Origin of the sequence: Neoluteolibacter marinus (assembly GCF_014904755.1) — a bacterium.
GTDB classification, from domain to species: domain Bacteria; phylum Verrucomicrobiota; class Verrucomicrobiia; order Verrucomicrobiales; family Akkermansiaceae; genus Haloferula; species Haloferula marina.
The window spans coordinates 57672-114935 of the sequence record NZ_JACZFQ010000095.1 but is presented as its reverse complement, the minus strand read 5'-3'; the positions used below and the strand labels follow the sequence as shown (position 1 = coordinate 114935).

The 57264-nt window shown below is 64.2% G+C and carries 53 protein-coding genes (2 of these 53 running past the window's edge); 23 read left to right on the top strand and 30 right to left on the bottom strand.

Annotated features, from left to right (window positions below; genetic code table 11):
• Window positions 1-1071, top strand: partial view of an MBG domain-containing protein gene (locus IG178_RS18165; RefSeq protein WP_193213996.1) — the final stretch only. The gene continues 2145 nt to the left of window position 1, outside the view; the window shows 1071 of its 3216 coding nt (coding positions 2146-3216); its start codon lies beyond the left edge, outside the window; the stop codon is at window positions 1069-1071.
• 68 nt (window positions 1072-1139) lie between these two features.
• Here the strand turns inward: IG178_RS18165 and IG178_RS18160 are convergent, their stop codons facing one another.
• Together IG178_RS18160 and IG178_RS18155 are read right to left on the bottom strand one after the other, a co-directional pair.
• Window positions 1140-2510 (bottom strand): hypothetical protein, encoded by a 1371-nt coding sequence (locus IG178_RS18160; RefSeq protein WP_193213995.1) that lies wholly within the window; start codon window positions 2508-2510, stop codon window positions 1140-1142.
• A gap of 58 nt (window positions 2511-2568) precedes the next feature.
• The gene (locus IG178_RS18155; protein WP_193213994.1) at window positions 2569-4374 is read right to left on the bottom strand and encodes an arylsulfatase; all 1806 of its coding nucleotides are present in this window, start codon (window positions 4372-4374) and stop codon (window positions 2569-2571) included.
• Between the two features lie 20 nt (window positions 4375-4394).
• Here IG178_RS18155 and IG178_RS18150 point away from each other — a divergent pair, with 20 nt between their 5' ends.
• Window positions 4395-4877, top strand: coding sequence for a low molecular weight protein-tyrosine-phosphatase (locus IG178_RS18150; protein WP_193213993.1), 483 nt, complete (start codon window positions 4395-4397; stop codon window positions 4875-4877).
• 60 nt (window positions 4878-4937) lie between these two features.
• Here IG178_RS18150 and IG178_RS18145 read toward each other — a convergent pair whose 3' ends face one another.
• The 7 genes from IG178_RS18145 to IG178_RS18115 form a co-directional block, all read right to left on the bottom strand.
• The gene (locus IG178_RS18145; RefSeq protein ID WP_193213992.1) at window positions 4938-6485 is read right to left on the bottom strand and encodes a hypothetical protein; all 1548 of its coding nucleotides are present in this window, start codon (window positions 6483-6485) and stop codon (window positions 4938-4940) included.
• Between the two features lie 58 nt (window positions 6486-6543).
• Window positions 6544-7833, bottom strand: coding sequence for a 3-deoxy-D-manno-octulosonic acid transferase (locus tag IG178_RS18140; RefSeq protein WP_193213991.1), 1290 nt, complete (start codon window positions 7831-7833; stop codon window positions 6544-6546).
• 10 nt (window positions 7834-7843) lie between these two features.
• The gene (gene rsmD / locus IG178_RS18135) at window positions 7844-8401 is read right to left on the bottom strand and encodes a 16S rRNA (guanine(966)-N(2))-methyltransferase RsmD (RefSeq protein WP_193213990.1); all 558 of its coding nucleotides are present in this window, start codon (window positions 8399-8401) and stop codon (window positions 7844-7846) included.
• A 43-nt stretch (window positions 8402-8444) separates the two neighbouring features.
• On the bottom strand, window positions 8445-9773 hold the full coding sequence (locus IG178_RS18130; protein ID WP_193213989.1) for a hypothetical protein: 1329 nt from the start codon (window positions 9771-9773) through the stop codon (window positions 8445-8447).
• Between the two features lie 77 nt (window positions 9774-9850).
• Entirely contained in the window at window positions 9851-10576 is a 726-nt protein-coding gene (locus IG178_RS18125; RefSeq protein ID WP_193213988.1) for a hypothetical protein, read from the bottom strand.
• A gap of 71 nt (window positions 10577-10647) precedes the next feature.
• A complete protein-coding gene (locus IG178_RS18120; protein ID WP_193213987.1) occupies window positions 10648-12735 on the bottom strand; it encodes a sulfatase-like hydrolase/transferase in 2088 nt (695 codons plus the stop codon).
• A gap of 126 nt (window positions 12736-12861) precedes the next feature.
• Window positions 12862-13947, bottom strand: a complete 1086-nt coding sequence (locus IG178_RS18115; RefSeq protein WP_193213986.1) for a hypothetical protein — start codon at window positions 13945-13947, stop codon at window positions 12862-12864.
• Window positions 13948-14035: 88 nt separating this feature from the next.
• On the opposite strand from IG178_RS18115, the gene IG178_RS18110 reads away from it, so the two are divergent.
• Window positions 14036-15172, top strand: coding sequence for an MGDG synthase family glycosyltransferase (locus IG178_RS18110; RefSeq protein ID WP_193213985.1), 1137 nt, complete (start codon window positions 14036-14038; stop codon window positions 15170-15172).
• Window positions 15173-15239: 67 nt separating this feature from the next.
• Window positions 15240-15839 carry an HAD family hydrolase gene (locus IG178_RS18105; protein ID WP_193213984.1) on the top strand — a complete coding sequence of 200 codons (600 nt, stop codon included), beginning with the start codon at window positions 15240-15242 and terminating at the stop codon, window positions 15837-15839.
• 15 nt (window positions 15840-15854) lie between these two features.
• Here IG178_RS18105 and IG178_RS18100 read toward each other — a convergent pair whose 3' ends face one another.
• From IG178_RS18100 to IG178_RS18070, 7 genes are all read right to left on the bottom strand, one after another.
• Complete coding sequence (locus IG178_RS18100) at window positions 15855-16931, bottom strand: peroxiredoxin family protein (protein ID WP_193213983.1); 1077 nt, start codon at window positions 16929-16931, stop codon at window positions 15855-15857.
• Window positions 16932-17025: 94 nt separating this feature from the next.
• The gene (gene frr, locus IG178_RS18095) at window positions 17026-17592 is read right to left on the bottom strand and encodes a ribosome recycling factor (protein ID WP_193213982.1); all 567 of its coding nucleotides are present in this window, start codon (window positions 17590-17592) and stop codon (window positions 17026-17028) included.
• A 25-nt stretch (window positions 17593-17617) separates the two neighbouring features.
• Window positions 17618-18376 (bottom strand): UMP kinase, encoded by a 759-nt coding sequence (pyrH, locus tag IG178_RS18090; RefSeq protein ID WP_193213981.1) that lies wholly within the window; start codon window positions 18374-18376, stop codon window positions 17618-17620.
• A 64-nt stretch (window positions 18377-18440) separates the two neighbouring features.
• Window positions 18441-18980, bottom strand: coding sequence for a hypothetical protein (locus IG178_RS18085; RefSeq protein ID WP_193213980.1), 540 nt, complete (start codon window positions 18978-18980; stop codon window positions 18441-18443).
• Between the two features lie 49 nt (window positions 18981-19029).
• Complete coding sequence (fmt, locus tag IG178_RS18080; protein WP_193213979.1) at window positions 19030-19977, bottom strand: methionyl-tRNA formyltransferase; 948 nt, start codon at window positions 19975-19977, stop codon at window positions 19030-19032.
• Entirely contained in the window at window positions 19974-20606 is a 633-nt protein-coding gene (locus tag IG178_RS18075; RefSeq protein ID WP_193213978.1) for an adenylate kinase family protein, read from the bottom strand. The genes fmt and IG178_RS18075 overlap by 4 nt, the downstream gene beginning before the upstream one ends.
• A 48-nt stretch (window positions 20607-20654) precedes the next feature.
• Window positions 20655-21530, bottom strand: coding sequence for a hypothetical protein (locus IG178_RS18070; protein ID WP_193213977.1), 876 nt, complete (start codon window positions 21528-21530; stop codon window positions 20655-20657).
• A 111-nt stretch (window positions 21531-21641) separates the two neighbouring features.
• Between IG178_RS18070 and IG178_RS18065 the strand changes: the two genes are divergently transcribed.
• Window positions 21642-22247, top strand: coding sequence for a 3'-5' exonuclease (locus IG178_RS18065; RefSeq protein WP_343226010.1), 606 nt, complete (start codon window positions 21642-21644; stop codon window positions 22245-22247).
• Between the two features lie 46 nt (window positions 22248-22293).
• Entirely contained in the window at window positions 22294-23388 is a 1095-nt protein-coding gene (gene aroB / locus IG178_RS18060) for a 3-dehydroquinate synthase (protein WP_193213975.1), read from the top strand.
• A gap of 18 nt (window positions 23389-23406) precedes the next feature.
• On the opposite strand, the gene IG178_RS18055 is transcribed toward aroB, so the two are convergent.
• Genes IG178_RS18055 through galE form a run of 4 tightly spaced genes read right to left on the bottom strand, consistent with a single transcriptional unit; the run spans window position 23407 to window position 26852 of the window.
• Window positions 23407-24339: a PulJ/GspJ family protein gene (locus IG178_RS18055; protein WP_193213974.1), complete on the bottom strand. Its 933-nt coding sequence runs from the start codon at window positions 24337-24339 to the stop codon at window positions 23407-23409.
• Window positions 24340-24361: 22 nt separating this feature from the next.
• Window positions 24362-25084 (bottom strand): prepilin-type N-terminal cleavage/methylation domain-containing protein, encoded by a 723-nt coding sequence (locus IG178_RS18050; RefSeq protein ID WP_193213973.1) that lies wholly within the window; start codon window positions 25082-25084, stop codon window positions 24362-24364.
• An 8-nt stretch (window positions 25085-25092) separates the two neighbouring features.
• Window positions 25093-25854 carry a prepilin-type N-terminal cleavage/methylation domain-containing protein gene (locus IG178_RS18045; RefSeq protein WP_193213972.1) on the bottom strand — a complete coding sequence of 254 codons (762 nt, stop codon included), beginning with the start codon at window positions 25852-25854 and terminating at the stop codon, window positions 25093-25095.
• Window positions 25851-26852, bottom strand: a complete 1002-nt coding sequence (galE, locus tag IG178_RS18040) for a UDP-glucose 4-epimerase GalE (protein ID WP_193213971.1) — start codon at window positions 26850-26852, stop codon at window positions 25851-25853. The genes IG178_RS18045 and galE overlap by 4 nt, the downstream gene beginning before the upstream one ends.
• A gap of 120 nt (window positions 26853-26972) precedes the next feature.
• Between galE and IG178_RS18035 the strand changes: the two genes are divergently transcribed.
• Window positions 26973-27773 (top strand): hypothetical protein, encoded by an 801-nt coding sequence (locus IG178_RS18035; RefSeq protein ID WP_193213970.1) that lies wholly within the window; start codon window positions 26973-26975, stop codon window positions 27771-27773.
• Between the two features lie 7 nt (window positions 27774-27780).
• Here IG178_RS18035 and IG178_RS18030 read toward each other — a convergent pair whose 3' ends face one another.
• The 3 genes from IG178_RS18030 to nuoB are packed head-to-tail and all read right to left on the bottom strand — an operon-like array spanning window position 27781 to window position 29632.
• On the bottom strand, window positions 27781-28497 hold the full coding sequence (locus tag IG178_RS18030; RefSeq protein ID WP_226895558.1) for a rhomboid family intramembrane serine protease: 717 nt from the start codon (window positions 28495-28497) through the stop codon (window positions 27781-27783).
• A 21-nt stretch (window positions 28498-28518) separates the two neighbouring features.
• Window positions 28519-29088 (bottom strand): NADH-quinone oxidoreductase subunit C, encoded by a 570-nt coding sequence (locus IG178_RS18025; protein WP_193213968.1) that lies wholly within the window; start codon window positions 29086-29088, stop codon window positions 28519-28521.
• Between the two features lie 7 nt (window positions 29089-29095).
• A complete protein-coding gene (nuoB, locus tag IG178_RS18020; protein ID WP_193213967.1) occupies window positions 29096-29632 on the bottom strand; it encodes an NADH-quinone oxidoreductase subunit NuoB in 537 nt (178 codons plus the stop codon).
• A gap of 132 nt (window positions 29633-29764) precedes the next feature.
• Between nuoB and IG178_RS18015 the strand changes: the two genes are divergently transcribed.
• The 12 genes from IG178_RS18015 (at window position 29765) to IG178_RS17960 (ending at window position 39563) form a co-directional block, all read left to right on the top strand.
• The gene (locus IG178_RS18015; RefSeq protein ID WP_193213966.1) at window positions 29765-31819 is read left to right on the top strand and encodes a hypothetical protein; all 2055 of its coding nucleotides are present in this window, start codon (window positions 29765-29767) and stop codon (window positions 31817-31819) included.
• A gap of 61 nt (window positions 31820-31880) precedes the next feature.
• The gene (gene trpA / locus IG178_RS18010) at window positions 31881-32675 is read left to right on the top strand and encodes a tryptophan synthase subunit alpha (protein WP_193213965.1); all 795 of its coding nucleotides are present in this window, start codon (window positions 31881-31883) and stop codon (window positions 32673-32675) included.
• Window positions 32676-32695: 20 nt separating this feature from the next.
• A complete protein-coding gene (dapF, locus tag IG178_RS18005; protein ID WP_226895557.1) occupies window positions 32696-33508 on the top strand; it encodes a diaminopimelate epimerase in 813 nt (270 codons plus the stop codon).
• 74 nt (window positions 33509-33582) lie between these two features.
• Window positions 33583-34467, top strand: a complete 885-nt coding sequence (dapA, locus tag IG178_RS18000) for a 4-hydroxy-tetrahydrodipicolinate synthase (protein WP_193213964.1) — start codon at window positions 33583-33585, stop codon at window positions 34465-34467.
• A 26-nt stretch (window positions 34468-34493) separates the two neighbouring features.
• Window positions 34494-35231, top strand: coding sequence for a 4-hydroxy-tetrahydrodipicolinate reductase (gene dapB, locus IG178_RS17995; protein ID WP_193213963.1), 738 nt, complete (start codon window positions 34494-34496; stop codon window positions 35229-35231).
• 69 nt (window positions 35232-35300) lie between these two features.
• Window positions 35301-35810 carry a 2-amino-4-hydroxy-6-hydroxymethyldihydropteridine diphosphokinase gene (gene folK / locus IG178_RS17990; protein WP_193213962.1) on the top strand — a complete coding sequence of 170 codons (510 nt, stop codon included), beginning with the start codon at window positions 35301-35303 and terminating at the stop codon, window positions 35808-35810.
• A gap of 13 nt (window positions 35811-35823) precedes the next feature.
• The gene (gene panB, locus IG178_RS17985; protein ID WP_343226009.1) at window positions 35824-36612 is read left to right on the top strand and encodes a 3-methyl-2-oxobutanoate hydroxymethyltransferase; all 789 of its coding nucleotides are present in this window, start codon (window positions 35824-35826) and stop codon (window positions 36610-36612) included.
• Window positions 36605-37009, top strand: coding sequence for a peptide chain release factor family protein (locus tag IG178_RS17980; RefSeq protein ID WP_226895556.1), 405 nt, complete (start codon window positions 36605-36607; stop codon window positions 37007-37009). Before panB ends, IG178_RS17980 begins: the two co-directional genes overlap by 8 nt.
• A 146-nt stretch (window positions 37010-37155) precedes the next feature.
• Complete coding sequence (locus tag IG178_RS17975; protein ID WP_193213960.1) at window positions 37156-37878, top strand: hypothetical protein; 723 nt, start codon at window positions 37156-37158, stop codon at window positions 37876-37878.
• Window positions 37879-37911: 33 nt separating this feature from the next.
• Window positions 37912-38721 (top strand): thymidylate synthase, encoded by an 810-nt coding sequence (locus tag IG178_RS17970; protein ID WP_193213959.1) that lies wholly within the window; start codon window positions 37912-37914, stop codon window positions 38719-38721.
• The gene (locus IG178_RS17965) at window positions 38718-39185 is read left to right on the top strand and encodes a dihydrofolate reductase (protein WP_193213958.1); all 468 of its coding nucleotides are present in this window, start codon (window positions 38718-38720) and stop codon (window positions 39183-39185) included. Before IG178_RS17970 ends, IG178_RS17965 begins: the two co-directional genes overlap by 4 nt.
• 12 nt (window positions 39186-39197) lie before the next feature.
• On the top strand, window positions 39198-39563 hold the full coding sequence (locus tag IG178_RS17960) for a DUF3127 domain-containing protein (protein WP_193213957.1): 366 nt from the start codon (window positions 39198-39200) through the stop codon (window positions 39561-39563).
• Here IG178_RS17960 and IG178_RS17955 read toward each other — a convergent pair.
• Together IG178_RS17955 and rsfS are read right to left on the bottom strand one after the other, a co-directional pair.
• Entirely contained in the window at window positions 39560-40801 is a 1242-nt protein-coding gene (locus IG178_RS17955; protein ID WP_343226008.1) for a competence/damage-inducible protein A, read from the bottom strand. The genes IG178_RS17960 and IG178_RS17955 overlap by 4 nt on opposite strands.
• 42 nt (window positions 40802-40843) lie before the next feature.
• Complete coding sequence (gene rsfS, locus IG178_RS17950) at window positions 40844-41197, bottom strand: ribosome silencing factor (protein WP_193213956.1); 354 nt, start codon at window positions 41195-41197, stop codon at window positions 40844-40846.
• Window positions 41198-41360: 163 nt separating this feature from the next.
• On the opposite strand from rsfS, the gene IG178_RS17945 reads away from it, so the two are divergent.
• Window positions 41361-48281 carry a hypothetical protein gene (locus IG178_RS17945; protein ID WP_193213955.1) on the top strand — a complete coding sequence of 2307 codons (6921 nt, stop codon included), beginning with the start codon at window positions 41361-41363 and terminating at the stop codon, window positions 48279-48281.
• Window positions 48282-48337: 56 nt separating this feature from the next.
• Here the strand turns inward: IG178_RS17945 and IG178_RS17940 are convergent, their stop codons facing one another.
• The 5 genes from IG178_RS17940 to IG178_RS17920 form a co-directional block, all read right to left on the bottom strand.
• Window positions 48338-49624, bottom strand: a complete 1287-nt coding sequence (locus tag IG178_RS17940) for a dihydroorotase (RefSeq protein ID WP_193213954.1) — start codon at window positions 49622-49624, stop codon at window positions 48338-48340.
• Window positions 49625-49675: 51 nt separating this feature from the next.
• Window positions 49676-51634, bottom strand: a complete 1959-nt coding sequence (locus tag IG178_RS17935; protein ID WP_193213953.1) for a glycosyltransferase — start codon at window positions 51632-51634, stop codon at window positions 49676-49678.
• Window positions 51635-51811: 177 nt separating this feature from the next.
• The gene (locus IG178_RS17930) at window positions 51812-52219 is read right to left on the bottom strand and encodes an OsmC family protein (RefSeq protein ID WP_193213952.1); all 408 of its coding nucleotides are present in this window, start codon (window positions 52217-52219) and stop codon (window positions 51812-51814) included.
• Window positions 52212-54833: an SUMF1/EgtB/PvdO family nonheme iron enzyme gene (locus IG178_RS17925; RefSeq protein ID WP_193213951.1), complete on the bottom strand. Its 2622-nt coding sequence runs from the start codon at window positions 54831-54833 to the stop codon at window positions 52212-52214. The genes IG178_RS17930 and IG178_RS17925 overlap by 8 nt, the downstream gene beginning before the upstream one ends.
• Complete coding sequence (locus IG178_RS17920) at window positions 54820-55494, bottom strand: RNA polymerase sigma factor (RefSeq protein WP_193213950.1); 675 nt, start codon at window positions 55492-55494, stop codon at window positions 54820-54822. Before IG178_RS17920 ends, IG178_RS17925 begins: the two co-directional genes overlap by 14 nt.
• A 221-nt stretch (window positions 55495-55715) precedes the next feature.
• Here IG178_RS17920 and IG178_RS17915 point away from each other — a divergent pair, with 221 nt between their 5' ends.
• The 3 genes from IG178_RS17915 to IG178_RS17905 form a co-directional block, all read left to right on the top strand.
• Window positions 55716-56309 (top strand): hypothetical protein, encoded by a 594-nt coding sequence (locus IG178_RS17915; RefSeq protein WP_193213949.1) that lies wholly within the window; start codon window positions 55716-55718, stop codon window positions 56307-56309.
• Window positions 56306-57175 (top strand): hypothetical protein, encoded by an 870-nt coding sequence (locus tag IG178_RS17910; RefSeq protein ID WP_193213948.1) that lies wholly within the window; start codon window positions 56306-56308, stop codon window positions 57173-57175. Before IG178_RS17915 ends, IG178_RS17910 begins: the two co-directional genes overlap by 4 nt.
• 64 nt (window positions 57176-57239) lie before the next feature.
• Window positions 57240-57264: the 5' end (the start) of a DEAD/DEAH box helicase gene (locus IG178_RS17905; RefSeq protein WP_193213947.1), read on the top strand. Its footprint extends 1175 nt past the window's final position; the window shows 25 of its 1200 coding nt (coding positions 1-25); the start codon lies at window positions 57240-57242; its stop codon lies off the right edge, out of view.

Genomic DNA, 57264 nt, shown 5'->3' with positions numbered 1-57264 from the left:
CGCGAGGCCTGGACCGACAACTCCTACGGCTACATCACCACGAGGGTGCTGCTCCCGTCCGCGTGGGCGGGCGACTCCCTCCGCTTCCGCTGGATCCTCGCCCACAACAGATACGTCGGGCGCAGTGGTTGGCACATCGACAACGTGAAATACTTCCCGGAACTTCCGACGGCTGATGCATTCAGTCCCTACGTCAGCCTCACGGCTTCCGGCAATTCCCTCGTCGAAGGGGATCCCGGAACCGCGGTGACCCTGTGGATGTCGACCCCCCTCCCTTTGGTCCGCGACGTCACGATGGAGCCGGACGTTTCAGGCAGCGCCTCGGAATCCGACCTGGACGAGGTGATTTCGTTCACGCTTCCAGCCGGTGAAACCAGTTACTCCAAGATTTTCTCGGCGGTTGACGACGGCATTCCCGAAGGTCGCGAAACCATGCTGCTGCAAGTCCCGCCGTCCGCCGTGGGCTTCGCCTTGGGGACTCCGTCCAGCGTCAGCCTCACCATCGACGATCCGCAGGTGGCCGCAGTCATGCTATCGGATCTCGTGGTGACCTACGATGGTTCCCCGAAGTCCGCGACCGTTTCGACCCAGCCCGAGGGCCTGGCGGTGGAGATGACCTACGACGGAACCGCGGCACTGCCCGTCGAGGTGGGAACTTATCTGGTCACGGCAACAGTCACGACACCCGGATTCACGGGTGGAACGAGTGGGATCTTCGAAATCGTTTCGGCCTACCGCGCGTGGATCGCCACCTTCCTTGATCCTGACAGTCCCGAAGCTTCATCTGGATTCGATCCGGATCAGGACGGATGGGACAACGCGAGCGAGTTTGCATTTGGAACCTTGCCAACGGACGCGAGCTCCTTGCCTCGCCTGGTTCCGGAAATCACACAAGACACCCTGCGTCTCATGGTGCCATCGCCACCACCGGGAATCCACCTTTCCGCCGAGACTTCAGATGCGCTCGGGAACTGGACTCGCGAAGGCGTTGTCGAGATCGAAGGAGGCTTTGAAGTCGCGCGAAGCGGGAATGCCCGCTTTTTGAGGGTCGTCTACGAATTGTCCAACTGACGGAGCAAAAAAAGACCGTAGCCGGCAACCCAAGCCAGCTACGGTCGAGGAATTCGATGCCGAGGTCCTCAGCGACCACGGCCACCCGGGCCACGACCGCCGCGGTTGCCGCCGCGACCTTCGATCAGCCGCTGCTTGGCTTCGTCGCTCAGGGTTGTCGACTCCTGGATGTAATTGGTGGCGGCTTCGCGGTCTTCCCGCATCCAGCGCATGGCGGCGATGCCGATGCTGCGCTCGCGGCTGCGGTCGTCGGAAATCGACTCGGCGAGCTGGATCGACTGCTGCGGATCCGCGGTCCGGTTCGACCAAATGAAGGTTTGGGTCGCCTCGTCACGGAGCTCGCCCTGCGGCTGGCTGTTGATCCAGTTCAAGGTGGCGGCACTGTCCTGGTTGGCCCAGGTGGAAACCACCGAGCGGACCGCATCGTCCGGATCTTCGGGGTTTTGCTGTGCCACCCATGCCGCGGCAGACGCCGGGTCGGTCCGGGCCCAGGCACCGGCGATGTCGCTCAGTGCACGATCCCGATCATTGCCTGCGGGGATGTTCGCGAGCTTGGCGGCCGCCCCTTCCGGGTCGGTCGCGGCGAGACTTTGCAAGGCTTCGGACATCGCGCGGTCACGGGCATCGGCGGGAAGGCTTTGAATCCACGCTTCCGCGGCGGAGAAATCGGAGCTCGCCCACTTGCTGGCAATTTCGCCGTAGGCGCGGACCTGATCGTCACCGCTCATGGTCGCGGCAACCTGGGCGGCCTTGGACGGGTCGCTCGAGGCGATCTCGCTGATCACCGAGTTCAAGGCGCTGCTCTTGTCGCGGCCGTCGAGGGTATTCGCCCAAGCCAGAGCCGCATCGGGATCGAGCTTGGCCCACTCCGCGGCGATGACCGAGGCACCGCTTTCGCCGCCCGGGCCACGCCCGCCGCCGAAGCCGCCCATCATCGCGAACTCACGCGGGTTCTCGGAGAAATACTTCGCCGCATTCTCGGGATCAACGCTGGCCCAGCTCTGGAGAATGGTCGGGCGCACGAACATCCCGCCCATGCCCATCGTGTTCGAATGGGCGAGCGCACCCTGCGGGTCGATCTCGGCCCAGCGGCCGAACAGCAGGAACGAGGCCATGATCCGCTGCGCCATCGGCAGGCTGTCGAGCTTGGCCGCCTCCGCCTCCAGCTGCGACGCATCCATCCCCGCGTAAAGGTCCATCAGCGATTGCATGCGCGCCAATTGGCCGGGTTCGCGGAGGATCTCGTCGAGGTTGCGGACCCGCTGCTTGGCCGAGCCTCCAGCAGCCGAATTCCCGGGGCGAACCCGGGTCTTGGTCTCGATGATCGCGTCGGCGGACGCGGTCGCGTCATTGTCAGGCGCGCCGGATTTGCCGGCGAGATAGCCTCCGGCTGCTCCGACGAGCATGGCCGCGATTCCGATGGTGGCGGTGTTTTTCATGGTGATGTGTACTCGCCGCACCAACCCTCCAATCTCGACGAAGTTGCGCGGGCGCCGGCTATTTCAGCGGCTTCGCGTGAATCTCCGGTTTCGGCGCTTTTCGCGGGCCCTTGCGCTCCATCGTCACGAAGAAGGCGCCGAGGATCCGGTCGTTCAGCAATTGCCCGTCGAGCCAGACCTCGAGATCGACGGGGCCGGGATCCAGGTCGATCGGAATGCGGATCGAGGTCGCCCCCTTTTGCACCTCCAGCTGCAGCTCCTCCTGGCCCGCACGGATATGGGCGAGACCGGCATTCAATTGTCCGATCGCGGTCCGCTCCGCGGCTTCGGCTTCAGGCGGAACCAGCGAAAACGAGAGCTCGTAGTTGCCCTCTTGCACCACGTCGATCTTCCAATGCCCCGACGTCGCTGGAAGCGGGTTGCGGGTGCCGGCGACCTGGCGCGCCTTGAGGAACTTCCGGATCGCATCATGCGTCACCAACGACTCCGCCCCGCGCGATTCGGCTTCCTTGGACGGCCACCAGTCGTGGGCGGTCAGACGAACGACTGCCTGATCGTCGCTTCCCACGCGGTAGCGCACCGGCTCCCTCACCACCGGAAACACCCGGTTCCACCAGCGGCCATACTCGGTGAGCAGGCGCTGGGCTTGCTTGGGTTCGCTCCGGAACAGGTCCGTTTTCTGGCCCGGATCCGAAACCATGTCGAACAGCTCCAGTCCGACCAGGCGCCACCGGCCGTCCCTGACCGAGAAATTCTGTCCCTTGAAGCGTCCCGCCGCGGCGTCTCCCGGCCAGCGCCCCACTTGGGTGAAGAAGGTCCGGCCCTGCGGAAATGCGTCCTCGCCGAGCAGCGCCTTCGCGAGATCCGCGCCGTCACCCGTCCACCCTTCCGGTCGAGGCACGCCGCACAGGCTGGTCAGGGTCGGCAGCAGATCAATGTGGGCCGCCAGTTCAGGAACCACCTTGCCCGCCGCGACTTTGCCCGGCCAGCGCACGAAGCAGGGAACCCGCACCCCGCCCTCATCGGGAGTCCCCTTCTTCCCTTTCATGCCGGCATTCCAGGCGCCCACGGCGGAACCGTTGTCGGTCATGAAAATCACCACGGTGTTGGTGGCAGCTCCGGATTTTTCGAGGGCATCCATCAGCATCTTGAAGTTCGAGTCGATGCTCTCGATCATCGCGTGAAACGCCGCGGGACCGCTCAGCTTCGAGCCTTTTACCGGTGGGATGTACGGGGCATGGGGTGCGTTGGTCGCGAGGTAGAGGAAAAAGGGCTGCTGCTCCCCGATCTGCTTCTCCATCCATGCCCTTGCTTCCTTGAAAAAGACATCGGTGCAATAGCCACTCGTCTTCTCCCATCCACCGCGGCGGCGGATCATCGGGTCGAAGTAGCCGTTGCCCCAGTAGTCGGGCGTCTGGCCGATGCCGCCGCCGCCATGCACGAAGACATCATCGAATCCCCTGTCCTCGGGCCGGCATGGGACGTTGTCGCCCAGGTGCCACTTGCCGAAGATCCCGGTCCGGTAGCCGGCGGCGCGGAACATTTCCGGCATCGTCGGGATTCCCGGCCGCAGCAAGCTGCGGCCCATGATGGTGTGGCTGATGCCGCAACTGAACTCGTGCAAGCCGGTCATGAGAGCGGACCGGGTCGGGGCGCAGGTCGGGCTGACGAAGAAATGGTCGAGCGAGGTGGACTCGCTGCGGAAAACATCAAGTGCTGGCGTTTTCACATGCGGGCTGCCGTGGCACGACAGGTCGCCGTAGCCTTGGTCGTCCGTCATCACCAGGATGACATTCGGGCCGGCGGCGAAGGCAAGGGTCGACAGGATCTTTGCGATTGCCGCCAGGACGGGAATTCGGAGCATGGGGAAAGCTTTTCCACCCGATGCCCGCCGACCGCAAGCCCTACCGTGTTCTCTTCGTCTGCATGGGGAACATCTGCCGTTCCCCTGCCGCTGAGATTGTCTTCCGCAAGATGGTCGATGAAGCAGGTCTCAACAAACGCATCGAAATCGATTCCGCCGGCACGATCGGCTTTCACGCCGGCAAGGGGCCCGATCCACGCATGGCGGAAACCTTGCGCCGCCGCGGCTACCCGATCGCCGGCCGCTCGCGGCAGTTTCGTGTCGCGGATCTGGTCGACTTCGATCTCATCCTAGCCGCGGATCAGGAGAACTTGTCCGATCTCCGCCGGCTCGATCGCGACGGCTCGTTCCGGAACAAAATCCAGCTGCTCGTGGACTATTGCCAGGACATCGAGGCCGACCATGTCCCGGATCCCTACTACGGGGGCGATGCCGGATTCGAGCACGTCGCCGACATCGTCGAGGATGCCTGCGGCGGTCTGCTGGAGCGCCTCAGCAGTTGATCCGAGACTCTCTTTGAATGTCCGGCGTGCTGCCCGGGGCTGATCCCGGGCAGCCGAGGATCATTCGTCGAGTAGCGACGCGATCCGTCCCCGCTTCTCGAGTCGTCGTCGCCACAAGAGCGCGGGACCGCGGAGGCGCTTGAGGGCCGAGGGCGACATACGGCTGATCGTGCGAACCATCTTGGCCGGGTTTTCGAACGTGACGCGACGGCGGCGCCCCTTGCGGCGCTTCTTGCGCTTTTTCTTCTTGGCTCCCTTGGCCGCCGCAGGAGCTGCGGCCGCCGCACCTTGGGGGGCGCGGCGCTTCGGCAAGACCAGCAAGTCGTCCGCAAAGAGCAGCACGTGACCCTGGGTCAACAGCCAGAACAGATCGGCAAACCACTCCTTGCCCGGCTCGGTTTGCCCTTCCGGAAGCATCGCCGTCCAAAGGTCGGAAAGCTTCTTGTCCGGGTTGGCCTCGAGCCATTCGACGATGGCCGCGGGACGCTCCGCGAGCTTCGCATCGGTGGTCAGCGGATGCGGGCGCGCAGGACCGGTGAAGAGCTTGCCTTCCCGTTTGAAGACGGAGAGGTGTTCGGCTTCGAGTAGCCGGCAAATCATCGGGATGAGAATCGCAGGATGCTTCCGGGCATGCGAGGTCGCGATCCGGACGCATGCCAGCAGGCCCACCGAAAGGTTCCGTGCCGGAATGTCGCCGCTCACTTCCGTCCCGCGGACTTCCTCGAACATCTCGGCGAATTTGCCGGTGGCGAAGTCCCGCTCGATCTCGCTGCGGTCAAAACTCCAGGCCTCGTCATCCGCGCCCTTCGGACGCCAGCGAACACGCTTGCGCATCGTGTCGAGCCATGCGTTCACCGCCTCCTCACCCCGCTCGGTGCGGACCCGCGACGCGTAGGCTTCGAAGGGCATGTTCGAAAACTGCTCGCGGTGAATGCGGCGCAGCGTCGTCTGGTAGGAATGGAAATTCGGCGGTCCGAGCCACTCGCCGCTCATCCCGCAGCGGGCCACCACCTGGAAGTTGCCGGACGGCGGGTCGGTCTCGACTTCTTCCGACTCGTAGAGCTCCGAGGCCGCCTCGGATTGCCAGAAGTGCGCGATCGCCTCGTCCTTGGTCAGCCACAGCGAGTCGCCGTTCTTGCTCTTGAAAAGCGGGCCGACCTTGTCGGAAACGGAAAACTGGAGGTGATACCGCTCCCGTCCCGCGAGGAGAATCTGTGAGACATCATAGAGCGAATAGACCCGGGCGACGTGATGGATTTCCCGCACCACCAGGTGCACCGCCTCGGCGGCCGGGACTATGCTCACCCGCACGCCATGCGCCGGCTGAGGAAGCTCGCGCGGTTCGAAGTCGCGCCCACCTCCCTGGCGGCGCCCTCCGCCGCGCGGTGGCCGGTAGCCCCCCTTGCCGCGGTCTCCCCCGCCCCCGCGGAACTCACGTCGTCCGCCACCGTCGCGGTGGCCGCGGTCATCGCGATCCCTCCGCTCGCGCGGGGCATCGTCGTCACGGGCAGGATACTTTTTCGCCGGTGCATCGCCCCGTGCCCACGAGGGGCCCAGTTCGAATGCGGACAGCAGGCGCTTTGCCAGCTCATCAGAGGGTTCACTCACGTCGCGAACCCTAGCGGGCCATCTCGAAATGACAAACTCACCTTGCGATAAATTCACGTCACCTCCGGCGGACATCCGCCGCCCCTAACAGGTCGAGGATCCGGCCGGTGGCGCCGTCGTGCCCTTGCAGCACGGCGGACGCACGGGCGCAACATTCCGAGCGCGCTTCCGGGGTGGCAACCAGTTGTCTGACCGACTCCTGCAAGCTCTCCATGCCGCTGAACCGGATGGCTCCCCCCTGCTCCACCAGAGCAGCGGCCAAGGGTTCGAAGTTTTCCATGTGCTTCCCGAACAAGACCGGCTTCTCCGCGAGGATCGCCTCGGCGGGATTCTGCCCGCCGGTTCCCAGGATACTCTTGCCGATGACCACGAGATCTGCGTGCGCGGTCCAGTCGCGCAGCTCGCCGGTGCTGTCGATCAGGAAACACGCCACGGCAGGGTTATCCGGAGGATGGAAATCCGACCGCTGCACGACTTCGAAGCCCGCCTTTTCCAGGTCCGCCCGAACCTCCTCGCGACGCTCGGCATGCCGGGGGACCACCGCGAACAGAGCCCCGCACTCCCGCACGGCCTTGCCGATCCATGCCTCCTCCCCTGCGTGGGTGCTGGCCGCCAGCACCACCGGTCTGCCCGCCCCGAAGCCGGCCAGCATGCGGGCAAACTCAGGCCGCTGTGCCGGCTTTGCCGCCGCCCCCGGGTCGAACTTCGAGCTTCCGGTCACCTTGATCCGCTCGGGGGCAACCCCGATCGCCGCCCATCGTTCGATGTCTCCCGGCTCCTGGGCGGCAACGGCATCCAACATGCCGAAAACGGGTTTTACCCACGACGCCAGTTTCCGGTAGCGACGCTCCGATCGTGGCGAGAGCCTTGCATTCACGAGACGCACCGGGATGTGGCGCTTCTTGCAGCCGATCAGCAAATGGGGCCAGGCCTCGCCCTCGACGAGAACGATCTGTGCCGGCTCGAAGCGGTTCAGATAGCGGCGCACACACCACCGGAAGTCGACGGGTGCGTAGGTGACGCGAACGCCCGGCAAATCCGCGTTCACGGCAACGGCGTGCCCGGTTGCCGTGCCCACGGCCACGACGAAGCGCTTGTCCGGTTCGTGAAGCTGCCACGCACGGATCAGCTTCATGGCGATCATGGTTTCGCCCACGCTCACCGAGTGCAGATGAACGGCCCCGCATGGCTCGTCCTCCAGCGCACGGGTGTAGATTGAAAACCGCTCCCTCAAGCCACTGCCGAAGCCCCCTCGACGCCCCATCCTCAAGAGCCATCCCGGCAAGGACAGGATCAGGAAAACCGGAAGAAGCAGGCGATAGAGCCCGAGGACCAGCGGGAATGGCATCGCGGCAAGGCTAGGAAGCACCGGCTGGAGCGTAAAGCAGGATGGCACTGCTGCCATACTCGCGGCGGTCCTCAAGCTGCCAACCTTCAGCTTCAGGACTTCGGGTAGAAGCGGAGCACTCGGCGATCAGATATCCGCCGTCGGCCAAGCGTTCCCGCAAATGCGGCTTGCCCATCAGGTCGCGGAGGTGATCGCGGTCGCCCACATGCTTCGCATAGGGGGGATCCGCGAAAATCAGATCGTAATGCCCGGTGTCGCGGGCGACCCAGGCGTGGACATCGGCCCGCACCACCTTGCCGCCCTCGAGACGAGCCTTGGCGAGGTTCTCGCGGATGACCATTTCCGCCTGGCGATGTTCGTCGACCATCACGCAGGAGGCAGCGCCGCGGCTGAGCGATTCGAGACCGATCGCCCCCGAGCCGGAAAACAGGTCGAGCACACGGGCATCCTCGATCCGCGGACCAAGGATCGAGAAGATCGCCTGCCGCACGAAATCGGTGGTCGGCCGGGTCACGGCCTTGGGAACCTTGATGGCCAGGCGACCGGCCTTTCCTGCTATGATGCGCACGGCGCCTACATGCCAAGCGAAAGCCGGGTTCGCAACCCCGGCGTCAATTCATGGCTCCCGGAAGCAGGAGCTGGCGGGCTTCCCCGGCCGGGATCACCGGGCCATTGCTCCCGAGTTCGATCCCCTGCCCGCCGGAATACGAAATCCACCGTAGGTCAATGTACTGCCTTTCACCGCCGCCCAAGGGAACGAATGCGGGCGTCATTCCCGTTCCCGCGAAGCGGGCCTTCCAACCATCCGCCATGGATGGAGGCATCACCACCCGCAGGACGGCAGCCGCCTCCCCGCCGGCACCCACCTGACCGTTGCCGAGAAGGGAAACCCGGTCGCCGGTCAGGCGTGCTTCCGGGCATTGCAGCAGGCTCGACTTGAGCTGGACCTGGACCCGGGCATTGTCGAAATCAATTTCCCCTCCTGAAATCACCGCCCGGATCCCCCGGGCTGAAAGGTCACCCCCACCCTCCCAGGTCGATGGATAGCGAAGGAGTCCTCGGACCCCGAACCGTGCCTCCACCCGGGTGGCCACGGGCCGGAGTGTCTTGAAAAACGGCTCACCATCGGCAGCCTGACCCGGCAGTGAAACGACCACTCCGAAGGGTGCTCCGCGAACCAGTCCTGCCGCCGCCGAGACCTGCAACCGGAGGCCGGCGAAAGGTAGTTCGGAAACTTCGCAGCGGATTTCGGGCGCTTTCCAGGCAAGTGGCAGCATGAGATCCGATTGGAGCGATCGCCCCAAGGCGTGGACCTCGCCAATGAGGATCGAGGATGCAGCGGGTGTCCCTGTCACCGGGATGTTGCCGCTGACACCCATTGCCCCGAGCACCTTTGCCCCCGCGAGGTGGAGCTCGAAGCGTCCGTCAACGACTTCGAGCCAGGTGTTGGAGGGATCCAAGGTGGTGCGGTCCGGCACCGGCAGCGATTTCTCAACCGGAGCATCGTCCGGCAACGACCGTGAACCCCGGGAACGCTTGGCGGGAGGATCGATGCTTGTAACCGCCACCTCCGGGGGAGACGGAATATCGCCCGCTTCCTTGGAACTCGAGGCAACCAGGGACACAAGCATTTCCAAGGACACCACGAGCTCCGGAGACTCCACGCGGATGCGGCTGACCGCTGGACGGCCCTGGAACGCTTGCGACCAGTCGGGGAAAACCTGGATGCCAGCCACCTTCAGGAGGGGCTGCTTCACCAGTTCCTGCAATGCCGCCGGTTGACGGATCTCCAGATTGCCGATGGCAGCCCCGCCCCACGGGGTCCAGGACGCTCTGCCCACGGTTGCCTCGAGTCCGGTCCGCGCCGAGATCTTCCCCGCTATCCACTTCCGCGGCCACGGCGTGGCGAGGATCAGATTGAGAAGGACCAGCAGCAGCACTGGCGCCGCGAGCAGAACGGCGAGGGCCTTCCGGGCCCGGCGTCGTCTCCGAGGGGAGTTGGTGCTCCCCTCCGCCATCACTTCTTCGGTGCAGCTTGCGGTTTGACGATCCCCGCTTCACCGAGCGGAAAGCGCACCACCATTCCGCGATCAATCAGCCGCGTGCCCTGTTCGGAAATCTCCTGCAGGCGATAGACCAAGAGTCCGTACTTCTTGTCGCCGGTTTTGCCGATGGCGAAATTCTCCTTGGTGGTGCCGAGGCTGGTCTTTTCCTCGAACTTCCACTCCTGTCCCGTCCACGCGCCGAGGGTGCTGTTGGCGTCCGCATCAACGTCCTCGATCCGCTTGAGCTCCCCGTTGGGCGAACGGAAGTCGCCGCTCTTGGGGTCGAAACGCAAGGTCGAGATCGCCTGAGCCGAACCGCCCACGGCAATGGTCCAGGAGCCGTCCTTGCTCCCGGACAGGCGGATTGGGACCGCTTCGATGGCCTTGAATTCCCGCTCGCCCCACTTTTCCAGATACTTGTCGTATTCCTCGCGGGTCAGGCCGAGACGTTCGTCGAAAGGCAAGGGAACGCCGGGTTTGCCCTTCTTCGCGTGCTCGCGAAACCACTCGGGGTCCTTGCGGGCGGATTCCTCGACCTTCGCCACGTACTTGTCCAGTTCCTGCGGCGGCACGACCACCACCACCGCTCCCTTGATCACAGCGTCCGGCTTGATGTAGTCCGCGAGCAATTTCGGGGCGTCGGCCGCAAAGGCGCTGGCGGAGACAAGGGCGAACAAAGGGGTCAGTAGAGATTTCATGAAGGGCGCGTCTGGAACGCCGGTAGCTTTTCTTTCCATGGCGGAAACTCAAGCGGCAATCCCGGCTCCTTTTACGGTTCACCGCCCGGGAAAATCTCGTGGATCTCCGTTTCCAGACGATCATCAATCCAACGATCGATCGCGGTTCTCATCGGACCCAGCACCTCGGGCCGCTCTCCCGCGAGGTCATGCCGGCAGTCCGGATCCGCCGGCAGATGGAACAAGCCGTAGTGCCGGCCGCCTTCCTTCGACGGTGTCGCGACGATCTTCCAATCGCGGGTGCGCATGCAGCGTTGCTTGGCGGCGACCACCGGCTGATCCCACTTCTCCAGCATCACGAACTGATGATTGTAAGCCGGATCGATGGTCGTGAGTTCATCCATCGGCGGCAGATAGGGGCGTTCCACCCCGTCCACCCGGAACTGGATGAAGGGGAAGCTGGTCTCGCCATAAAAAGCCCGGTCCCGGGGGGGCTCCTCGCCGCGAATCCAGCCGGCGGTGCTCCGGCCCTCCCAGCGTTCAGGCCGGTCGAGCCCGGCGAGATCGAGCAAGGTCGGCGCCAGGTCGATGCTGCGGACCTGCTCCGGGAGGGTTTGTCCCTTCACACCCGGCCCGGAGATCACCATCGGAATGTGCGAACAATGATCGCCGCCATTGAAGCCGAGTCCATGGGTCAAGGTGACACCCGGTTCGTAGAGGTCGTCACCATGATCGGCGGTCACCACAACAATGGTGTTGTCGGCGAGCCCGTTGACCTTGAGGGCATCCATGATTCTCCCGAAGCATTCATCGAACTGCCGGGTACAGCCGTCATACATGCCCCGGATTTGGCGGATTTCCTCCTCCGGCAATGCCGCCATCTTGTCCTCCAGACCGGTTCCACTGACAAACTCATTGATATCGAAATCCACCTTGTTGCGGTTCCGCCCCTGATAGGCGGGATCGGTGAACATCCGGTTGTAGCGCTCCGCGGAGGCGTAGGGCAGATGGTTGCACGAGTAAAAGACGTGCCAGAAGAACGGCCGCTTGCGCGCCGCCTGCTGCGCCAGCTTGTCCTCCACCCGGCGGGTCACCACCTCCGGGGTCACGAACTGGGCGAAGGACCCGATTTGCGGAAACAGCCGGTAGCCAAGCGGATTGTCGAAATACAGCGGCACCACGAAGTGAGCCATCACCACCGCCTGGCTCATGTAGATGCGGAAATTGTCGAAGGTCGAGACCGAGATGTCCCGGAACCCGAGTGGCATCATGTCGTAGAAACCCGCGCACCAGTCACCGATAGCCGCCGTATCGTAGCCGCGCTCCGTCAAGACCTCCGCCATCGGCAGGATCTTCGATTCGGTCTTCTCCACCTGCTCCCGGCGGGGATACATCTGGCGGATCCCGTGGGTGTGGGGAAAGCTCGCCGACATCACGCTGACCGACGATTCAAGCGTCGATGCGATCGGCGTGTAGCAACGGGTGAACTTCGCCGCGTTCTCCGCCCACTCGTCGATGCGGGGCGAAACACCCGCCGCCGCTTCACCGTCGGATCGTGCCGGACGATAACCGGTGAATCCCAGGCGATCGCCACGCAGCGAGTCCGACCCGATGATGATGATGTTCGGCGGCTGCTTGCCTTTTGCCGCAGGCTGTTCCGCCGCGCCACCCCGCTGGGGCCACAGGCTGACCATCAGAACGCCGGTCAAACCACACCCGATCGCGGCCCAGCGCCAGCGCGCCGCCATCCGGCGCATCCACCAGACCGCTACCAGGGCCACGAAGCTCCACGGTAGAACGGCGAAGAGCAGCATGTCCGTCGCGACCTGCCACGATGCCGGCGGCAAGCGGAGGATCTGGTAATACCACTGGCCGAACTCGGCATCGGCGATGAAATACGGCCGGCTGTGGGCCAGGCGGAGCATGAAGAACGCATGGATTCCCAATGCCGCGAGGAACGCGATGGCAAATACCGCCACTTTCCGGAGCTTCGGGAATCTCGCCCGGAACGTCGCAACCACCGGCAGGACGAGCAGGATGCCGGCAATCCACAACAGGGCGTAAGCCACCAGCATCGAAACGTTCTGCATCAGCAGGAACGACCAGTATTCGTCTCTGGCCAACTGGGAGAACTTGTTGTCCATCTCCCCGGTGTTGTGAGCGAGACGCCACAAGGCCAAGGCAAACTGGAGAACGAGGAATAGACCTGTGCCTGCGGCAGTCCCCCGCAGCAAGCGTCCCATGCCCGCGGGCTCTCTGGTTGATCCGGTCACGCGGGCGGACGCTCGCAGGGCTCCCCCTCCGGATCAAGGCGAGTTCTTTGCCGGATCATCGACATGTTGCCAGCGGAGCGTCACGACCTCCTCGATGAGCACGGCCTTCTCCGCCTCCCCGCCTTCCGGGGCACGCAGCCGCAGGATGGCCGGGGCCAGGGTCAACCGGTTGGCCAGGCAATAGGCCGTGAGCTTCTTCTCCACCTCACTCCCCGCCTCGGCATAGCCATAGAGGGCGCTCTTCGAGTCTTTGGCGTTGAGCCGGAAACATCGCCACCGTCCGGAATCGGAGAACTCGTGGATGAAGTGACTGTCCATCACCACCCAGACACGGAAATCCATCGGGCCCACGTCCTTTTTCACCTCGGCATAGCGGTCCCAATCCATCGGCTGGTAGCAGACAAACGACTCCCAATCGACCTTCACCTCGGTGTCACCCACCTGCTCCAGCAGCAAGTCGACGTGATCGCCCCCGGCAACCTCCGCACGAACCGCCCAGAAAGGATGGTTGTCGAGCGTCGCGGGCTGGAATGCCGCCATCCTCACGAAGCTCTGACTCTTCTTCGGGCGCTCCTTGGCATGCGCCTCGATCAGAGGTTTCACCCGGTCCGGTTGCCTCACCAAAGGCAGCAACTCGCCGACGTTGTCGGCAGCGAGGAAGGAGTCCACCACCTGCTCGACCCGATTCACCAGGGCAAGCGCGGTGCGCTCCTCCATCACCTCGTCATCCACCTTCTCCTGGATCGTGGCGCGGTCGAGATCAAGTTGCTGCTCGCCGCGGCGCATGGTGGCGACCGCCCAGATTCCCCCGCCGACGACCGCCAGGCCGAGGAGCCACAGCCACCCATGGGGCACTCTCACCGGCTTGCCTTGGTTTTCTCCCCACACCTCCTCGAGGCCCTTCTCGGGTTCCTCCTGGGTCATGATGACTTCCACCCCCGGCTCGAGGCTCCGCACGGGGCCGGCCTCGCGAACCGCGACAACCAGGCGCTCGGGAGCTTCCAGCGGCACGGGCTTTTCTTCCGGTTCCGCCGGGATTCCCCCTTCAAGGCGGACCACATCCGCCTCATCACCGTCCTGATCTTCGAGGATGCGTAGCTTTGGATCGTGTTTCTCCATGAAAAATGCCGCGGCTCCGGACGAAAGCTGCAAATGCCGTTCGACGCAATGCCGCGATTCGCCTTAACAAGCGGCAAGCCGTTCGCCCATGCCAGCCCGGATCCTCATTTGCACCGCCGCATTCGGCGAAGGTCACAACAGCGCCGCCCGCAACCTCGCCCTCGCGCTGGAGGAGGCCGGCGCGGAGGCCCAGGTCTGCGACCCCTGCATGCTGGGTGCCCCGGTCAGCACACGCTGGATCTGCCAAGGCTACCGGGTCGTCACCACCCGGGCGCCGCGCCTCTGGCACTTCATCTATCTGCGCACCGGCGATGTCGATTTTTCGCGCCAGCGCATGCCCCTGATGCGGAAGCCGGAGCGCAAGCTCGGCGAACTCGTCGCGGACTGGCGACCTGACGCCGTCGTTGCCACCTACCCGCTCTATCCCTACTTCCTCGAACGGCTGCTGGATGGTCACCCGTCCCCGCCCCCGGTCTTCACGGTGGTCACCGACTCGATCGAGATCAACGCCGCCTGGCTGAAGGCCCCGACTTCCGAATGGATCGTTTCCGACCCCTTCACCCGGGACGCCATGTTGCGCGGTGGCTTGGCAGCCGAGCGGGTCGTCGACTCCGGATTCCCGGTCAATCCGGCGTTCTCCCGCCTCACCCCGATCGCCGCCGATGACCGCTGCGACCCGTTCCGGGTGCTCTACTTCACCACCGGCCGGCGGCTGCACGTCCGCCGCATCGCCAAGGCGGTGCTCCAGACGTCGCCGCGCACCCGGATGACCATCGTGCTGGGCCGCAATGTCCGTCACCTCTGGCACAAGGCCAAGGAGATCCGCGATGCCTTTCCGGGCCGGGTGAAACTCAAGGGTTGGACCCGCAAGGTCCCCCAACTCCTCAACAGCCATCATCTCGTCGTCGGCAAGGCCGGTGGCGCCACCGTCCACGAAGCCATCGCCGCCCGTTGCCCGATGCTCGTTCACCACCTGGTCCCGGGGCAAGAGGAGGGCAACCTGCGCCTGCTCGAGGCCATCGGCGGTGGCAAACTCGCCGAGAGCCCGGAGGCGATCCGCAGCGCGGTCGCGGACCTTCTGGCCGACGATGCCGCCCTTTGGCGCGCCATGAAGCACAAGCTCTCCGTCCACGGTCGCAATGCCGGGGCAATCGCCGCCGCCAGGCACATCTTGGAACGGATCGGAACCCACGGCCCTGAAAAGTCGCCGCGAGGCCAGCCCTGACGAGCGCACCCTGGGACGTTTGGCGCTTGGCACCTCAACGCCGGGACCTTCAGCCTGCTGCCGCGACATGACCTTCCTTTTCGACATCGGCAAAGTCCTCCTCGACTTCCACTTCGAGCCATCGCTCGCCACCCTCCTTCCTCCCGGCACCCCGGACGCCGAGCAGCGGCTGACGGTCCTCCTGGAGAAGAAAGACGACTTCGAAGCCGGTCGCATTGAAACCGCCGACTACATCCCCTGGGCGCTGGAGCGGCTCGGCAGCGAGGTCAGCGAAGAAGCGTTCCGCCACGCCTGGCAGAACATCTTCACGCCGAACCTCGCGATGTGGCGTGTGGTCGAGAGTTTGTCCGCCGCGGGCCATCGCCTCATTCTCTTTTCCAATACCAACGGCATCCATTGCCCTTGGATCTTCGAAAACTACGACGTGTTCCGCCACTTCCCCGAGGCGGTGCTCTCCTTCGAAACCGGAGCAATCAAGCCGGAACCGGAGATCTACCGGCATGCCATCGACCGGCACGACCTCGTGCCTTCCGAAACGCTCTACATCGACGACCTGCCCGCCAACATCGACGCCGGCCGGCAGCATGGCTTCCGCTGCTGGCAATACGACCTCGACGATCACCCCGCCTTCGAGCGCTGGCTTTCCGCCGAATTGATGGAGCGGTGACCGCCCGCCGCCCGCCTATTCTCCCTGGATCAGCGCCGCGGCTGTCAGTTCGACGAAGGACCCCATCGGGCCCGCATAGCCGATCTTGCGCTCGCCATCGAGCACGTAGGCCAGCGGCCACGCCCCGACCCGGTATTGCTCCGCAAGCTTGCCCTCGGGATCGGAAAAATTGGGCCAGGCGATCTCCCCGGACGCCTGCATCGACCGCAAGGTCGCCTGCGGGTCGCGGTTGACCCCCACGATCTCAAAAGGCTTGCCGGCAAACCGCTCGCGCATGCGCCGGGTCATCTCAATGAGCTGGTCGGTGTTCCCTTCATCGGAGCGCCAGAACAGGAGAACCACCACCTTGCCCTGATAGTCGGAGAGTTTCATCGCCTGACCTCCCGACCCCTGGCCTTCAAGCTCCGGCGCTTGCCGGCCCTTGCTGAGGTGGCGGATGATGTAGAGCTCGTTTTCGGCAAGCTTGGCCACCTCCACGCCGTTGATCTCGACCTCGCTGCTCTCAATGATCGCCTTCCTCAGCATCGTCAGCCGCCGGCGCATCACCTCCGGCTCGTCGCTCAGGTCCTTCAGCAGCATCGCAATGCCGAGCGCCGCCACACCTTGTACCTTCTTGTCGGGGTTCTCCTGTTCGATGCGTTCCAGCAGCGGCAGGGAGTTCGCATCCGCCGCGGCGACCTGGGCCATGCACATGTCCGCCAGATTCGGGCTCTTCAAATGATACTTCACCACCGCTTCGCCGATCACCTGAGATGCTTCGCCGAGCACCGGCACCACGTTGCCCCCGGCGTCCCGGGTCATTTGACCCCGCTTGGTCATCAGGATCCACGCCGCGGGATCGAGCGTCCACTCCTCCGCGAGGTTGGGCCGGATCGCCGACCACATCCGCGCCGCCGCTGCGGCTGCATCCGGTCGCTCGGCCGCGATTTTCTTGCGGGTGGCTGCATCCGGGGCCACCTGCAGTTTCAGGACCCAGGCCTTGAAATCCGCTTCGTAAGCCCGGCGGATCCCGTCGGCCTGCTTCGGAGTCCCCGCCACCGCGGAAATCACACCGCCGGCCAGGACCGACACCATCAGGAGAGAAAGACGCATCCCCGGAACCTAGCTGTCCCCCCGGCCCTGACAAGTCCCGGTGAAGGAGTCGCGGCGAGCATGTCGTAAACTGCCGCTCCCCTTCGGACAGATACTAGACCTTCATGACTTCCTTCTCCTTGGAGACGAAGTGCTCGTCGATGACCTTGACGAACTTGTCGGTCAATTGTTGGACCACGGCCTCGTGGTCCTTCTGGCCGTCCTCGGTGAGGAGGTTCTCGTTTTTGAGCTTCTTGGCCATGTCCATGCCGTCCTTGCGGACCGCACGGACGCGCACCTTCGCCTCTTCGGCCAGCTGCTTGACCAGCTTGACCATCTGGATGCGGCGCTCTTCCGAAAGTTCGGGAATCGGAATCCGCAACGAACTGCCGGCAGCGGCGGGATTGAGACCGAGCCGGGATTCACGGATGGCGCGCTCCACGTCCTGGGTCGTCGAGGGATCGAAAACTTTGACCTCGAGCAGGCGCGGTTCCGGCGTGCTGATGACGGCGAGGGACTTGAGCTTGTGAACGCCACCGTAGGAAGCAACGTGGACGTCCATGTTCTCGATCAGACCGGGAGAGGCCTTTCCGGTGCGGACGGTGGCAAATTCGTGGAGGAGATATTCCACGGCCTTTTCCATGGCTTCCTCCGTCTCGAGGATGGCGGTTTCAGGGTCCATAACGTAATTGTCGGGTGGAGAATTTTCAGACGGCCGCGGTTTCCTCGTCGCCGCAAACCACTGTTCCGATCGGCTCGCCACGAAGCGCGCGGGTCACATTGCCTTTGGGGGCGAGATCAAAGACGACGATCGGAATCTCGTTGTCCATGCACAGGCTGAACGCCGTCGCATCCATGACCTTGAGCTGTTGAGTGATGCACTCCTGGAAGCCGATGCGGTCGTAGCGCCGGGCCCCGGGATTCTTTTTCGGGTCGGAGTCGTAGACCCCGTCCACCATGGTCGCCTTGAAGACGACGTCGGCGCCCATCTCGCTGGCCCGCAAGGCCGCGGTGGTGTCGGTGGAGAAGAAAGGACTGCCGGTGCCCGCGGCGAAGATCACCACCCGGTTCTCGTCGAGATGGCGCTCCGCCTTCCGTCGGATGAAAGTCTCGGCAACATTCTTCATCTCGATCGCCGACTGGACCACGCAGGTCACGCCGTGATGCTCCAGGGAGCCCTGCAGGGCAAGCGAGTTCATCACCGTGGCGAGCATCCCCATGTAATCCGCGGTGGCGCGGTCCATGCCACGGGCGCTCGCGGCGGCACCGCGCCAGAAATTCCCGCCGCCGACCACGATGCCGAGCTGGAGGTCTCCGGGAGCGAGTGCATCCCGTACTTCGCAGGCGATCCGCTCAACGATTTCCGGGGAAATGTTGTCCGTGCTGCCGGGCTCACGGAGCGCCTCGCCGCTAAGTTTGAGGATGGCTCTCTTGAAAACTCTGGGGGCAGATCCGGGGAAACTCATGCAGTGGGTGGCGTTGCGCGATCCAAGCAAGCGGCCGCGGGGTTTGGAAAGGCAAAAGGCGCGTTCACTCGCCCCCGAGGGTGTAGGAGCCTTCAAGGTCCTTCAACGAAGCGGTACCGTCGTCCACACCCTCGATGGAAATATTCACGATCAGCGGATCCGTCTGGGGTTGCTGGTAACCCTCGAGGGTCTTCCGGACGGCGATCAACGCCAGTTTGATGGCCTGGCGGCCGGTCAAATCGACGCCTTCCGGAATGGTCAGAGCCGAAACGTCGAGTGAGACCCGGAGACCGTCTTCCTTCATTTCACCGGTGATCCCGATGTTGCAAAGCACGAGGAGATTCACCTCCTCCACCTTGTAGTTCGGATTGTTCGACGGGAACTTGTGAGGCGACCGGATGGCGTCGATCATCACCTCGGGGAACGCCCCGGTAAGCGCCATCGGGCGGCTTGCAACCGTGGCCTGCAGCGCCTCGCCGATGTCGGTGATCGCCTCATCAACATCAGTGCCATGCATGCTCAGCGGTTCGAAAACGGGCACGACCGAGATGGTGGTGGCCCCCGCCTGGAGGACAAAAGAGAGCAGCGCAATGAGGACTTTCACGCCTCGAACCTGCGGCCTCTAACCGAAAAAATCGAGGCAAATAGCGCTCTCAAAGGATCCGTGTCTCCCCGCGGAGCCCCTTCACCCAATCCGCCGCCGCCATCCGGCGCGAACCGTCCGCTTGGACATCGCCGAGCACCAGATATCCGTCACCACAGGAAATCCGGGGTAGCCCTTCCTCCGAGAAGCTCAGCGTGCCGGGTGGACTTGTCTCCCCGTCGACGGCATCCGCAGGGAAAATCTTCAGCCGCTTCGGTCCGTGACCGTCGTCGATGGTCGTCCAGGTGCCCGGCCACGGCTCGTAGGCACGGATACGCCGGGCGATCCTCCCCGCCGTCCACGTCCAGTCGATCCGCCCGTCTTCACGTCCGAGCTTGGGTGCGTAGGTCACGGCGGAGGCATCCTGAGGGAGACGTCCCGCTGAACCGGCGAGCAGCCCGGGAAGCGCGGCGAAAAGCGCGGTTGCGGCCACCCCGGCGAGGCGGTCGTGCACTGTCGAGCCGGTGTCTTCTGGAGAAATGACCGTCGTCTCGGCATGAATGATGTCCCCGGCGTCGAGCTTCTGGACGACATGCATCACGGTGACCCCGGTCTCGGCATCCCCTTCGTCGATCGCCGCTTGAATGCAGGACGCCCCGCGGTGACGCGGCAAGATCGATGCATGGAGGTTGATGCAGGCAATCCCCGGGATGGCAATCAGGCCCTTCGACAGGATCTGTCCATAGGCCATGACCACGATCAAATCCGGCCCGAGTGAGCGGAGTTCATCGAGAAACCCCTCGTCGCGGGCGCTCTCCGGCTGCAAGACGGGAATCCCCGCGGAAAGGGCGACCCGCTTGATCGGAGGCGGTGTGAGGGCGCGGTGACGTCCGGCCGGCTTGTCCGGCTGGGTCACCAGCGCGAGCGGCCGCGGCCCTTCGTCGATCAGGCGTTGGAAGGCAGGGATGGCAATCTCACCGCTGCCGAAAAAAACCACGCGGGCGTCGGGCAAACTCATGAGACGATCTTCGCTGTCTCCTTGTAGACGGGCAGGGACACGATCTTGCCGATGATGTCATGGAGCACCTGGACGGGTGGCCGGGTGGCATCGATGTTGGTAACCAAGGCATCGGAGTAAAACTCCAGGATCGGCTTCGTCTCCTCGACATAGGTGCTGATCCGCTGCTGGATCACCCGCTCGGACGCGTCGTCGATCCGGTTGTCCTTGAGAGCCCGCTTGCGCATCCGCCGGGCGAGTTCCTCGCGGTCCGGACAGGACAGATGGAACACCTGGTGGATTTCCAGGAAACTGGAAATCATCTCGGCCTGCGGGACATTGCGCGGAATGCCATCAAGCACGAGGAAGTCGATGTCCGGCTTGTAGACGTGGGAATCGCTCCAGTTGTCGACCTGGGCCTTCCACAGCTCGATGGTCAACTCGTCGGGCACCAGCTCGCCGCGGCTCGAATAGTCGACGAAGCGCTGTCCAAGCGCGGTTCGGGTATCGAGCGAACGGAAGATATCCCCGCAGGCACAGTGGAAAAACCGCGGGATCGATCCGAGGATCTTGCCCTGTGTCCCCTTCCCTGAGCCCGGGGCTCCGAGGAAAAGGAATGCTGGTCGCTTGGTGTCGAGAGCCTTCGTCATTGGGAGAGGAGCAACCTAGGGGCAGGGCCCGTCCCCAAGCAAGCGTGATCAGGATCGCGTCATCGCGAGGAACACCGGCAGCGGCACCAGCATGGCGGCATCCGCGATCACCCGGAGGGCGTCGATCGAAAACCGGCTCCGCTCGCGGTTGGCGATGTAGAGCAGGGCTGCCGAAATCAATACCGCATAGTAGAATGGACGGCTGCGGCTTTCCTCATCCAGGGCCGCGAGAAGGATGCAGACGGAGCCGAGCAAAACCAACGGCAGGGTGAGGGCCAGCTCGTGAGCAGCCTTGAAATCCGGGTCCGACGAGCTTCGCGAGTGCTCCCAGAAATGGATCGCGGAAATATTCAGCATGCACAGTACCGCGAAGGAGAGCATTTCGGGGGCGATCAGCAAATTGAACGGCGGATGAACCAGGTCGATGATTCCCGCCTTCCCGGACCACATGTGGGCCCCCATGGCGGTGCCGTAGGCGAAGGCAAGGCCGGCGAATACATTTCGCAAATGCGGGATCTCCTGCTCCTGCTTAGAGAACACCGTGAGGGAAAAAAAGCCGACGACCAGGAAGATGACGGGCTTGCCGTAGTCGATCAACGGGCCGAAGGAAATGTGGAAGCCGGCGACGATGATCGAGCCGCAAACCACCAGCACCGCCAGGATCGACATCGCCCGCAGGTGCTTGCGATGAAACTCGTGCCGGGGTCCCAGCCGCGAGTCGGAGGGGCTCAGCATCTTCACGTCGAGGATCCGGTCGATGATGTAGATCCCCCAAACGGCAAGCCCCAGTGCGGCGTAGTAACCCCAGGGCAACACCTGGAGCCAGATTTTCTGGAACATGAACAGCCACACCATCGCGACGATCGGAGCGTCGAGGCTGAGAAGGTTCGGCCAGAGCCAAAGTGGTGTGCGGCGTTCCGGCATGCGCGGCGCGGGAACTTTCCCGACAAGATCCCGGTTGGCAAGCCCCCAGACCATGGGAAGCGGGCGACTTTTCGGATGGATTCCCCTCTCTGGCCGTGTTGCGTTCCCTTCGTGCTCGTCCGGGACTGCAGATTTGCCGCCATTGATTTCGAATCCGCCGGCGCCGCCCGCGGCCGGACCGACGTCCCGGTTCAGGTGGGGGTCGCCGCCTGGTCGACAGCAGAGGGCCACGGCGAGCAGTTCGTCTCCTATCTCGCGGCCAATGCCAAGATCACCTGGTCCGCCCGCAAGGTGCACGGGATCCGCGACGAGGACCTTGCCGGTGCTCCCACGCTCCTGTCCCTATGGCCGGAGATCCGCAACCGGTTGGGGGGCTCGGTCGTGGTCGCCCATGGCAAAGGCACGGAGAAGCGGTTTCTCCGGACCTTTCCCGGCCATGGCTTCGGGCCTTGGGTCGACACACTTCTGCTCGCACGGGCGGCATGGCCGGATCTCGCCGATCACTCCCTCTCCTCGCTATGCACGGTGCGCGGCCTGGCCGATCGAATCCAAGCCGCGCTGCCCGACCGGCGCTGGCATGATGCCCTCTTCGATGCACTCGCTTCGCTGGTTCTGTTGGAAGACCTCGTGAAGGAGTTCGACCTCTCCGCTCGGCCCCTGGATTGGCTGGTCCAGCCCGACATCTCGGCCTGGCGCGGTCAACGCCGTGCCGGCTGACGTTCGGGCTTGGCCGCCCGCCATCCCGCCGTGCATGCTCCGCGCCATGCCGACGGTGCGAGTTGATCTGGGGGAGCGATCCTATGACGTGGTGGTGGAAAAAGGACTCCTCGCCGATGCCGGACGGGCGATCTTGTCCGCCGGGCTTTCAGGCAAGGCAGCCATCATCACCGATTCCAACGTCGCGGAGTTCCATGGTCCCACCCTGCTCAATGCCCTCACGGAAGCGGGCTTCTCGGCAAGCATGCATTGCATCCCGGCGGGAGAGTCGTCGAAGTCGATGTCCCTCGCCGAGGACCTCTGCGCAGAGTTGGCGGACAGCGGTCACGACCGCCGCTCGTTCATCGTTGCCCTCGGCGGCGGAGTGGTGGGCGACCTTGCCGGGTTTGTCGCTTCAATCTTTTACCGTGGCGTTCCCTTCGTGCAGATCCCGACCACGATTGTCGCACAGGTCGATTCCTCGGTCGGGGGCAAGACAGGCGTGAATCTGCCCCAAGGGAAAAACCTCCTCGGTGCCTTCCATCAACCCGCTCTCGTCTTGGTGGACCCCGACGTGCTTCAGTCCCTACCTGACCGGGAGTACCGGGAAGGTTACGCCGAGGTCATTAAGCACGCGGCCATCCGTGACGCGGCGATGGTCCAAGAGATTGCCAAGCTCGATCCCGACTCGCGCGAAGTGCCCGCGGAACTGATCGCCCGCAACATCGCCATCAAGGCCAGGATCGTCGAGGCCGACGAACATGAAACCAAGGGTCTGAGGGCTCTCTTGAACCTCGGGCACACGATCGGTCACGGCATCGAGGCTGCTGTCCCCTACGGCAGCATGCTACACGGTGAGGCCATTTCCCTCGGTCTCCGGGCCGCCCTGTTCTTGTCCCTCAAGCACGCCGGCCTGTCCAAAGACGACTCGGATGCTGTCCTGGAATTGCTCCGCCTCTTTCGTCTCCCCCTGCTCCTCGACGACTCGATCACCACCGAGCGTGTTCTTGAGAAACTGGGCCGGGACAAAAAGTTCGAAGCGGGAAATATCCGCTTCGTTCTGATGAACAGGCTGGGCGATGCCTTCGTCTCGAAGGACGTCAGCCGTCAGGACCTGGCCGACGCGATCGAGCATTTGCGGTCTCCAGATGGAGACCGCTGAGTCAGGCGTTGCGCCGGATCACATCCCGGGCAACTGAACCACCCGCGAGTATTGGAAGGACTCTTGGGCGAGGATCTTCTCCCTCACCTCGTCACTCAAGGCGCTGTTGTTGAGGCGGATCACCGCCGAATCCGATAGAACCGTGATTCCGATTTCAACACCGGTCAGACGTCCTGCTTGAATTTCCTCGATCGAGACGGGCGGCTTGAGGCTGCCAACCGAAGCATCGGTTTCGATGCCGGTGCCGAGCAAGCGGAGTTCCTGGCCCGCACCCGTCTCACCAAGCGACACGCGCACCGGAACGGTGGTGGTCGTGCTGCCCGTCGTCTGGGTCACCTCCACCTGATACGTGAGGGTGAACTGGTAGACATTTTCGCAAACGAAGTTCTCAACATCCGTGACCTTCGAACCATAGCTGGAGAAAGCGCTGTCGAGATCCTCTTGTCCGAGGAGATCCTTGAAGGTGTCGTCGGGGTTCACGAGCAAACGGTAGAGAATGAACGTCGACGAGTTCTTCTCCTCGGTGCCTTCCACAGGGTCCTGATACTCGAGCTTGTAGCCCACGCAGGACACATCGCCCCCGTTGTCCTGAGCGGATCCGATTTCACCCAGATATCGGTCGGTGGCGGCGGTGAAGAAGATCACCTCGGCAGCATTGGAGCTCTGGTTCGCGGATGGCCCCGGAAGGTCGGATTCTACCTTGGAGTAGAGCCACTCGAAATTGTTGCCGCGGCGGGATACGAAGGATTCGAAGTCCTTGGCCATCGTGTCGAGCATGGCCTTCGCCTGACGGGAGGCACGGATCTCCGAGCGGCCGCGCTGCCACGTGTCCAAGGCGACGCCGGTGATGGAGACCAGCACGGTGACGATCACCGTGGTGATTGCCATCGCAACCATCAGCTCGATCAGGGTGAAGCCCTTGTTGGACTTCGGGTTGAATCGGGTTTTCATGGGGATTTTTCTGAGGGCTTGATTAGCGTCGGACGGCAAGGTTCCGCGAGAAGACCGGTTTGGTCAGCTTCTCCGGATCGAACTTTCCACCCGGTTTGACGTAGTCGAGCGAGCTGTTGGGGACGATGAAGAACTCGGCCGCAAAGGCAATCACCGCCTCCGGGTAGCCATCCGAACCACTGCCGCCCGAGACGTCACCGTCGTCGGGAGTGGGGTCGGTGATCTCGCCCGCCGAGCCGCGGGTGAGCTGGCCGCCGCTGAATACCAGCTGGGTGAGCTTCACCGTGAAAATCCGGCCGTCCACGGCCTTCAGGTCCTCCAGAAGGAGGTCGTCCCCGCGCTGGCGCACCGCCGGCTGGACAATGAAGTCCTTACCCGCGACCCCGCCACCATCCGTGTAGGGTTCCATGGTGCCGTCCTCCCGCAGTTGCGACGGATCGCCACGATATTGGTAGAGCATGATCGCGTTTCCGGCGTCCTGGGCACCTTCGATCCATTCGTAGGCCTTGTCGAAACCAGTCGTGTAGGTGCTGGACGAGGCACCGGGACGCAACGTGACGAGCTCACGTTCCAAAGCAGCGGAAAGCCGGTCCGCCTCCTGGATGCTGATCGCCTTTCTCAAGCCGGAAGTCGCTGGCCCGAACACCGCGAGGAATGCGCTCAAGAGAAGCGCAAGCACGCCGATGGCAATCACGGTCTCCATCAAGGTGAAGCCGCGGGAACGTCGTGTGGATTGCAATTTCATGTGTCAGATCAAAAATTGGTGACTTCGGAAGGGATCCCGATCTCGTCAGGACCGCGGAACAGCGAGGTGCGGCCGTTGCGCCAGATCACGAATCCGGCGAAGTCCCGCTTTCCTTCGCCTGTGACCCGCGGCTCCTCGCCCTTCGGACGGATGCCGGCGCCGATCACGAAGCTGGCCCCTGGCGTCGAACAAATGCCTTCGGAGTTGAACTCATAGTAGAGATACTTCCCGTCGTAATTCGTCTTCCCGAAGGTCACCGACTTGGTATCGAGCTCCCCGGAACCTGTCTTGTGGTTTCGCGAGCTGAACTCCTCGCTGAAGAAAGTCTTCTCCGGCAGGACGGTCGGACGGCTGGCCATCACCCAGTTTTCGGTCGGCTCGCCGTCTTCATCCAACTCCTGGTAGGCAGCAAAGATCCGGCGTTTGAAGGTTTCAGTGTTCTGGATGTCGTCCACGTCCACCATCACCCGGGCTTTGGTGCCTTTCCCGACCGCGATCGCCCGCGCTTCGTCGAAGACTGCCTCTGCGGTTGCCACTGCGCTGGACACGCCTTTACCGCCGATGTTCCTCAAACCCACAGCACCCATGGTGAGCAAAATGGAGATGATCAGGATGACAACGAGGAGCTCGATCAGGCTAAAGCCCCCTGTCGCTCGGGAAGTTCGGAAATTCATAATGGGTTTGGTTTTTTGAATCTGTGCCGTCGGAATGGTCTTTTTGCAAGCTAGAATGTGTTTACATCGCGAGTACCGGATCCCTTTGCGGATCACTGTTCGAAGCGCCCGGCACGCGGTCCGCTGATCCACGCCCAGGCGGTTCGCACCATGTCGCGGACATCGCGATGCTCCGCAACCCAGCCGAGAACCTCCTTGGCGCGGCTGGGATCGGCAAGCAATTGCGGCGGATCGCCAGCACGACGCGGACCGTATTGAACGGGAACGCCCTTGCCGGTGACCTCTTCGACCGCCGCGATGATTTCCTTCACCGAAACGCCGACGCCGGTGCCCAGGTTGCACTGGACGGAGTCGCCTCCAGTACCGAGGTGATCCAAGGCTTTCGCGTGGGCGGTCGCGAGGTCGACGACATGGATGTAGTCGCGCACCCCCGTGCCGTCCGGTGTCGGGTAATCGGTTCCGAAAACATCGACGTGGGAGATTTCCCCGGTCACCGCCATCAAGACGCGCGGGATCAAGTGCGTCTCGGGTTCGTGGTCTTCGCCGATCAATCCGTCCTCCGAAGATCCGCTGGCGTTGAAATAGCGCAGGCAAGCGCTTTTCAAGCCCCAAGCACGGTCGCAGTCGGCGAGCACCCACTCGAGCATGAGCTTGCTCCGGCCGTAAGGATTGATCGGATTCTGTGGGTTTTTTTCTGAAATCGGGATGCTCTCGGGAACCCCGTAGGTGGCGCAGGTCGAGGAGAAGACGAAATTCTTGCAGCCGAACTCCTGCATCACTTCCAGCAAGGTCAGCGGTTCGGCGGTATTGTTCCGGTAGTATTTGAGCGGGTCTGTCACCGACTCGCCAACAAACGCGTAGGCCGCGAAATGCACCACCGCACCGAAATGGTGCTTCTTGAACAATCCTTGCAGCAGTGCCTTGTCGCCCACCTCACCCTCAACCAGTTCCACCCCGTCATCGACGATCGCGTCGCGGTGACCGTAGACCATGTTGTCCAGCACCACGACCTTCCGACCTTGGGATGCGAGCAGGCGGACGGTGTGCGAGCCGATGTATCCGGCTCCTCCGGTAACGAGGACAGAGTCAGTCATGAATGAATTCGAGGCAGCTTGACGCACCGAAGAAATGGATTCCGGGCGATCCTGTCAATGCGCCCGCTGGACTTCGCTGAAATCCGCTGAATAATTTCCCGAAGACCCCGTTTCACCGACATGACCCGAACCACCCGCTGGCTCCACGGCGCTGCCGCTGCCCTGACGACCTTGATCGCCACTTCCTGTTACTACGACCCCTCCTATTCGGGCGGGTATGATGGCGGCTATTACGGGGGGGGCGGACTGAGCACCACCTTCGTTTATACCAGCAGCGACCGTTGGCTCTACGATCCCGCCGTCTACTGCTACTACGACCGCCATCGCCGTTGCTACTACGATCCCTACCTCTACGGCTATTACCCGGTCGGCTACTGTCCGCCGCCCATCTACGGCGGGCATCACCCGGGTGGATGGCGTCCCGGCGGAGGTTACTGCCCGCCCCCGTCGGATTATCGCAACCGGGTGCTTGCCAACTACAAGAACCGCGTCGCCAACCTGAAAGCCAGCAACTACGCGTGGGCGGAGAAGGTCAGGGAGCGGAACGATGCAACGGCAACTGCCTGGAGGAACCAACGGACGCGTGCGGCCGCGAACTTCCAGGCTTCCCGGGAGGCGCAAAGCGTCCGCAACCAGAACATGCGGGCGAACCAGGCCCAGAAGCAGCAGAGCATCCGGGATCAACAGCAGAATTGGGCCGACAAGGTCCGTTCTCAACGGACCAACCAGCAGCAGCAACTCCAGCAACGCTCCCGCCGCACCCCGTACAACCAGCCGGTGACCACGGCGGGGGCAAGCCGTCAGGCACAAGTTCAACCACAGGCCCGTCAACAGGTCCGGCAACCCCAGCCGCCCGCGCCCCAAGGTGGTGGCAAGTGGAAAGAGAAAATGCAGGAGCGGCGCGACAAGCGCAACAATTGAGCCCCGCTCAACGTGACTCTCCGGGCCCGTCCGCAGCTTCGCGGCGGGCCCTTTCTTTTTGCAACTGCTGCAGGTCCACCGGAGACCGCAAGTGCCTGCGGGCCATCAACCAGCCCGCGAGCGCCCCGCCGAAGTGGCAGGAATGGGCGACGGGAAATTCGCCGCCCGCCAACCAGGGGGTGGCGATTGCCAGACCACCGGAGGCCAGCAGCAGCCCCAGTCCCAGATTCCGGGCGGAAACAGGCACCGGCCACATCCGCGAATCCGGAGATGCCGTGGTCAGCCAGAGGATGAGCGCGAACACCGCCCCGGAGGCCCCCACAAGGGGAATGCCCGGAGCCGGCGGCGGGAAAAGCAGGAAGAACAAGCCTCCCCCGATCGCCCCGGCCGCGAAGACTTTCATCAATTCCCCGCCTCCTGAAATCCTCTCGATCCGGCTGCCCGCGGTCATCAGCAGCGTGACGTTGAGCGCCGCGTGGACCCAGCCACCGTGCAGCAGCGCGTGGCTTGCCAGCTGCCATGCCTCACCCGCCGCGATGCCTTCCCGGGAAAGCCCGAGCAGTCGATAAATCCAAGGCACCCTCTCCAGCCCGCCGGCCAGCTGCAGTCCTGCCTGGATGAGGAGCAGTGCCAGCGCGATCACTTGACTGCACCTTGCCGCTCCCAGGTCGGCAACCCACCACTTCATCCGTTGGCTCCATCCGGGCACGGGTGGAGAATGCATGGCCCGGCGAATTTCGGAAGCTCAGCTCTGCGCACGGGCGCGCGGCTCGCGCTTCACGGAGTCATTGCTGCCCGGCGAGGTGACGAAAGGTCCCCCCTCGAGCGGCGCGATCCCGCTGAACGCCACGTCCGGCATTTCGCTCGGGCGCCCTGCCAACGGGAAGTCCTTGCGCAGCGGATGGTAGGGATACCCTTCCCACATCAGGATTCGCTTGAGGTTCGGGTGTCCGCTGAAACGGATCCCCATCATGTCGAAGACCTCGCGTTCATGCCAGTCGGCACCGATCCAGACGTCCGTGACCGAGGGGACCTCCTCCTCTTCGGAGACCTTCGATTTGACCCGCAGGTGCTTGGAGTCGTCCACCGTCGCCAGCTCGTAGACCATCTCGAACCGGGGCTCCTCACCGAAGTGATCCAGGCTCGAGATATCGATGATCATTTCGTAGCCGAGTTCCTTCTGCGCCGTCGCCAGCACGTCGTGGAGCACCCCGAGATTGACGCAAATCGTGTGTTCGCCCCGGAACTCCTTGGTCCCGACCACGTCCGCACCGAATTTCGCGGACAAACTCTCAATATCCTTCGCGGCAGACATGGGAAATTCAGGCGATGTCTTCGAAAAACTCCTTCTTCTGGTTCTGCAGCGCGGCTTCGCCCTCAATCTTGGCCTGCACTTTCATCAGGCCTTCAATCAATGCCTCGGGCCGCGGCGGGCAGCCGGAAACGTAGACGTCCACCGGAATCAGCCGGTCGATCCCCTGCAACACCGCGTAGCTGCGATACATGCCGCCCGAGGAAGCACAGGCGCCCATGGCGATGCACCACTTCGGTTCCGGCATCTGGTCCCAGATCCGCTTGACGGCCAGCGCCATTTTGTAGGTCACCGTCCCGGAAACAATCATCACGTCGGCCTGACGCGGCGAGAAGCGCATCACCTCCATCCCGAAGCGGGACAAGTCGAAGCGTGAACAGGCCGAGGCCATCATCTCGATCGCGCAGCAGGCGAGCCCCATCGGCATCGGCCACAGCGAGTTCTTGCGCATCCAGTTGATGGCGGCGTCGACGCGGGTGAAGATCACATTGCCCTCGATTTTCGAATCGTAGGCCGTGTGGGCAGTCTGAATGGAGTCGCTGACCATGCTCGTTGGCGCGCACGATGCCCCTGCCCCGCCCGCCTCTCAAGCCGTTTGTGAAATATTTCACAAGCTCCGTTGTCCGGGCTCCCCACCGATCCCGCTTGCCAGCCCGGCGTGGTCATGCTGGACCGTTCCATGCGCATCCTCCCCGCGGTATCCGTCCACTTCCGGCACCGGCTCTTGATCGCCTGGCTTGGCTTGTCGGGTCTGGCAATGGCGGCACCGATCGACGCCGAGCGCGTTTGGACCGGCACCAATGGCAAGACGATCCGCGCCAGCCTTTTCCAGATCCTGGAAGACGGGGAGCTCCTCGAATTGGCGACCGGCGACGGGAAGATTGTCAGGATCAAGGTCTCCAGCCTTGCCGAGCCCGACCGCAATCTGGTGGAAGCCCATTTGAACGCACGGAAACCGAAGGCGGAAGAAGCGCCGGATTTGACACAGTTCCAGCCAACCGCCGAGCCGGTCCGTGACACACTTCCCGCGATCGACCCCGCCGAGTTCGCCATCAAATCCAACGAGAGCCTCTCTGCAGCCTTCGTCACCTTCCTGCTGTGGTGGGAACAGGAAGGGGTCCTGCCCATCCCCAAGCGGGGCGACCTGAACTCCAAAGTCACATGGGCACGCAAACGGATGCTCCGCTACTGTGACGACCGGAACTCCCTGAGCCGTGGCCTAGCGGGCATCGGCGAGTATTTCAGGAAAGAGCTGGAGAACGTCGCGACCTACCGGGCAAAGACCGATCACGACATGAGCCCGGCCAACCTGGCGCGCTGCGCCACCGGGGCCAATGCGGTGATCTTGTCCACGACGCTGCGCTACAAGAACGGCGCCCAGTTTTCGCACTCGGTTTCCCTCGCCAGTGCCACCGCGGAGGGAAAGGCGGTGATCTACAGCTGGGGCAAGAAATTCACGGGGCAGATCAAGGTGATGAAGGCGGATCCCAAGCCAATCACCCTGGACCAACAAACGGTGTCCCGCACGATTTACGAATTCGAAATCTCCAATCGCGGGGATCTGCCAACCCGCTATCAGGACGCTGAAGTTCGCATTCTCCTGGATCCCGGCACCAGAGACGGGATCTTGCTGGTAAAACCGTTTGTCTACGGGAGGGCCGGTCACCGAGCTCCAGCTCCACCCGACCCGCTCTTCGACCGGCGGGACACGACCGACCCGCCTCTGCCGCCAGCTCCCGACCTGAAAGTTCCGGCCGAGATCCGCTTCGTCTCCGGCGTGCCGGTGGAACGCACATGGCACCTCGGCAACGGCAGCAAGGTCGAGGGACGCCTGACCGGCGCGACCGGCCCTTCCCTCACGATCAAAGGCCGGAACGGCAAGGTGTCCACGATCGAGGAATCGGAGCTGACCCAGGAAGACAGGGCGATCGTGGTGTTCTGGCGAGGCACTCTCGGAGCCGTGGTGGCAGTGCCTCGCCTCGAGCTGACCTATCGGCTGACCCGCCCGAAAGACCGGATCGTCGAAATCAAGGTCGACTGCGAGGGACCTCGGTGCCGGGTGACCTTGCCCGGCAGCCGCAAGCACCTGGTCCTCGACATCGAGTCCGGGGCCTTCCTGACCCGTTCCCATCCGAACGCTCGCTCCGTGGAACGGGTCACCGCGGGCAAGTTCGCGGCCTCGAAGATCTTCCCGGCGATTGATTTCAACCTGGGGACCCGCCCGGTCGACCGCTACCAGACCTTTTACGACGGGCTGCCAGGCACCCGTTGGTCGAACGACTTTCCCTTCCCCAGCCGGAGCATCGTGTGTCCCTTCAACACCTCGGGTCATACCGTCAAACACCCGCGCGTCGATTACTCGCGGGTGGACGCCCCGGCCGTCATGACCGGTCTCTATCAGCTGCTGGCCGGCCAATCGGCTCTCGACAAGCCGGGGCCGCAGGGGAGCCCGATCGTTTTCAGCGATGGGTTCGGGACCTCCTTCCACCAAGGCTTCCAGCACCTGCTCCCCGTTCTCAGGCGAGCCTCGATGCTGCCATTGCGGATCGAGTGGACCAACGACTACAACCGTTCGATCCTCGACGAGGAGCTCAGGCAGGAGATGGCCGGAAAGTTCCTCCTCGAGCTGGTCCAGGCACGCGTGCCGGATGGATTCCCCGACGATCACTTCGACCTCCCCGCCGAAGCAAACGCCGCCGAACCCGGAACGTTCCAGGTCCTGTCGAAGCCCTGATGGATGAATTCAAATCCCCACGCTTGTCACTGTGCCGTGGAGGGATGAATCTCCGCCGCCCATGAACCGCATCGATGCCGCCTTCGAGAGACTCCGCCACGAAGGGAAGAAAGCTTTTGTCGCCTATGTCGCCGCCGGCGACCCGTCCTTCGAAGCCTCCCTGGACGTCGTCAAGGCGCTCGCCGATGCCGGCTCGGATGTGATCGAGCTGGGACTGCCCTTCTCCGACCCCCTCGCCGACGGCATCGTCAACCAGATGGCCGCCGACCGCGCGCTGAAGTCCGGGATGACCACCGCCCGCTCGCTCGAGCTGATCCGCCGCTTCCGCGAAACCCACCAGACGCCGATCGTCCTCTTCACTTACCTGAATCCGGTCTTCACCTACGGATTCGAAAAATTCCACGCCGACGCCGCAGCGGCCGGCGCCGATGGCATCCTGCTGCTCGATCTGCCACCGGACGAAGCGAAAGAAAACGACGACCTCGCCCGCGGGGAGGGTCTCAAGCACATCCGCCTGATTGCCCCGACCACCCCCGACGACCGCGTGAAGCTGCTCGCGGAAAGCGGCGAAGGCTTCATCTACGCGCTCTCCCGCACCGGCGTCACCGGCGCTCATGGGGTTCCTTCCGAAGGGATTGGCGCCCAGGTGGCAAAGATCCGCCAGCACACGGAAACGCCCGTCTGCGTCGGCTTCGGGATCACCACGCCCGACCAGGCCTCGATGGTTGCGAAAAGCGCCGACGGGGTGATCGTCGGCTCCGCCATCGTGAAGCAGATCGAACTCAACCCCGGCCGCGCCGCCGATGCCGTGCGCGAGCTGGTGACCCCGCTGATCGCCGCCACCAAGTCCGCCTGATCCTTCAAATCGACAATCCGATGCTCCTCCACTTCTACAAGATGAACGGCGCCGGCAACGACTTCGTTGTCATCGACAACCGCGACCTCTCGATCTCCCTCGACAAGGACCAGATCGAGGCCCTCTGCGACCGCCACCGCGGCGTCGGGGCCGATGGCTTGCTCGCCGTTGAACCGGCGGAAAATGGCGCCGATTTCAAGTTCCGCTACTACAATGCCGACGGCGGTGAGGCCGAGATGTGCGGCAACGGCGCGCGCTGCTTCGGGCGCTTCACCGCGGCACTGATGGACGAATCCCCGGATCGCGTGACTTTCGAAACGATCGCCGGCACCCTCGCCGCGGAGCTCGTCGACGAGAACATCCGCATCGCGATGTCGGAACCCAAGGACCTTGCTCTCGAGACCGGCGCCGCCGTTCCGGGACTCGACGCCACCCTCCGTTTCGTCAACACCGGCGTCCCCCACGTCGTGGCCTTCGTCGATGACCTCGCGGGAACCGAGGTGGTCAAGCACGGCGCGGCGATCCGTTACCACGAGGCCTTTGCTCCCGCCGGGACCAACGCGAATTTCGCCACGGTGCTGGAGCCCGGCCACATCGCCATCCGCACCTATGAGCGCGGCGTCGAGGACGAGACGCTCGCCTGCGGCACCGGCATGGTCGCCTGCGCCCTGATGCACCACCTGCTCACCGGCGCGCCGTCTCCGATAAAGGTCGACGTCAAGGGCGGTGACACGCTGGAAATCGGGTTCGAGAAGACCGGCGATGCATCGTTCAACAAGGTGACCCTCACCGGCCCCGCCGATTTCGTCTTCGAGGGCGACATCGAGATCTGACCACGACAGGGAAATTGCGCCCGCACCGGCTTACGGGTTGAAGACCGGCGCGGGATGTTCATTCTCCGCCCGCCATGACCTTCCGAGGCACCTACACAGCGCTCATCACTCCCTTCCGCGACGGCAAGATCGACACGGCCGCCTTCAAGGCCCTCATCGATCGCCAGGTCGCCGCGGGAATCACGGGAATCGTCCCCGTCGGCACCACCGGCGAATCGCCGACGCTCGACATGGACGAGCACATCGAGGTGATCCGCTTGGCCGCCGAGTTCGCCGCCGGCCGCTGCCAGGTCGTGGCCGGTACCGGCGCGAACTCCACCACGGAAGCGATCGAGCTGACCCAGGCCGCCGAAAAGGCCGGCGCGACCGGAACCCTCCAGGTTTGCCCCTACTACAACAAGCCCTCGCAGGAAGGCCTCTACCAGCATTTCAAGGTCATCGCGGAGAACACCGGCCTGCCGGTGATGCTCTACAGCGTGCCAGGTCGAAGCAGCATCGAGATCGCGGTCGAAACCACCGTGCGCCTGGCTGCCGACTGCAAGAACATCGTCTCCATCAAGGAGGCCGGCGGATCAGTCGAGCGGGTGAACCAGCTTTTCAGTGCGGTCCCCGAGGACTTCACGATCCTCTCCGGCGACGACCCGCTGACCTTGCCCTTCATGGCTTGCGGTGCCGTCGGCTTGGTGTCGGTCGCCGCCAACCTCGTGCCCGAAGTGCTGGTGAAGCTGGTCCAGACCTGCCTCGACGGCGATTTCCCGGCTGCCCTGGCGCAGCAGAAGAAGTGGTATCCGCTGTTCCGCTCGCTGATGTCCCTCGAAACCAATCCCGTCCCGATCAAGGAAGCCGTCGCCCTCCGGGGTCACTGCGGCAACGAGTTCCGTCTTCCCTTGGTTCCGCTCGCGGAAGCCCAGCGCGAGACCTTGCGCACCCTGCTCCGCGACTTCGAGCTGCTGGGCTGATCGGACCAACCCGAACCTGATTCCCCATGATTCAATTGCTAGTCACCGGCATGTCCGGCCGGATGGGCCAGGCAGTGCTCCAGGCCGCCGGCGAAGAACCGGCCGTCACCGTCGCCGCCACCCACGATGCGGGCGAGAATCTTGCCGCTGCCATCGCCCAGGCGAACACGGTCATCGATTTCACGATGCACAAGTTCACCGGCGAACTCGTCGAAGCCGCGCTTGAAAACGGCACCCATCTTGTCATCGGCACCACCGGTCACACCGAGGACGAGCGCGAGTTAATCCGCCAGGCGGCGGAAAAGATCCCGATCGTCTACGCACCGAACTTCTCGGTGGGCGTCAACACCCTGTTCTGGCTCACCCAGAAGGCCGCCCGCATCCTGACCCAAGACCGCTTCGACATCGAGGTGACGGAAATGCATCACCGCCACAAGATCGATGCCCCGTCCGGCACCGCCCGCCGCCTCCTCGAGATCCTCAACGAGGAAACCGGGACTTCCTACGACAAGGACATCGCCCACGGTCGCTTCGGCAACGTCGGTCCGCGGCCACCCCGTGAGATCGGCATGCACACCCTGCGCGGCGGGGATGTCGTTGGAGACCACACGGTGATGTTCGCCGCCGACGGGGAGCGCATCGAGCTCACCCACAAGGCGAGTTCCCGGATGACCTTCGCCGCCGGAGCCGTTCGCGCCGCGGTCTGGCTCTACGACAAGCCCGCAGGTCTCTATGACATGCAGGATGTGCTTGAGCTTCGCTAGCTTCAAACGTTTATCGCCAGGAACTCGCGTTGATTTTAACGCGCGAACCTTACAAAGGGAAATCCTGCCGTGAGCGGAACAAAAGTCGGGATTGCCCTCGGTTCGAACCTCGGAAACCGACTGCGCCACCTGCAGGACGCCCGCGATTTGCTGCGGAAAATCGCCACGCCGGGAAGTCTTATCCAGGCCCCGGTTTATCAAACCGCACCGGTCGCCTGCCCACCGCACTCGCCGGACTTTTACAACACCGTCGTCGAGCTGGACTATCCGGGAACGCCCCACGAGCTGCTCGACGCGACCCAGGCCATCGAATTCCACCTCGGGCGCCAGAAGGTTTCCGAAGTCAATGCACCCCGGGTGATCGATCTCGACCTGCTCTACTTCGGCGACGAACGGATCGACGGTGACATCCTCGACCTCCCCCACCCCCGGCTCACATCGCGGCGCTTCGTCCTGCAACCCCTCGCGGACCTGCGGCCCGACCTGATCTTGCCCGGCGATCAGGTTTCGATTGCCGAGCACCTGATGCACCTAGATTCTAGCGAGCCGCCGCTCGTCACCGTCCAGGCGGTGTGGTAACCCCTAGTCTCCCGTGACCGGACCCGAAAAAGCCCAAGCCATCGCCTCCCGCAAAGCCTCGGGCCCGCCGGTTTCGATGCTTACCGCCTACGACTACCCGACCGCCCGCCTCTTCGACGAGGCCGGCATCGACGTCCTGCTCGTCGGTGATTCCCTCGGCATGGTCGTCCTCGGTTATCCGGACACCACTCATGTGACGCTCGATCACATGCTTCACCATGTCGCCGCCGTCGCCCGTGCCAAGCCGCGAGCCTTGGTCATCGGCGACCTCCCCATTGCCACCTACCCCGACCCGGCCACGGCCCTCGCGAATGCTTGCCGCCTTGTCGATGCCGGTGCCGAGGCGGTGAAGCTGGAAGGCGGCGTGCGCCAGGCCGCCAAGGTGAGGGCCATCGTCGAGGCCGGCATTCCGGTCTGCGGTCACCTCGGGATGCTTCCCCAGCGGGTGCTCGAGGAAGGCGGCTACAAGAAAAAGGGCAAGACGCCGGAACAGAGCGCGGCCTTGCTGGAAGGTGCCCAATCACTCATCGATGCCGGGGTTTTCGCCATCGTGATTGAAAGCGTGGTCCCGGACACCGCCGCCTGGCTCACGGCCCGGATTCCCGTCCCGACCATCGGCATTGGCTGCGGCGAGCATACCTGCGATGGCGAGGTTGCGGTTGCCACCGATCTCATCGGTTCTTTCCCGTGGTTCGTGCCGCCCTTTGCCAAGCCGGAAGCCGATGTCGCCTCGCAGATTTCCGCCGCCGCCGCGGCCTATCACTCCCGTGTCCAGCGGGCGCCCGTCGCCGATCTTGGTTAGCCCCGAAAAACAAGCCGCCCTCGCGGAACGGATGGCCGCCCTGGGCATCACGGAGGACGATCTCGTCGAAAAATTCATCCTCGGGTCCGGCTCCGGGGGGCAAAAGATCAACAAGACCTCCTCCTGCGTTTACCTGAAGCACCTGCCCAGCGGCATCGAGATCAAATGTCAGGCCAACCGGTCGCGGGAGATGAACCGCTACCAGGCACGCCGCGACCTTTGCGACAGCCTGGACGAAATCCGCTTGGGCAAGGCCTCCGCCCGGCAACAGGCCTTCGAAAAGATCCGTCGCCAGAAACGCCAGCGTTCGCGCCGCTCGAAACAACGGTCGGTGGCGGACAAGCGCCATCACTCCAAGGTGAAGAACCTGCGCAAGAGTCCGGGCGGCATGGACTGAATCCCGTCGGCGGCGGACCTATGTCGGGGAGAATATCGCCTTACTTGACGATTGACTTCCTGATAGTAAATCGCTAGCGATTCCCACGCTTCACCCGACACTGATTCCCGGCAACATCGCTGGAATGGTGTTCACCCATATCCCCCATGAACAAAGCCCAAGGAGCCTTCGTGCTCTCGCTTCTCTCGTTGGTTGCCGGAGCTTCCGGCGTCACCATCACGACCAATGGCCAATCCGCATCGACCACGGTCGCCGGGTTGACCGATAGCACCCCGCCCACGACCCAGGCCCTCCCTAACAACGGCTCGATTTCAGCGATTGCGGGTGCGCTTGGCCAAACCGATCTCGGCGGAGGCAGCTGGCAATTCAATGGCACCACGCTCGGCAATTTGTCCGCTTCGCGTGGCGGCACCGGCGCTAATACGGACGTCGTCGCCTCCGCCCAGATCCTCTACCAGATCGTCTTCACCCTCGGTGTCGGGGAATCGGCGGATGTCATCCTCGATCTCGGCTACAGCCTCAGCGAGGTTGGCATCAACGGAACCCTCAACTGGAATCTCAACGGCCCCGGCGGTGCCGTCACCGCCATTTCCGGCAACGTCGGCAGCAGCGCCACCAACGAGAGCCTGCTCAACCAAACAATCAGCCAGCAGCAAGCATCGCTCACGTCCGCGGGGACCTACACCTTCAGCCTGACCGGCGCCATGCCGTCACAGACGACCAACAAGAGCCAATCGGTCAGCCTTGCGATCAATTCCGTCGATTTCCGGATCAATGCAACCGCGGTTCCCGAGCCGGCAAGCGCGGTTTTCGGGGCGCTCGGAGCCGGTGCCCTGCTGCTTCGCCGCCGACGCCGCAATCTCGCCTAGGCAACACTCCGCAAGCGGGACTAAGTTCCCGCCATGCGACAGTACCTCGATCTCCTGCGTGACGTCCTCGAGCACGGCGAGGAGCGCGGCGACCGCACCGGCACCGGCACCCTGTCGGTGTTCGGCCGCCAGGTCCGCTACGATTTGCGCGAAGGCTTCCCCTGCCTGACCACCAAGAAGCTCCATCTGCGCTCGATCATCCACGAACTGCTGTGGTTCCTGAAGGGCGACACCAATATCGCCTACCTCAAGGAAAACGGCGTGCGGATCTGGGACGAGTGGGCCGACGAGAGCGGTGACCTCGGTCCGGTCTACGGCCGCCAATGGCGGTCCTTTCCTTCTCCGGACGGCCGCACGATCGACCAGATCGGCGAGCTGGTCCACGGGCTCAAGGGTGACCCGCACTCACGCCGCCACCTGGTGGTTGCCTGGAATCCGGGGGAACTCAACCGGATGGCCCTGCCGCCGTGCCATTGCTTGTTCCAGTTCTTCGTCCACGAGCCCGAATCCGACCGCCCCGGGCTGTCCTGCCAGCTCTACCAGCGCTCGGCCGACCTCTTCCTCGGCGTGCCGTTCAACATCGCGTCCTATGCGCTGTTGACCCAAATGCTGGCCCAGGTCTGCGGCTTCGAGGCCCGCGAATTCATCCACACCTTCGGCGACCTCCACCTCTACAAGAACCACCTCGACCAGGCCCGCGAGCAACTCACCCGCGCACCACGGCCGCTTCCGAGCATGTGGATCAACCCGGAGGTCACCGAGATCGACGGCTTCTGCGGTGATGATTTCCGCCTGGAGAACTACGATCCTCTTCCGCACATCAAGGCCGAGGTCTCGGTATGAAACTGATCGCCATCGTCGCCATGACCCCGGACCGGGTGATCGGTCGCGACGGGACCCTGCCCTGGCATCTCCCGGAAGACCTCGCGTTCTTCAAGCGGACCACCTCCGGTCACCCGATCGTCATGGGCCGCAAGACCTACGACTCGATCGGCCGGCCCCTGCCGAAGCGCCGCAACATCGTGGTCACCCGGGATCCCGGCTGGTCGGCCGACGGGGTGGAGGCAATTCATTCGCCCGGGGCACTTTCCGGCCTCGACCTCGAAGGCGACGTCTTCATCATCGGCGGCTCAAGGATCTACGAGGCATTCCTGCCGTATCTCGACGAACTGCTCGTTTCCCACGTCCATCATCCCTACCCCGGCGACACGCGTTTCCCGGCGTTCGAGGAGCGGTTCGGACCGGGCGAGATCATCGAGTCGCACGAAGCCTTTGACGTCCGCCGCTATCACCGCATCACTCCCTGAATCATTCCCACCATGGCTACATTTGAACTCGAAGGCACCCTCAAGCACCTCTTTGACACCCAGACCTTCGCCAGCGGCTTCAGCAAGCGGGAGTTCGTGCTGGAAGTGCAGGACGGCAAGTTCCCGCAGATGATCAAGTTCGAGTGTCTCAAGGACAAGACCTCGATGCTCGACGGACTCAGCATCGGCGATCCCGTGAAAGTCGCCTTCGACATCCGCGGCAGCGAATACAAGGAGCGCTTCTACGTGAATCTCAACGCCTGGAAAATCTCCAAGGCCGACGGCGCGGGCGGCGACGACGAACCGCCGCGCGGCAGCTCGTCCTTCGACGAGCAGTTCGACAACGAGCCCGACATGTCGGACGACATCCCGTTCTAAACCGGCATTTTCAGGGCGATCCGCCGGATTCCATCCAGGGCGGACTGGCTGGTCGCCAGCTTGAAGTCCTTGCGGTTCCGCGGGTGCAACTTCCGGACCGCGACGGTGGGCCGGTCTTTCGCGGCCCAGGCTAGCCACACGGTGCCAACCGGCTTGTCCTCCGACCCTCCGTCAGGACCCGCGATCCCGGTCACCGCGACGGCAATGTCCACCCCGCTGACACACAGCGCTCCTTCGGCCATGGCCTTGGCGACCGGCTCGCTCACCGCGCCGTGTTCGTCGAGCAGCAATTGGGGCACGCCAAGCAGGTCGCGCTTCGCCTCGTTGGCATAGGTGACGAAGCCGTGGGTGAACACCGCGCTACTGCCCGGAACATCGGTGACCCGGTTCGCGATCAGGCCACCGGTGCAGCTTTCCGCGGTCGCCAGCGTCAATCCGCGCTCGCCTAAAAGACGCACCACCGTCGCCTCGAGTGACGAACCATCATCGGAGAAGATCTCCTTCGCGAACTTCGCCATCGCGATCTCCCGCCCCGCCGCAATCGCCGCTTTGTCGCCGATCAGGCGCAGGTCGACCTCGCCGATCCGCGCACAATAGCCGACTTCCAGCCCCGGCACCTGCGCCAGGTCCGCATCGACCTCCTGCTGAAGATCGCTTTCCCCCACCCCCGCCAGCTTCATTTCCAGCAATCCCGGTGCCGCGGCAAGCCCGGCCAGCGCCACCAAGCGCGGGATCACCTCGTCGCGGAACATCGGGTAGAGCTCACGCGGCGGCCCGGGCAGGAGGAAAATCGCGCAGTTGGCCGCCTTGTTCAGCCGCGGCGGCACATAGATCCCCGGCGCGGTGCCGTTGGCATTCGCCAGCACGTCGGCGCCGACGATCACCTGCGCCTGCTTGCGGTTGGCCTCGGCCATCACCTTGTTGCGGGCCGCAAAGAAGGCCTCGAGCGAGCGCATGGCGGCCTCGTCCTCGATCAAGTCGGCCCCCACCACTTCGGCCGCCGCCTCCCGGGTCAGGTCATCGCTGGTCGGCCCGAGGCCCCCGGTGACGATCACCGCGTCGGCCCGCGACACGCATTCACGCAGGGCGATCGTGATCGCGTCGCCGTCCGGAACGGTGGTCAGCCGCTGGATCCGCATGCCCAGCTTGAAGAGCTGCTCGCCGAACCACTTGCCGTGGGTGTTCAAGGTGGTGCCGAGCAGTAGCTCGGTGCCGGTGTTCAGGATCTCGATGCGCACGCGCCGACAGAAGACCGGAATCCCCGCGAATCAAGCCCGCGGTCAGTCTTTCCAGTCGATCTCCTTGGCGTCCGCCCAGAGATCCTCGAGACCGTAATAGTCGCGCAACTCGTCGTGCATGACGTGGACCATCACATCGATGTAATCGAGCACCACCCAGCGGGTGTCGGCATTGCCCTCCGCGTTGCAGGGCTTGGCTCCATACTTTTCGTCCACCTCGCCGCGGATGTCGCGCAGGATCGCCCGCAGGTGCGGCATCGACGAGCCCGAGCAAACGATCATGAAATCGGTCAGGTTCGACAGCCCCCGCAAGTCCCACACACGGATCTTCTCCGCCTGGATGTTGTCCGCGGCATTCGCGCACGCCTTCGCCAATTCAAGTCCTTCGATTGCCATATACTCCCGCTCGGGGCGCGGACCGTAGCGCCTTCCCGCGGGATGGCCAATCAATTTCAAGGGATTGCGACGGTGCCGGCCCGGGAGCCCCGGCCTGAGGTTGCGGGAGCATTTCTCGTCTTAACTCTTCCCCCGCACCAATCAGCCCCATTAGATCCTGAACATGAGAAAAGCCCTTATCTCCCTCCTGCTTTCGCTGCCCTTGGCGGCCGCCCCCGATCTCGACTTCAAGGAGGCATTCGCCGACCCCGCCACCCGGGAGATCGCACTGGCCCGGCTGGTGCCCCAGACCCGCGACTGGTTCTTCCACCACGCCCTGAACCACCAACTGGCCGGCCGCGCCGATGCGTTCCGCCGGACCATGGAAGATTGGAAAGCCGTGGCCGATGCCGAGGACAGCAAGGTCCGCCTCGACGGTTATCAATCCCTTGAGACCCGCGAACTGCTGCTCCGCTACCAGGCCGACCCGCAGAAATCGACCGCCGCCCTGATCAAGCTGCTCGACCTCAAGTTCGAGGACTCCCGTCCGGACGCCCAGGCCGACCAGAAGCTTCCCGACCGCCTCGATCCCGCCCGGATCAGCGCCGCCGCCTTCGAGCAAGTGGCCGCCGACCGCTCGAATCTCCAGCCCTACCGCGGCTATTCCCAGGAGCGCATGCTCAGGGAGTTGGACCACGTCGGAACCTTCGACGGCACCAAGACCCGCTACTTCCTCGAAAACCTCAGACGAGCCGATCATCCGGGAGTCGTTCCGCTGATCCTGCGATCGCTCGATGCCAACGTCGTCAAGCCACGCATCGCGTTCGGGACCTTGCCGATCCACAATTTGCTCACCCGCCCCCAACTCGATGAACTGCTCGCCGCCCACCCCTGGCTCGCCAGCTACCGGAGCTTCGCGACCCGCTACATGGAGACCCTGCTCCCCGGGGCCGAAACCGACCTGGCCCTCGATCTCCCCGCCCATGCCGCCCACCTCGCCGCTTGCAAGGACCTGGTCGTGCAACGCGGCTTCGGTGACCCGTCGATCGCGGCGCACGTCCTCTACCACCACCTCTCCTTGCAGCGCGCGCTCGGTCAGTTCCCGCTGGACGACTTCCGCGCCTACCTCGCCCTGCCCCGCGCCACCCACACCCTGCTACGGGTCGCGAAACTCCCGGACGACCAGCCGACCGTGGACCTCAGCCGTGACCTGCGGCCCGCAACCGCCTGTCCGCCGGTCCGCAGCGACAGCCAGCTGATCGAGGACTACCTGCAGCACTTTCTCGCCGCCGCCGACACGCCGGATGCCTTCGGTGAGTATTTCGAGGAGAAATCCCTCCGCCGGCTCCATGCCCGCGCCAAGCTGCTCGCCGGGGCCGATCCCGTCCAATGGGGCGCAGCGCTCGATCCCGCCCAGGTCCTCGCGATGCAGAAGGAAACCCGCATCGCCTTCGCTCCCGGACAGCCGGTCACCCTGCCGGCCGGCGCCGCCGTCCGGATCGCCCTCGACCTCAAAAACACCCCCGACCTGCTGGTCCGGATCTTCGAACTCGATCTGCCCGCATGGATCGAGCGCGAGGGCAGCGAACCACCCGTCGACCTGGATCTCGACGGGCTGGTTCCCCATCACGAACATCGTCTCACCTTTGACAAGCCGCCGCTCGTCCTCCATCGCCAGATCATCGACCTGCCGGAACTCGACGGCCCCGGCGCCTGGATCGTGGAATGCGTGTCCCGTGGCACCGCCTCGCGCGCGCTGGTCCGGAAGGGCCGCTTGGTCCCTTATGTCGAGCACCAGGCCCGCGGCCAGGGAGTGCGGGTGTTCGACGACGCCGGAAACCTGATCCCCGATGCCGAGGTCGCACTCGGCAGTGAAACGTTCCGACCCGGAGAGAACGGCACGATCTTCATCCCCGACAGCCTCTCTTCCTTGCGCTCCCATGGCCTGGTCCGCCACGGCAAGCTCGCCGTCCCGGTGTCGCTTGCGCCCCGCCGCGACGACATCGCACTGCAAGCCCGCTTCCACCTCGATCGCGAACAGCTCCTCGCCGAGCGGCAGGCCAACCTGTCCCTGCGTCTCAAGCTCGCGAGCCACGACCATGAGCTGCCACTGGAGTGGATCGAGAAGCCGTCGTTGGTGATGACCGCCAGCCTCGTCGGCGGGCTCACCACCGAGCGGGTCATCGCGGAGGACCTGAAGCTGTCACCGCGGATGTTCGTTCCCTTCCAGGTCCCCGCCGACACCCTCGCCCTGAAGTTCCGCCTCACCGGCACCGTCACCGCCCGCGACGGCGCCGATCCACTCCCGCTGTCCGCTGAACAAAGCTACTCGCTGAACGGCATCCTCGGCACCGGCCGCATCGCCGCCGCCTTTTTCACCCGCGACGCCGAAGGCCATCGCGTCGAGCTGCGCGGGCGCAACGGCGAGCCGCTCGCCTCCCGTCCGCTGACCGTCGATTTCACTCACCGCGACCACCTCGAAACCATCACCCTCGCCCTCCGCCCCGACGACCGCGGAGTTCTCTCGCTCGGTCCATTGACCGACATCAGCGAGGTCAAGGTCACCGGGTCCGACATTGCTCCCGCCAGCTATCGTCCCGACGAGGATGGCGGCTGGATCGACCTGCCCGATCACCTGCACCTGTCCGTCAATGAAGAGGCGCGCCTGCCCTTGGTGCGCTTCATGGCGGTGCCGGACCGCACCCGGGTCAGCCTGATCGAAACCCGCGACGGGAATCCCCTGCGCGACCACTTCGACAAGCTCGCCGTCGAAAACCGCCGCCTCGTGCTGCGCGGCCTGCCACCCGGCGACTTCACCCTCCGTCTCGACGGCGCTTCCATCCCGGTCCGCGTTTCCGGCGGCATCGATCGCGGCGGCCTGCTGGTTTCCACCGCCCGCATCCTGCCGCGTCACGCACCGTCCATCCCCTTCATTGCGGCCGCCACCGTCGAGGCCGGATCGCTGGTGGTTCGCGTGGAAGGCGCCACGCCCGGGACCCGCGTATCGCTCATCGGCAGCCGTTTCATGCACCCATGGGCCGCGGGCGACGCCCTCCAGCCCTTCGCCCGCCCGGAGCCCGACCTCCTGGTGCCCGGCTTCACCGCCTGCGCCTTCCTCGAGGACAAGCGCCTCGGCGACGAAATGCGCTACATCATCGATCGCCGCGCCGCGAAGACCTTTCCCGGCTCCCTCCTACCTCGACCCGGCCTGTTGGTCAACCGCTGGAGCCAGGACGACATCGTCCAGGCCAAGCAAACCGGCGACCTCGGCGAAGATGGCTCCATGGCCGGCGGTGGCCGCGGCGTCGACCGCCGCCCGCCCCCCAAGGCCAAGCCCGATTCACGACCAGCCGGCACCGATGGCGGCCCGTCCATCGACTTCCTCGCCCATCCCTCGGTGATCCGCTATGACCTCGAGGTCGGTGCCAACGGCCTCGTCCAGGTGCCGGTGATGGATTTCGCCGCCTGCCAGTTCATCGATGTCGTCGCCGCCGACCCCGCGGGCCGCCACCAACTGGTCGTCCCGCTGGCCCGCTCCGAGACCCCGCTGCGCGACCGCCGCCTCGCCCGGCCGCTCGATGCCGGCAAGTATCACGTGGGCACCCGCCGCGCCGCCGCCCTCGCCAAAGGCGCGGAAGCATCGATTGAAAGCGTGATCGACGCCGACTGGCGCGCCTTCACCACCCTCGCCGAGGCCCACCAGTTCCTCTACGGCGTCACCGGCGACCCGCGGATGAACGACTTCCTGCCGCTGCTCGACTGGCCTTCGCTCGATGAACCACGGAAGCTGGCCCTGCTCTCGGAGCACGCCAGCCACGAGCTCCATTTGTTCCTTGCCCGCAAGGACCCCGACTTCTTCGCCAAACACGTCAAACCGCTGCTTGCCGAAAAGCGCGAGCCCACGGTCATCGACGACATCCTGCTCGGCCGCGATCTCGCCCCCTACCTCCGCCCCTACGCCTGGCAGCGACTCAACGCCGCCGAAAAGGCCCTGCTCGCCCAAGCCATGCCCGAGGCGAAGGATCGCATCGCCGCCGAATTGAAACAGCGCTGGGAATTCGAAGCCCCGACACCGGAGCAGGAGACGATGCTGTTCACCCAGACCCTGCGCGGCACGGACCTCGCGACAGAGGATTCGCTTGGATTGGCGAGAAAAATGCCCGGCAAAGGATTTGGAACTGCCGAGGACTTCGGTGACGGGTGGGGAACGGCACAAACCGGGCGTTCCAGCCGAATTCTCGAAAAGTTGAATAGCATCATCGTCCCGGTGATCAACTTCGAGGACACGTCGGTTGAGGAAGCAATCGACTTTCTCCGCCTGCGTTCGATCGAGCTTGATGCCAACTCTCTTGATCCCACCGATAAGGGGATGAACTTTGTAATCCGCAAACCTCGCGGAGGCGTTTCTGAAGATGCAGGCCTCGACGCCGATGCCGGTGGCTTGGGAGCCGCTCAGGATCCCGGAAGCTTGCGAATTGATGAGCTGAATTTGCGCAACGTGCCGATTGGAGAGGCGCTGAAGTATATTTGCGACAAGACCAAGCTCCGCTACAAGATCGACGAATACGCGATCACCATCGTGCCAGCCACCGAGACCGACGAGGATCTCTTCACCCGTAGCTTCCGGGTTCCGCCGGACTTCTTGTCAAAGCTCGCCGGGGGAGCCGCTTGGGCAGACCCAAACGACCCCTTCGCCCCGGACGAGGGATCCACCCTCCCCGTTCCGCACAAGAGCGAGGTTGAATTGCTCAAGGACAACGGGGTGAAGTTTCCGGAAGGTTCTTCGGCAAAGTACTTCCGCGGGAGCAGCACCCTGCTCGTCAGGAATACCCCGACAAACCTGGATTTGATCGAGCAAATCACGGGCGTGCTCGAGAGTCGGCTACCCGGCGTTCCCGAAGACACAGGTGATCCTTTTGCGCAGAGTTCAGCCTACGGACTGGACTCGCAGGCACCTTCCCCGGCCATGGAACCGGCCGCCGATCCCTTCATGGATCCCTTCGCCGGCAAACCCCGTTCCCGGCCCTCATGGAGTTCCGAACGCGACCAGACCCGGCTCTGGCGGGAGTCGAACTACTACAAACACCGGGGCGACACCGGCGAGAAGTTCATTCCCCTCAACCGCTTCTGGCTCGACCTCGCGGCGTGGGATGGCAAGGGCGGCTTCCTTTCACCCCACTTCAATGCCTGCACGCACAACGCCAACGAGGCCTTGTTCTGCCTGGCGATGCTTGACCTGCCCTTCGCCGCCGCCCGGCCGGAGACCCGCGTCGATGGCGCGACCCTGCGGGTGAAGGCGCGCGAACCGATGCTCCTGTTCTACAAGGACACCCGGGAAACCGGCAAGGTCGCGCCCGATGCGCCGGTGCTGGTGCGCCAGACCTTCCACCGCCTCGACGACCGCTTCCGCACCGAAGACGGCCGCAAGATCGAGAACAGCATCACCGGCGATTTCCTCGCCGGGGTGCCCTACGGCGCCTCGCTGGTCGTCACCAACCCGACCGGCGCCGGCCGCCGGATCGACGTGCTGGCACAGATCCCCGCCGGATCGATTCCCCTCGATGGCATGGCCGCCACCGCATCGACCACCCACGAACTGGAGCCCTACGGCGTGCTGAACCTCCGCCTCGCCTTCTACTTCCCGGCAGCCGGTGAGTTCGCGCTTTACCCACTGCAAGTCTCGGAGGGCGACCTGGTGCTGGCCCGCACCCCCGTCCGCACCCTGAAAGCCACCGCCGAAGCCCCGCCGGTCGATGCCGCCTCGTGGCCCGCCCTTGCGCGTGATGGCAGCAGCGAACAGGTGCTCGAGCGTCTCCGCAGCGCCAGCTTGCAAGGTCTCGACTTCAAGCTGATCCGCTGGCGGCTAAAAGACGGCAGCTTTTTCCACGAGGTCGCCCAGGTCCTCCGCGAGCGCCTCGTCTACTCGCCCGACGTCGCTTCGTATGGCTTCCTCCATGGCTCGGTCCCGGCAATGCGGGATTATCTGGAGGATTCACTGAAGATGGACGCCGTATTGCCTGAGCAAATCAAACTGGAACTGGGAGACTGGCTCGACAGCCCGCTGCTTGAGGTCCGTCCAGTGGAGCATCGCGGCTGGGAGACCCTGGAGTTCGATCCGCTGGTCAACCCGCGCGCCCACCGCTTCGCCGACAAGGAAAGGCTGACCCACGAGGAGGCGAAGAGCCACTACGAGCGCTTCCTCGACAACCTCGCGTGGAAGCCTGCACTCGGCGAAGACGACCGCCTGGCCCTCACCTACCACCTGCTGCTGCAAGACCGCGTTGAAGAAGCGCTGGCCCACTTCGACGCGATCAAACCGGAACTCCTCGGCGGACGGCTCGCCTACGACTACGTCACCGCGGTGGTCGATTTCTACCGCTCCAGGCCGGAGGACGCGCGGGCCATCGCTCGTCGCCACGACTCGCTGCCGCCGGGGCTGTGGAAGAGCCGCTTCGAGGCGGTGATCCTCCAGGCGGACGAGATCGTCGCCCTGCAACAACCGCGCGCGGTCGAACCGGAGAAGCCGGAGGAAGAAGCCCCCTCGCTCGACCTCGCCCTTGCCACCGACGGCAAGCTGATGGTGAAGCACCATCGCCTCGATCGGGCGACCTTGCAGTTGTTCAGCGTCGATCTGGAAGTGATGTTCTCCAAGGACCCCTTCCTGTCGGGCGAAGCGACTTCGCTACCCGGCATCATGGCGAACGACACCCGCGAGGTGCCGCTTCCTGCTGAGGAAGAAGAGACCGGCGTCGAACTGCCCGAAGGTTTCCGCCAGGGCAATGTCCTGGTAGCCGCCCGGTCCGGCGGGACCCGGGTGCTCAAGGTGCTCGACAGCCGGGCCCTGGAAACCGTCCGCCAGCCGCTCGACCGGACCATCCAGGTCTACGACAGCGCCAGCCGCCTGCCCTTGCCGCGGAGCTACGTGAAAGTCTACGTCCAGGGCCCCGATGGCAGCGCGGAGTTCCACAAGGACGGCTACACCGACCTGCGCGGGAAGTTCGACTACCTCAGCCACACCGGCAGCGAGCTCGGCGAAATCCGCAAGGTCGCCGTTCTCATCAGCCATCCCGAGAAGGGCTCGCGGGTGGAAGTGTTCGACCTCTAACGACTTTGGCAGGAGCGCCGGGTCGCGATCGAACCGGCGCTCTCTTCTTGCTAGCCTCAGCGCTCCAGCAGCACCTCCGACCCGAGCACCACGAGGTCGATGCTGCCCTTCAGCGTCTTGTTTAGGAACGGCGTGTTCTGACTCTTCGACTTCATGAACTCGGGGGTAAAGGTGGTGGAACCCTCGGGATCGAAGAGAATGAACTCGGCGGCCTTCCCCTCCTCGACCGGCACCGGTTCGAGTCCCATCAGCCGCCGCGGTTCGGCGGAGTAGCGCTTGACCAGGATGTCCCAGGTCAGGTCACCGGACACCACGAAGCGGTCGAACATCGACACCAGCGCGGTTTCCAGTCCGGTGATGCCGTTGGGCGCGGTGGTGAAGTCCTGCGCCTTCTCGAAAGCCGTGTGCGGCGCGTGATCGGTCGCCAGCAGGTCGAAGACCCCGTCGCGGAATGCCTCCAGCAAGGCCGCGTTGTCCTCCGCCGTGCGCAGCGGCGGGTTCATCTTGTAGTGGGTGTCGTATTCCCCGATGTCCTCGTCGCGGAACATCAGGTGATGGGGCGCCACCTCGCAGGTCACCTTGACGTCGCCACGCTGCTTCCACCAGCGGATCGTTTCCATGCCGAGCTTGCTGGAAACATGCTGGATGTGGATGTGCGCGCCGGTCGCGTGGGCGAGCCGGATATCGCGGTCGATCATGATTTCTTCCGCGCAGGCGGGGCTCCCCTTGATGCCGAGCCGGTAGGCGACCGGGCCGTCGTTGAGCGCGCGCGGGCCGGCGAGCTCGTGGACCTCGCAATGGCTGGCAAAGAACATGCCGAACTCGCTGGCATACTGCATCGCCCGGTAGAGCACCGCGGCGTCGCCGATCCCGTCGCCGTCGTCGGTAAGCATTTTCACCCCCAGCCCGCGCATCCCGTCGATGCCCGCGAGTTCCTTGCCGGCGCGGTCCTTGGTGATGCAGCCGGAGGTGTAGACGGGAATCCGGGACACCGCCTTCGACTTGTCGAGCACCGCCTTGACCACGGTCGCGGAATCGATCGCCGGGGAGGTGTTGGGCATCATCACCACGCCGGTGATGCCGCCGTTGATCGCCGCCTCGGTGCCGCTGGCGATGTCTTCCTTGGCCTCGAAGCCGGGCTCGCGGAAGTGCACGTGGGCGTCGAACATCGCCGGCATCAAAAGCCGGTTGCGGCCGCCAATGACCCTTTCGCCCCCGGTCGCCGCCAGATCCTTGCCGATCGCGGCGATTACCCCGTTCTCCACCCGCACGTCCGCCTCGCGGAAATCGGGAGAATCTTCGGATACCACGCGGACCTGGCGGATCAAGAGCACATCGGACATGCCGGCTTCATGCCATCCCGCCGCGGGTCCGTCCAGTGTCGTGCGAGACCGTCAGGCGGTCAGCGCGACATTGTCGCCGCGGATCGGGGTGATCCGGTCCGGCCGCACCTCGGCGTCGAGAGCGGCCATGAACTCGTCGTGGCGGATGAGTTCCATGCGGCCGTCGTGGTGCTCGACGATGGCGGTGAGGCTTTCCACCCAGTCGCCGGAATTGAGGTAGCGCACGGTGCCGACCTGCTTGTCCTCGGGCGTGTGGATGTGGCCGCAGATGATGCCGTCGCAGTCCTTCCTGCGGGCGAATTCTTGGAGTTGCTGTTCGTACTCACCGACGAAGTTCACGGCGGACTTCACGCGTGCCTTGATCGCCTTGCTAACCGAGTAGTAATCCTTCCCGCGCCAGGCGCGGTAGTGGTTGTAGAGGCGGTTCACCTTGAGCAGGGCGTCGTAACCGACGGCACCGAGCACCGCGAGCCACTTGTGGTTGGTCGAGACGCTGTCAAACCCGTCGCCGTGGATGACGAGGTAGCGCTTGCCGTCGGCCCCCTTGTGGATGTGCTCCTTGACGAACTGCAGCTTCCCGAAAGCCAGCGGCAGGAAGCGCTCGAGGATGTCGTCGTGGTTGCCGCGGAGATAGACGACCGAGGTGTCGTCCTTTTCCATCTTCTTCAGGACGGTGCGGATGAAGCGGCTGTGGCGGTTGCGCCATTTGCCGCCGCGGCGCAGGGCCCAGCCGTCGATGATGTCGCCGTTGAGGACCAGCTTGTCGCAGCGCGTGTGCTTGAGGAAGTCAATGACCTCGTGGACCTTTGCATCCGGCGTGCCGAGGTGGACGTCGGAGATGAAAATCGTCCGGTAGCTGCGCTTCAGGCGCTTGCTCTTCTCCTTGATGCTGAGGGTGATCGGGCCCCGCGCCTCGCAGGCCTCGCGGAGGTGGCTTTCGAATGCCTCGACCACCTGGTCCCAGCCCAGCTCCTCGGCAGCGGCGCGCGCGTTCGCACGGAACGAATCGTCGCGCCAACGCGCCAGTGCAGCGAAGCACTCCCCGAGGTAGGCATCCTGATCGCCCTTCGGCACTTTCAAGCCGGTGCGGTCGTGGGCGACGTGGCGGGCGGACGCCGCGTAGTCGTGACTGACCGTGATCAAGCCGCTCGCCATGCCTTCAAGGAGCACGTTGCCGAAGGTTTCGGTCTCGCTCGGGAAAAGCAGGATGTCCGCCGAGGCGTAGTGGCGGGCCAGATCGTCGCCGATACGGACGCCGGCGAAATGGACGAAGGCGTGATCGTTCGCGAGCTTCTCGCGCAGCGGCCCGTCGCCAACGACCACGCAGCGGAGGTCCGGCACCCGCTCGCGCATCTTGCGCAGGCACTCCATCGCGAACGGCAGGTTCTTTTCCGCGGCGACGCGGCCGACGATGATCGCCACCGGCGACTCGCCCCGGGCACCCCACTCGGCCCGAAGGGCGCTGTCGCGCTTGGCAGGATGGAACAGCCCGGTGTCGACCCCGCGGCCGAGCAGGCGGACGTTCTCGAAGCCCTCGCGGGCCAGCATGTCGACGACGTCCGAGGTCGGTGCCATCGTCAGGTCGGCGCGATTGTGGATCTTGCGGAGGTAGGCCATCGCCGCCGGCTGCAGCCCGCCGAGGCGGTACTGCTCCATGTACTGGTGGAAATTGGTGTGAAACCCGGCGGCCACCGGGATCTCGAGGGCATTGGCGGTCTTGATCGCGGAGCTTCCGAGCGGGCTCTCGGTCGCGACGTAGATCGCATCCGGCCGGCGCTTCATCCAGCGCTTGCGCAGCTTGAAACTGCCGGGCAGGCCGACCCGGACTTCCTTGTATCCCGGCAGCGGCACGGAGGCCGTGATGGTCTCGCCCTTGCCCCCACCCTCACCGGTGCGGATGACATGGACCAGATGTCCCTTGCGGCGAAGCCCGTCGCAAAGCCGCCCCAGGGTCATGGCCACGCCGTTGACGTCGGGAGCGAAGGTGTCGGTGACAATGTCAATTCTCATGAATAGTCAGGAGTTTCAAACAGTCTGCACCTTGCATGTAGCACGTCCCCACGGGAGCCATGCTTGCTTTCGCGTGGCGAAATCGACACGAAACGTCATCCGGACGACCAAGAGTCGTCCGGGGAGATTGGGACACCGGGACCACACCCCGGGGAATCCGCCGCTACCGCGGAAGCATCACTGCCAGCGCCAATCGATCACCACCTCGATGTCCGGGTGGAGGCTGTGGTGCACCGGACAACCCAAGCCGGTGCTTTCGAGCAAGCGTCGTTCGGGATGATCGGCCGGAAGCGGCACGTCGATATCCACCTCGAGCTTCGCGATGCGCCGCGGGGTGACCGTGGTCATGTGCTTGCGCACCGCCACCTTCATGCCCTCGAGGGCGATTCCCTTCCGCTTGGCGACGATCCCCATGACGGTGCTCATGCAGACGCCGAGCGACGTCGCGGTGAGGTCGGTCGGCGAGAAGGCCTCGCCGCGGCCGTTGTTGTCGACCGGCGCATCGGTTTCCAAGGTGGCACCCGAGGGGCCGTGGGTTGCGGTGCAATGCAGGTCGCCGGTGTATTCGATTTTGATCTCAACCATCGTCTTCGGGAGCTTCGTCGTCAGCAGGGATTTCCGCGTTGGCATCGACTTTGGCAAGCACGACCCGGAAGCCGTAATAGCGGTCGCGGAAATCGGGCGGCTTGTTGTTGCGGAAGCCAACGTAGAGATTCTGTGGCTGGTAGGTGTTCCAGCCGCCTCCCCGCAACACCCCCGAGGTGGACTTCGGGGTGTAATTCTCGGCCACCCACTCGTGGACATTACCGCAGATGTCGAAGAGCCCGAGCTCGTTCGGCCGGAACGATCCCACCGGTGCCGTGGTCTCGAAACCGTCGTCGTAGCCCTCGATGATCCGGGTCGACGGGAAGCCGGGCAAGCGGGCGGCGGACGCATCGGCGAGATTCCCGACCTTCACCCCGTCGAGCCCGGGCGGCCAGGCGGAGCCCCAGAGGAAGATTTCCTTTTTCTGGGTGTCACGCTTGCCCGGGGAAATGCCCTTGGGCTCCTTGATCCCCGCCATCAGGCTCCACTCATAGTCGGTCGGAAGCCGGTATTCGTGGATCCGCGTCAGGCGCTCCTGCTGGCGTTCCACTCCGGTCAGCCATTTACAGAATGCCTCGGCATCGTCCCGGGACACGAACACCGCCGGATGATCGGGGCCCTGGGTCATGTCGGTGATCGGGGTTGGAGCAATGTCGTTGGCGCGGAGGTAGGTTTCGTGGTCTTTGACCCGCGTCTCCCAGACCGAGGCCATGAGATCCTGATCGATCGGGACAAACTTCATCCCGAGTCCGTTTTCCCACGGCCGGTCCATCACCACGCTGTGGTTGAGCTCGAGCTTGAGCAGCAGCTCCAGGGTCTCGCTCGGCTTCACCGTGACCTTGCGGGTAAGCGGTTTGTAGCCCTCCAGCAGAACCAGCAGCTCGCTTTCTCCGGGCCGCATGCCCTCGATGGTCAGCGGCCCGTTGGTGCGTCCGACCGCGCTGTTGATCGTGGCGTCGGGGACTTTCACGAACACTTCCGCCCCTGAGGGTTCCGTGGTCAGCACGATCCGTCCGAACGGGATGGGACGAACGAAACAACGGAACGGCCGCAGCCCTTCCTTGCGGGCCCGCTCGCTCATGCCCGGATTCGCAAAAGCCACGTCCATCAGCGGCAAGGCCTCGTGGTCCTCGGTGAGGTAGCCCTTCTCCATGCCAGAGGTCGCCAGCCACCAGCAAAACGCCTGCGCCTCCCCCTCGCTGGTGAGCGCGAGCTTCCGCTTCTCGCCGCTTTCCTCGACCTCGACAAACTCGGCGACGTCGGCCGGCCTCTCCTTGGCGCTGCGATATTGCTCCCACTCTGCCTCCCCAACCGAGCGCACGCTTTCGTGACCGTCGCCGATCGGCCGGTATTGCTGGCGGAGTTGATCCGACCACGGCTCGTTTGGCTGCGGCGGCGCGTAGATTTTCATCTCGGCTTCCAGCAACAGCGGTTCGTCGGCGGCCGATGCGGGCACCTCGGCATAGAGATCCGCGGGCTCGTAGCCGTCCTTCACGATCCGGAAGTTCAAGCGTTCCCCGACCTTCACGGGAATCAGGTCGGTCGGTGTGGTACCGATCCGGTTCCCTTCGGCATCGAGCACATCCGCCCCCTCGGGCCGGCTGTTGACCTTGATCAGGGCATCGACCGGGATGGCCGGACCGATCAAGGGCCCGACCGGCGGTGCCTCCTCGAAGCGGCCCCAGGGACTGCCCTTGAAAACCTCCCACGCGCCGGCGAGCAGGACGGTGCCGGTCAGGATGGTGGCAAGGAAGGCCCGGATCGGCCGCCGTCGGCGCCGCCGCCCGTCCTGCAAGCGCCGGAGCGCATCCGCCAGATCGGACGCGGTCGAGATGTTGCGCCTCGACAGCTGGGGCTCGCAGGCATCGCAGATGATCTGGTTCAGCGCCAGCCAGCGCTTGCGCTCGGGCTTGGGCGGCAGATCGTCCGGCAGTTCGGGGAAATCCATCCGGTCCTTGCCGGTGGCGATTTCGTAAAGGACCTTGCCGAGGCTGTAGACGTCCGCCTGGGCCGAGCCCGGCCCCTCCGGCGGGACGAAGCCTTCGGTGCCGACGAAGGTGCGCTGGCCGCGGGTGGCCACCAGTCCGATGTCCGCGAGCTTGGCCTTGCCGCCGACGAAGATGACATTCGCCGGCTTCACGTCGCGGTGGGCCAGACCATTGTCGTGGAGATGGCGGAGCGCTTCCGCCAGCCGCACCCCGACGTCGATGCAGAAATCCGTATCGAGCCGTTGCCCGGGAGTGCGCTTCAGGTCGGACCGGAGCGTCCGCGCCTCGTACTCCACCGGATTGATCTCGCGACCCGTCAGGACGTCGTCGCCGAGCTCCATCACATAGTAATAGAACGCGTTGCCGTCCACGCTCCGGCCGACGTGGAGGATGTTCACCATCCCCGGGTGGTCGCGGGAGATGGGCTCGAACTTCAGGATGCCCTCGAACTCCCGCTCGAAGCTCCTTTCGTCGTCGAAATCCTCGCGCCAAAGCACCTTGACCGCCCGCAAGGCCCCGGTGACCCCGCGGGCCAGCCAAACCTCGCCATAGGCCCCGCCGCCAACTTTCCGCAGGACCTCGTGGTCGGGGATGACTGGATCCGGGCGCGGATTAGTCGTCGACATCCTCTTCCAGACGGGCGAGCTCTTTTTTCAAAACCGCACCCACGCGGTGCTTCGCGAGATAAACCTGCGCCATGCTGACATTGAGGTGATCCTGCACCTTCTTGGCGTCCCACTGGCGAACGACGTAGCAGTCGAAAATCTGATATTGCTTGGGTGAAACCTGCGCCTTCACTTTCGCCAAAGCGGCGTCGGCGACGTTCTTTTTCCATTCAACGTCCCACAAGCGCTCGAGCAGATCCCCTTTGGGGTCCTCGAAGCGATCGATCACCGCCGTCTTGCGGTCGTCCATCCACTCCCCGCCCGCCATCGCGGTGTCCTTCTTGCGCTTCCGGAACTGGTCGTTGATCCGCCAGCGGGTCATGTTCATCAGCCAGGTCTTGAAGGAGCCCTGAGCCGGATCGTAGAGCTTCTTCTTGCTCTGCTTGGCGATCGAAAGAACCGTCTCCTGCACGCAGTCGTGTGCTTCATCCGGACGCAGACCGGCCTTGATCGCCACAGCGTAAATCAGCCGCCAATAGGTCTGGTAGAATTCGTCCCAGGTTTTCTGGTCCTCCCAATTGTCCAGCCTCGCGATCAAGCTCTTGCGGGTCTTCTCGTAAGCTCCCGCCAAGGCCTTGTCGCGCTCCCGGTCGTATTCCTTCTCTTCCTCTTGGTCGGACATCGGCCTCCCCTTACCACACTCGGGCAAGGGTGTCTTTCACGGAGTTCGCGGTCAACCTTACAGAATCGTCGATTTTTTCGAATGCTCGATATTTAAGAGAAGCGAAGCATTAATCTTCGGATTTACAGATGGTCGCTTGAATGACTAGGCTCCGCGGCTGTTCCTAGCTTTCTCCTTTCCGGTACACCCCGACCGGATCACCCACGGAGCTAGTCCCCCCGATGCCCCCCGATCCCCCCGACATTAATCCGTCGCGCCAAGTCGAACGGATCCGCGAAATCCTCGTGGGCCGCCAGATGGATGGCGTGGAACGTCGCTTGGAGCGACTGGAAGCCAACCTGCGTCCGATGCCGACGAAGGAGTCTTCTGACGTCTTCGAAATCAGACTCGCATCCTACGAGAAGCGTCACGAGGAGAGGCTACAGGAATTGCGTGACGAGATTGACGTGGAGAAGGCCCGCCGGGTCCAGGAAACCCATCGACTGGCCGGACAGATCCAGGCGGCGGCACGCAGCCGCTCGGAGGCGGGCATCGAAGCCCAGGTCGAGCTCGAGGCGAAATTCACCCGCTGGCTCGAGCACTGGAACCAGGGATTCCGCCAATATCTGCACCAGCGAGAGCAAAAACTGATCGCCGACCTCCGCTCGGAGCTCGAGCAGACCCGCGAGTGGGTGAAGGCCAACCGGCTTTCGAACGAGCAAACCACGGCCGACCAATCGCGAATGCAGGCCTCGTTTGCCCAACTGGCCAATGCCGCCCGCGCGATCGCCGAAGCCGCCGCCCTCCAGGCCGGCAAACCGGGAGCACAGCCATGACCTCCGTCTTGCCGCCGTTTCCGATCCCGACGCCATCTTCGCCGGTGCGGGAGCACGGGTCGGGTGGCTTGCCCAACCTGCCGGTGACGTCCGCCGGTGTCCCGACTTTCACCAGCAGGAATCTGGAGGTCCCGGCAATGGATCTCTCCACCCGGCCCCGCGCCGAGCCGCCGGCACCGGAACCGCCCCTGCCCGCCCTTGAAGCGGCGAAAGCCGGGGATTTCACCGACGCCGACCTGGCCGAGGCCCTTGTCCCCTTGCTCGGGTCCGCCGTCTCGCACGGGGACCTGCGGGATGACCCGGCCTTCGAGGCCCTGCTACGCGCCACGTTCCGCCGGGCCCTCGCCGAACAATCCGGCAGCCCCTTCGAAGACCCCAACTTCGCCCATCGCGCGCTCTGGCGGCTGCAGGCGCTGTTCACCAGCCGCAGCTACGAAGAAGTGCTCGCCGACAAGATCCGCCGCTTTCAGGTCGAGGAAGTCTACCTTCTCGACCGCGACCGCCTGTCCCTGGTCTCCTACGCCAGCTGTGATCCGGTGCGGCACTCCAACGCCCGCAAGGTGGGCGCCTTCGTGCGGCAGCTCGGCAACCGCATCAAGGACGAGTCGGGCGCCCTGCAGCTCGGTTTTGACCTGAGCGAGAGACGCCGGACCTTCGTGAGGCCGGGAATCTTTTGCCATCTGGTCGCGGTGGTCCGCGGCGAGATCAACGACCAGCTGAAGTCCGACCTCGACTTCGCCCTGCGCCGCATCGAAAGCCGCTACCGGGCTCCGTTCGAACACGGCCAACCACTCTTGCGCGAGTTGCAGCCGCTGCTCGAGGAGTGCCTCCTTATCCACTCGCCGGCCTCCCCCGGCGGCAGCTAAGTTCTTTGTACCACGTCACTCATCCCTTGACCGTGGGGTTCGCGGTCCCTACGCATCCCCCCGCATGGGATTTGACACATTAGGCCTCT

What these genes read in the sequence shown, in the direction of transcription:
- IG178_RS17915 (WP_193213949.1), top strand. Translation starts at nt 55,716, where the DNA reads ATGCCCCCCGATCCCCCCGACATTAATCCGTCGCGCCAAGTCGAACGG.
- IG178_RS17935 (WP_193213953.1), bottom strand. Translation starts at nt 51,634, where the DNA reads ATGAGAATTGACATTGTCACCGACACCTTCGCTCCCGACGTCAACGGC.
- IG178_RS18050 (WP_193213973.1), bottom strand. Translation starts at nt 25,084, where the DNA reads ATGAAATTGCAATCCACACGACGTTCCCGCGGCTTCACCTTGATGGAG.
- dapB (WP_193213963.1), top strand. Translation starts at nt 34,494, where the DNA reads ATGATTCAATTGCTAGTCACCGGCATGTCCGGCCGGATGGGCCAGGCA.
- IG178_RS17975 (WP_193213960.1), top strand. Translation starts at nt 37,156, where the DNA reads ATGAACAAAGCCCAAGGAGCCTTCGTGCTCTCGCTTCTCTCGTTGGTT.
- IG178_RS18110 (WP_193213985.1), top strand. Translation starts at nt 14,036, where the DNA reads ATGCCAGCCCGGATCCTCATTTGCACCGCCGCATTCGGCGAAGGTCAC.
- IG178_RS18140 (WP_193213991.1), bottom strand. Translation starts at nt 7,833, where the DNA reads ATGCCATTCCCGCTGGTCCTCGGGCTCTATCGCCTGCTTCTTCCGGTT.
- galE (WP_193213971.1), bottom strand. Translation starts at nt 26,852, where the DNA reads ATGACTGACTCTGTCCTCGTTACCGGAGGAGCCGGATACATCGGCTCG.
- aroB (WP_193213975.1), top strand. Translation starts at nt 22,294, where the DNA reads ATGCCGACGGTGCGAGTTGATCTGGGGGAGCGATCCTATGACGTGGTG.
- rsfS (WP_193213956.1), bottom strand. Translation starts at nt 41,197, where the DNA reads ATGGCAATCGAAGGACTTGAATTGGCGAAGGCGTGCGCGAATGCCGCG.
- frr (WP_193213982.1), bottom strand. Translation starts at nt 17,592, where the DNA reads ATGGACCCTGAAACCGCCATCCTCGAGACGGAGGAAGCCATGGAAAAG.
- IG178_RS18150 (WP_193213993.1), top strand. Translation starts at nt 4,395, where the DNA reads ATGCCCGCCGACCGCAAGCCCTACCGTGTTCTCTTCGTCTGCATGGGG.
- IG178_RS18055 (WP_193213974.1), bottom strand. Translation starts at nt 24,339, where the DNA reads ATGAAAACCCGATTCAACCCGAAGTCCAACAAGGGCTTCACCCTGATC.
- IG178_RS18155 (WP_193213994.1), bottom strand. Translation starts at nt 4,374, where the DNA reads ATGCTCCGAATTCCCGTCCTGGCGGCAATCGCAAAGATCCTGTCGACC.
- nuoB (WP_193213967.1), bottom strand. Translation starts at nt 29,632, where the DNA reads ATGGTCAGCGACTCCATTCAGACTGCCCACACGGCCTACGATTCGAAA.
- fmt (WP_193213979.1), bottom strand. Translation starts at nt 19,977, where the DNA reads ATGAGTTTGCCCGACGCCCGCGTGGTTTTTTTCGGCAGCGGTGAGATT.
- pyrH (WP_193213981.1), bottom strand. Translation starts at nt 18,376, where the DNA reads ATGAGTTTCCCCGGATCTGCCCCCAGAGTTTTCAAGAGAGCCATCCTC.
- IG178_RS18025 (WP_193213968.1), bottom strand. Translation starts at nt 29,088, where the DNA reads ATGTCTGCCGCGAAGGATATTGAGAGTTTGTCCGCGAAATTCGGTGCG.
- dapA (WP_193213964.1), top strand. Translation starts at nt 33,583, where the DNA reads ATGACCTTCCGAGGCACCTACACAGCGCTCATCACTCCCTTCCGCGAC.
- IG178_RS17910 (WP_193213948.1), top strand. Translation starts at nt 56,306, where the DNA reads ATGACCTCCGTCTTGCCGCCGTTTCCGATCCCGACGCCATCTTCGCCG.
- IG178_RS18160 (WP_193213995.1), bottom strand. Translation starts at nt 2,510, where the DNA reads ATGAAAAACACCGCCACCATCGGAATCGCGGCCATGCTCGTCGGAGCA.
- IG178_RS18070 (WP_193213977.1), bottom strand. Translation starts at nt 21,530, where the DNA reads ATGCCGGAACGCCGCACACCACTTTGGCTCTGGCCGAACCTTCTCAGC.
- IG178_RS18125 (WP_193213988.1), bottom strand. Translation starts at nt 10,576, where the DNA reads ATGAAATCTCTACTGACCCCTTTGTTCGCCCTTGTCTCCGCCAGCGCC.
- IG178_RS17960 (WP_193213957.1), top strand. Translation starts at nt 39,198, where the DNA reads ATGGCTACATTTGAACTCGAAGGCACCCTCAAGCACCTCTTTGACACC.
- dapF (WP_226895557.1), top strand. Translation starts at nt 32,696, where the DNA reads ATGCTCCTCCACTTCTACAAGATGAACGGCGCCGGCAACGACTTCGTT.
- IG178_RS17930 (WP_193213952.1), bottom strand. Translation starts at nt 52,219, where the DNA reads ATGGTTGAGATCAAAATCGAATACACCGGCGACCTGCATTGCACCGCA.
- IG178_RS17965 (WP_193213958.1), top strand. Translation starts at nt 38,718, where the DNA reads ATGAAACTGATCGCCATCGTCGCCATGACCCCGGACCGGGTGATCGGT.
- IG178_RS17945 (WP_193213955.1), top strand. Translation starts at nt 41,361, where the DNA reads ATGAGAAAAGCCCTTATCTCCCTCCTGCTTTCGCTGCCCTTGGCGGCC.
- IG178_RS17940 (WP_193213954.1), bottom strand. Translation starts at nt 49,624, where the DNA reads ATGTCCGATGTGCTCTTGATCCGCCAGGTCCGCGTGGTATCCGAAGAT.
- IG178_RS18115 (WP_193213986.1), bottom strand. Translation starts at nt 13,947, where the DNA reads ATGGAGAAACACGATCCAAAGCTACGCATCCTCGAAGATCAGGACGGT.
- IG178_RS17970 (WP_193213959.1), top strand. Translation starts at nt 37,912, where the DNA reads ATGCGACAGTACCTCGATCTCCTGCGTGACGTCCTCGAGCACGGCGAG.
- IG178_RS18030 (WP_226895558.1), bottom strand. Translation starts at nt 28,497, where the DNA reads ATGCATTCTCCACCCGTGCCCGGATGGAGCCAACGGATGAAGTGGTGG.
- IG178_RS18035 (WP_193213970.1), top strand. Translation starts at nt 26,973, where the DNA reads ATGACCCGAACCACCCGCTGGCTCCACGGCGCTGCCGCTGCCCTGACG.
- trpA (WP_193213965.1), top strand. Translation starts at nt 31,881, where the DNA reads ATGAACCGCATCGATGCCGCCTTCGAGAGACTCCGCCACGAAGGGAAG.
- IG178_RS17920 (WP_193213950.1), bottom strand. Translation starts at nt 55,494, where the DNA reads ATGTCCGACCAAGAGGAAGAGAAGGAATACGACCGGGAGCGCGACAAG.
- IG178_RS18100 (WP_193213983.1), bottom strand. Translation starts at nt 16,931, where the DNA reads ATGCGTCTTTCTCTCCTGATGGTGTCGGTCCTGGCCGGCGGTGTGATT.
- IG178_RS18105 (WP_193213984.1), top strand. Translation starts at nt 15,240, where the DNA reads ATGACCTTCCTTTTCGACATCGGCAAAGTCCTCCTCGACTTCCACTTC.
- IG178_RS18075 (WP_193213978.1), bottom strand. Translation starts at nt 20,606, where the DNA reads ATGACGAAGGCTCTCGACACCAAGCGACCAGCATTCCTTTTCCTCGGA.
- IG178_RS18015 (WP_193213966.1), top strand. Translation starts at nt 29,765, where the DNA reads ATGCGCATCCTCCCCGCGGTATCCGTCCACTTCCGGCACCGGCTCTTG.
- IG178_RS17925 (WP_193213951.1), bottom strand. Translation starts at nt 54,833, where the DNA reads ATGTCGACGACTAATCCGCGCCCGGATCCAGTCATCCCCGACCACGAG.